This window comes from Anaerobacillus alkalilacustris, assembly GCF_001866005.1.
Classification (GTDB): domain Bacteria; phylum Bacillota; class Bacilli; order Bacillales; family Anaerobacillaceae; genus Anaerobacillus; species Anaerobacillus alkalilacustris.
The window spans coordinates 57,672-115,342 of sequence record NZ_MLQR01000036.1 but is presented as its reverse complement, the minus strand read 5'-3'; the positions used below and the strand labels follow the sequence as shown (position 1 = coordinate 115,342).

General features: G+C 37.4%; 54 protein-coding genes (2 of these 54 cut by a window edge). 46 read left to right on the top strand and 8 right to left on the bottom strand.

Annotated features, from left to right (window positions below; genetic code table 11):
* Both BKP37_RS15205 and BKP37_RS15200 read right to left on the bottom strand, forming a co-directional pair.
* Positions 1-1,154 carry the 5' portion of a Ger(x)C family spore germination protein gene (locus BKP37_RS15205; RefSeq protein WP_071310472.1) on the bottom strand. It extends 31 nt beyond the left edge of the window, so the window shows 1,154 of its 1,185 coding nt (coding positions 1-1,154); the start codon lies at positions 1,152-1,154; the stop codon falls past the left edge of the window.
* Positions 1,148-2,731 (bottom strand): spore germination protein, encoded by a 1,584-nt coding sequence (locus BKP37_RS15200; RefSeq protein ID WP_071310471.1) that lies wholly within the window; start codon positions 2,729-2,731, stop codon positions 1,148-1,150. Before BKP37_RS15200 ends, BKP37_RS15205 begins: the two co-directional genes overlap by 7 nt.
* Positions 2,732-2,914: 183 nt before the next feature.
* Between BKP37_RS15200 and BKP37_RS15195 the strand changes: the two genes are divergently transcribed.
* Entirely contained in the window at positions 2,915-4,027 is a 1,113-nt protein-coding gene (locus tag BKP37_RS15195; protein ID WP_071310470.1) for a GerAB/ArcD/ProY family transporter, read from the top strand.
* A gap of 56 nt (positions 4,028-4,083) precedes the next feature.
* Here the strand turns inward: BKP37_RS15195 and lipL are convergent, their stop codons facing one another.
* Positions 4,084-4,914, bottom strand: a complete 831-nt coding sequence (gene lipL, locus BKP37_RS15190) for an octanoyl-[GcvH]:protein N-octanoyltransferase (protein WP_071310469.1) — start codon at positions 4,912-4,914, stop codon at positions 4,084-4,086.
* Between the two features lie 167 nt (positions 4,915-5,081).
* On the opposite strand from lipL, the gene BKP37_RS15185 reads away from it, so the two are divergent.
* The 3 genes from BKP37_RS15185 to BKP37_RS15175 all read left to right on the top strand — a co-directional run bounded on the left by BKP37_RS15185 (position 5,082) and on the right by BKP37_RS15175 (position 7,447).
* Positions 5,082-5,303: a YuzB family protein gene (locus BKP37_RS15185; protein WP_071310468.1), complete on the top strand. Its 222-nt coding sequence runs from the start codon at positions 5,082-5,084 to the stop codon at positions 5,301-5,303.
* A gap of 164 nt (positions 5,304-5,467) precedes the next feature.
* Positions 5,468-6,760, top strand: coding sequence for an HD domain-containing protein (locus BKP37_RS15180; RefSeq protein ID WP_071310467.1), 1,293 nt, complete (start codon positions 5,468-5,470; stop codon positions 6,758-6,760).
* 171 nt (positions 6,761-6,931) lie between these two features.
* Positions 6,932-7,447: a YwgA family protein gene (locus BKP37_RS15175; RefSeq protein ID WP_071310466.1), complete on the top strand. Its 516-nt coding sequence runs from the start codon at positions 6,932-6,934 to the stop codon at positions 7,445-7,447.
* 344 nt (positions 7,448-7,791) lie between these two features.
* On the opposite strand, the gene BKP37_RS15170 is transcribed toward BKP37_RS15175, so the two are convergent.
* Positions 7,792-7,977, bottom strand: a complete 186-nt coding sequence (locus tag BKP37_RS15170; protein ID WP_071310465.1) for a 2-hydroxymuconate tautomerase — start codon at positions 7,975-7,977, stop codon at positions 7,792-7,794.
* 163 nt (positions 7,978-8,140) lie between these two features.
* On the opposite strand from BKP37_RS15170, the gene BKP37_RS15165 reads away from it, so the two are divergent.
* Positions 8,141-8,659 (top strand): YwhD family protein, encoded by a 519-nt coding sequence (locus BKP37_RS15165; RefSeq protein WP_071310464.1) that lies wholly within the window; start codon positions 8,141-8,143, stop codon positions 8,657-8,659.
* Positions 8,660-8,772: 113 nt separating this feature from the next.
* On the opposite strand, the gene BKP37_RS15160 is transcribed toward BKP37_RS15165, so the two are convergent.
* Complete coding sequence (locus BKP37_RS15160; protein WP_071310463.1) at positions 8,773-10,872, bottom strand: transglycosylase domain-containing protein; 2,100 nt, start codon at positions 10,870-10,872, stop codon at positions 8,773-8,775.
* 154 nt (positions 10,873-11,026) lie between these two features.
* Positions 11,027-11,275, bottom strand: coding sequence for a hypothetical protein (locus BKP37_RS15155; protein WP_071310462.1), 249 nt, complete (start codon positions 11,273-11,275; stop codon positions 11,027-11,029).
* Positions 11,276-11,576: 301 nt separating this feature from the next.
* On the opposite strand from BKP37_RS15155, the gene speE reads away from it, so the two are divergent.
* The 12 genes from speE (at position 11,577) to BKP37_RS15095 (ending at position 22,178) form a co-directional block, all read left to right on the top strand.
* Entirely contained in the window at positions 11,577-12,404 is an 828-nt protein-coding gene (gene speE, locus BKP37_RS15150) for a spermidine synthase (protein WP_071310461.1), read from the top strand.
* Positions 12,405-12,440: 36 nt separating this feature from the next.
* On the top strand, positions 12,441-13,313 hold the full coding sequence (speB, locus tag BKP37_RS15145; RefSeq protein ID WP_071310460.1) for an agmatinase: 873 nt from the start codon (positions 12,441-12,443) through the stop codon (positions 13,311-13,313).
* Between the two features lie 173 nt (positions 13,314-13,486).
* The gene (locus BKP37_RS15140; protein WP_071310459.1) at positions 13,487-13,927 is read left to right on the top strand and encodes a YwiB family protein; all 441 of its coding nucleotides are present in this window, start codon (positions 13,487-13,489) and stop codon (positions 13,925-13,927) included.
* Entirely contained in the window at positions 13,924-15,594 is a 1,671-nt protein-coding gene (gene argS / locus BKP37_RS15135; RefSeq protein WP_071310458.1) for an arginine--tRNA ligase, read from the top strand. Before BKP37_RS15140 ends, argS begins: the two co-directional genes overlap by 4 nt.
* A gap of 176 nt (positions 15,595-15,770) precedes the next feature.
* On the top strand, positions 15,771-15,941 hold the full coding sequence (locus BKP37_RS15130; protein WP_071310457.1) for a XapX domain-containing protein: 171 nt from the start codon (positions 15,771-15,773) through the stop codon (positions 15,939-15,941).
* Positions 15,942-16,041: 100 nt separating this feature from the next.
* The gene (locus BKP37_RS15125) at positions 16,042-16,839 is read left to right on the top strand and encodes an alpha/beta fold hydrolase (protein ID WP_071310456.1); all 798 of its coding nucleotides are present in this window, start codon (positions 16,042-16,044) and stop codon (positions 16,837-16,839) included.
* A gap of 289 nt (positions 16,840-17,128) precedes the next feature.
* Positions 17,129-18,070: a DNA-binding transcriptional repressor DeoR gene (locus BKP37_RS15120; protein WP_071310455.1), complete on the top strand. Its 942-nt coding sequence runs from the start codon at positions 17,129-17,131 to the stop codon at positions 18,068-18,070.
* A 219-nt stretch (positions 18,071-18,289) separates the two neighbouring features.
* Entirely contained in the window at positions 18,290-19,504 is a 1,215-nt protein-coding gene (locus tag BKP37_RS15115) for a NupC/NupG family nucleoside CNT transporter (protein WP_071310454.1), read from the top strand.
* Between the two features lie 20 nt (positions 19,505-19,524).
* On the top strand, positions 19,525-20,826 hold the full coding sequence (locus tag BKP37_RS15110) for a pyrimidine-nucleoside phosphorylase (protein ID WP_071310453.1): 1,302 nt from the start codon (positions 19,525-19,527) through the stop codon (positions 20,824-20,826).
* A 13-nt stretch (positions 20,827-20,839) separates the two neighbouring features.
* Positions 20,840-21,511, top strand: a complete 672-nt coding sequence (deoC, locus tag BKP37_RS15105) for a deoxyribose-phosphate aldolase (protein ID WP_071310452.1) — start codon at positions 20,840-20,842, stop codon at positions 21,509-21,511.
* A gap of 20 nt (positions 21,512-21,531) precedes the next feature.
* A complete protein-coding gene (locus BKP37_RS15100; RefSeq protein WP_071310451.1) occupies positions 21,532-21,699 on the top strand; it encodes a XapX domain-containing protein in 168 nt (55 codons plus the stop codon).
* 77 nt (positions 21,700-21,776) lie between these two features.
* The gene (locus tag BKP37_RS15095) at positions 21,777-22,178 is read left to right on the top strand and encodes a cytidine deaminase (RefSeq protein ID WP_071310450.1); all 402 of its coding nucleotides are present in this window, start codon (positions 21,777-21,779) and stop codon (positions 22,176-22,178) included.
* A gap of 620 nt (positions 22,179-22,798) precedes the next feature.
* On the opposite strand, the gene BKP37_RS15090 is transcribed toward BKP37_RS15095, so the two are convergent.
* Both BKP37_RS15090 and cls read right to left on the bottom strand, forming a co-directional pair.
* Complete coding sequence (locus BKP37_RS15090; RefSeq protein WP_084034752.1) at positions 22,799-24,721, bottom strand: heavy metal translocating P-type ATPase; 1,923 nt, start codon at positions 24,719-24,721, stop codon at positions 22,799-22,801.
* Positions 24,722-25,087: 366 nt separating this feature from the next.
* Positions 25,088-26,281 carry a cardiolipin synthase gene (gene cls / locus BKP37_RS15085; RefSeq protein ID WP_245712537.1) on the bottom strand — a complete coding sequence of 398 codons (1,194 nt, stop codon included), beginning with the start codon at positions 26,279-26,281 and terminating at the stop codon, positions 25,088-25,090.
* A gap of 174 nt (positions 26,282-26,455) precedes the next feature.
* Here cls and BKP37_RS15080 point away from each other — a divergent pair, with 174 nt between their 5' ends.
* From BKP37_RS15080 to BKP37_RS14935, 29 genes are all read left to right on the top strand, one after another.
* Positions 26,456-27,634 (top strand): acetyl-CoA C-acetyltransferase, encoded by a 1,179-nt coding sequence (locus BKP37_RS15080; RefSeq protein WP_071310449.1) that lies wholly within the window; start codon positions 26,456-26,458, stop codon positions 27,632-27,634.
* Between the two features lie 1,276 nt (positions 27,635-28,910).
* Positions 28,911-29,447, top strand: a complete 537-nt coding sequence (gene rpoE, locus BKP37_RS15075) for a DNA-directed RNA polymerase subunit delta (protein WP_084034750.1) — start codon at positions 28,911-28,913, stop codon at positions 29,445-29,447.
* Between the two features lie 459 nt (positions 29,448-29,906).
* On the top strand, positions 29,907-31,505 hold the full coding sequence (locus tag BKP37_RS15070; protein WP_071310448.1) for a CTP synthase: 1,599 nt from the start codon (positions 29,907-29,909) through the stop codon (positions 31,503-31,505).
* A 288-nt stretch (positions 31,506-31,793) separates the two neighbouring features.
* Entirely contained in the window at positions 31,794-32,156 is a 363-nt protein-coding gene (locus tag BKP37_RS15065; protein ID WP_071310447.1) for a response regulator, read from the top strand.
* A gap of 293 nt (positions 32,157-32,449) precedes the next feature.
* The gene (locus BKP37_RS15060) at positions 32,450-33,307 is read left to right on the top strand and encodes a class II fructose-bisphosphate aldolase (protein WP_071310446.1); all 858 of its coding nucleotides are present in this window, start codon (positions 32,450-32,452) and stop codon (positions 33,305-33,307) included.
* Between the two features lie 607 nt (positions 33,308-33,914).
* Positions 33,915-35,204, top strand: a complete 1,290-nt coding sequence (locus tag BKP37_RS15055; protein ID WP_071310525.1) for a UDP-N-acetylglucosamine 1-carboxyvinyltransferase — start codon at positions 33,915-33,917, stop codon at positions 35,202-35,204.
* A 107-nt stretch (positions 35,205-35,311) separates the two neighbouring features.
* Positions 35,312-36,277, top strand: coding sequence for a class II fructose-bisphosphatase (gene glpX / locus BKP37_RS15050; RefSeq protein WP_071310445.1), 966 nt, complete (start codon positions 35,312-35,314; stop codon positions 36,275-36,277).
* Positions 36,278-37,037: 760 nt separating this feature from the next.
* Positions 37,038-38,309 (top strand): transcription termination factor Rho, encoded by a 1,272-nt coding sequence (gene rho, locus BKP37_RS15045; RefSeq protein ID WP_071310444.1) that lies wholly within the window; start codon positions 37,038-37,040, stop codon positions 38,307-38,309.
* A 409-nt stretch (positions 38,310-38,718) separates the two neighbouring features.
* A complete protein-coding gene (locus BKP37_RS15040; protein WP_071310443.1) occupies positions 38,719-38,964 on the top strand; it encodes a type B 50S ribosomal protein L31 in 246 nt (81 codons plus the stop codon).
* A 348-nt stretch (positions 38,965-39,312) separates the two neighbouring features.
* Positions 39,313-39,930, top strand: a complete 618-nt coding sequence (locus tag BKP37_RS15035) for a thymidine kinase (RefSeq protein ID WP_071310442.1) — start codon at positions 39,313-39,315, stop codon at positions 39,928-39,930.
* A gap of 515 nt (positions 39,931-40,445) precedes the next feature.
* On the top strand, positions 40,446-41,516 hold the full coding sequence (prfA, locus tag BKP37_RS15025) for a peptide chain release factor 1 (protein WP_071310440.1): 1,071 nt from the start codon (positions 40,446-40,448) through the stop codon (positions 41,514-41,516).
* 8 nt (positions 41,517-41,524) lie between these two features.
* Positions 41,525-42,382 carry a peptide chain release factor N(5)-glutamine methyltransferase gene (gene prmC, locus BKP37_RS15020; protein WP_071310524.1) on the top strand — a complete coding sequence of 286 codons (858 nt, stop codon included), beginning with the start codon at positions 41,525-41,527 and terminating at the stop codon, positions 42,380-42,382.
* A gap of 435 nt (positions 42,383-42,817) precedes the next feature.
* Positions 42,818-43,426 carry a stage II sporulation protein R gene (gene spoIIR, locus BKP37_RS15015; protein ID WP_071310439.1) on the top strand — a complete coding sequence of 203 codons (609 nt, stop codon included), beginning with the start codon at positions 42,818-42,820 and terminating at the stop codon, positions 43,424-43,426.
* Positions 43,427-43,675: 249 nt separating this feature from the next.
* Positions 43,676-44,122: a GNAT family N-acetyltransferase gene (locus BKP37_RS15010; protein ID WP_071310438.1), complete on the top strand. Its 447-nt coding sequence runs from the start codon at positions 43,676-43,678 to the stop codon at positions 44,120-44,122.
* 178 nt (positions 44,123-44,300) lie between these two features.
* Complete coding sequence (locus BKP37_RS15005; RefSeq protein WP_071310437.1) at positions 44,301-45,353, top strand: L-threonylcarbamoyladenylate synthase; 1,053 nt, start codon at positions 44,301-44,303, stop codon at positions 45,351-45,353.
* Positions 45,354-45,490: 137 nt separating this feature from the next.
* Positions 45,491-46,012 carry a manganese efflux pump MntP gene (locus BKP37_RS15000; protein ID WP_084034763.1) on the top strand — a complete coding sequence of 174 codons (522 nt, stop codon included), beginning with the start codon at positions 45,491-45,493 and terminating at the stop codon, positions 46,010-46,012.
* A gap of 152 nt (positions 46,013-46,164) precedes the next feature.
* Positions 46,165-46,809 (top strand): low molecular weight protein arginine phosphatase, encoded by a 645-nt coding sequence (locus BKP37_RS14995; protein ID WP_071310435.1) that lies wholly within the window; start codon positions 46,165-46,167, stop codon positions 46,807-46,809.
* A gap of 41 nt (positions 46,810-46,850) precedes the next feature.
* Positions 46,851-48,146, top strand: coding sequence for a methyl-accepting chemotaxis protein (locus BKP37_RS14990; protein WP_071310434.1), 1,296 nt, complete (start codon positions 46,851-46,853; stop codon positions 48,144-48,146).
* 30 nt (positions 48,147-48,176) lie between these two features.
* Positions 48,177-48,614 (top strand): ribose 5-phosphate isomerase B, encoded by a 438-nt coding sequence (gene rpiB / locus BKP37_RS14985; protein WP_071310433.1) that lies wholly within the window; start codon positions 48,177-48,179, stop codon positions 48,612-48,614.
* 95 nt (positions 48,615-48,709) lie between these two features.
* Positions 48,710-49,291, top strand: coding sequence for a TIGR01440 family protein (locus tag BKP37_RS14980; protein WP_425424996.1), 582 nt, complete (start codon positions 48,710-48,712; stop codon positions 49,289-49,291).
* A gap of 327 nt (positions 49,292-49,618) precedes the next feature.
* Entirely contained in the window at positions 49,619-50,860 is a 1,242-nt protein-coding gene (gene glyA, locus BKP37_RS14975) for a serine hydroxymethyltransferase (protein WP_139193151.1), read from the top strand.
* Between the two features lie 1,077 nt (positions 50,861-51,937).
* On the top strand, positions 51,938-52,567 hold the full coding sequence (gene upp / locus BKP37_RS14970; protein WP_071310431.1) for a uracil phosphoribosyltransferase: 630 nt from the start codon (positions 51,938-51,940) through the stop codon (positions 52,565-52,567).
* A 107-nt stretch (positions 52,568-52,674) separates the two neighbouring features.
* A complete protein-coding gene (locus tag BKP37_RS14965) occupies positions 52,675-54,930 on the top strand; it encodes a S8 family serine peptidase (RefSeq protein ID WP_071310430.1) in 2,256 nt (751 codons plus the stop codon).
* 353 nt (positions 54,931-55,283) lie between these two features.
* Positions 55,284-55,514 (top strand): AtpZ/AtpI family protein, encoded by a 231-nt coding sequence (locus BKP37_RS14960; RefSeq protein WP_071310429.1) that lies wholly within the window; start codon positions 55,284-55,286, stop codon positions 55,512-55,514.
* The gene (locus BKP37_RS14955; RefSeq protein WP_071310428.1) at positions 55,514-55,882 is read left to right on the top strand and encodes an ATP synthase subunit I; all 369 of its coding nucleotides are present in this window, start codon (positions 55,514-55,516) and stop codon (positions 55,880-55,882) included. Before BKP37_RS14960 ends, BKP37_RS14955 begins: the two co-directional genes overlap by 1 nt.
* A 23-nt stretch (positions 55,883-55,905) precedes the next feature.
* On the top strand, positions 55,906-56,634 hold the full coding sequence (atpB, locus tag BKP37_RS14950) for a F0F1 ATP synthase subunit A (protein WP_071310427.1): 729 nt from the start codon (positions 55,906-55,908) through the stop codon (positions 56,632-56,634).
* A gap of 93 nt (positions 56,635-56,727) precedes the next feature.
* Positions 56,728-56,943, top strand: a complete 216-nt coding sequence (gene atpE, locus BKP37_RS14945) for a F0F1 ATP synthase subunit C (protein WP_071310426.1) — start codon at positions 56,728-56,730, stop codon at positions 56,941-56,943.
* Positions 56,944-57,076: 133 nt separating this feature from the next.
* Positions 57,077-57,568, top strand: a complete 492-nt coding sequence (gene atpF / locus BKP37_RS14940) for a F0F1 ATP synthase subunit B (RefSeq protein ID WP_071310425.1) — start codon at positions 57,077-57,079, stop codon at positions 57,566-57,568.
* Positions 57,565-57,671: the 5' end (the start) of a F0F1 ATP synthase subunit delta gene (locus BKP37_RS14935; protein WP_071310424.1), read on the top strand. Its footprint extends 448 nt past the window's final position; 107 of the gene's 555 nt are visible here — the first part of the coding sequence; it begins with the start codon at positions 57,565-57,567; its stop codon lies beyond the right edge, outside the window. Before atpF ends, BKP37_RS14935 begins: the two co-directional genes overlap by 4 nt.

Below are 57,671 nucleotides of genomic sequence, written 5' to 3'. Positions count from 1 at the left end.
AATGGTGGACCATACATTCCAGTATTGGTAACAGTTACGTTACTATTTACTTGGATCTCAATATTAGGGAATATATCATTCCAGTTATCCTTAATTTTCTGCCAATACTTCGGATGGTTTCGGTGAATTTCTCGGCCAATTCCAAATATGTCAGACCTTAATTGATTTTGAGCCGTATCAATTACTATACGCAGTCTTTGTTCCAGTATTTCATTAAGTGCCTCTTCAGCTTTGTTCACGTTTTTCGGGTTACCTAAATCTAAATTGGTATTGTTTTCATAAATGGGACCGCTTGCTTTTGCTGTGATGTTTATTTTTATCTGATTATCTTTCAATACTGTTTCTAAACTCGAATCAGCTTTAATAATCTCCATACTAACCTCACCGGCACCGGGAACATGTCCTGTCATATACCCACCTTCAATCTCGTTTCTGACCCATAATAAGTTTCTGGTATTTGGTTTGTCTAAATAGTCGATTAATTTATAATCTTTAAGTACAGCTGCTCCAGCAAATTGAAACGTCATCATATCTAAACCGCCACTACCAGTTTTAAAACTAGGTACAAGTTCGATCGCTCCCACAACCGAGTCAATTCCTTCATCAGCCAATTCATTAATTAAGTCCTGCAGAGTAGTGGAAATACTTAAATCTGTGTGGATCAGGTTTCTGAGAGCTTGTCCAGGATTTGTTTCAAAAGGGACTGATGTATTTAATAGGTCTTGAGCTTTACTATTTTTAGCAATCAAAATATATGTTTGCATTCTACTAGAAGGGTTACGGGTAAAATGATCGAAAACATCCTCCAACCCACGTTTTGCTAACTCTTCTCCTATCAACAGCACTCTTCGGTGGTCGTAAAACAAGGTTCGAGACATTTTTTGTTGCATGAATTGCATTGCAACATTGATGTTTTTTCCTTCTTCAGAATATACAATGAAACCATCCGTTGAATCTCCTTGTGTACTTTGAATACCTGACAAAGCTTGGGGGATAGCAACTTGAGAAGTGATCTTAATATGGCCGTTTTCTTCAGCATCTAGCCCTGTTAACAAGACTATAGCAAGATCATCAATTTCATGATAATCCAAGCAACCAGTTAACAGAAAAGACAAGGTGAGCAAGACAGTCGATAATGTAACAGCTCTCACCATTCGTCTGATCCTCCTTTGTCGGTTACAGAACCAGGCATTTTTCCTAGTGGGATACGAGTGCTATTTTCACTTTTGCTTTGTGGACGACTATGCATACTCCACCAAGGTGCCCGAAATAATACATCCTTTAAACTAGAAAACCCTACTGGCGAAACCGGTGAAAAATAAGGAATACCAAATGACCGTAATGAACATAGATGGAGAAGAATAAAGAGGAAACCAATCGTCACTCCGTAAAGTCCCAGTGCCCCCGCCAAAAAGATTAAGGGAAACCGTAAAATTCGTAGCGCAATTCCAATGCTGTAACGTGGAATGGCAAACGAACAAATCCCTGTAAATGCCACTATGATAATCATGGGTGCAGATACAAAGCCAGCTTCCACGGCAGATTGGCCGATAACAAGTGCCCCAACAATACTAACTGCTTGTCCAATTTGCTTAGGTAATCGAAGGCCAGCTTCCCTTAGCACTTCAAAGGTAAATTCCATTGCTAGTACTTCTACTAGAGCAGGAAACGGTATATCTTCCCGAGATGCAGCAATAGCAAGCATTAAGGAAGTCGGAATCATTTCTTGATGGAATGTTATAACGCTTAGATAAAATGAGGGAAGAGCTAAGGTAATGAAAATAGCGAAATAGCGAACCCAGCGAATTAGTGAACCAATCCAAAACCGTTCATAATAATCCTCATTAGCTTGGATCGCTCCCCAAAAAGTAATGGGAACAATGAGGGAAAAAGGCGTATTATCAACTAATATAGCTACTCTCCCCTCTAAAAGGTTAGCTATGACTATATCAGGTCTCTCAGTATGTAAGACCGTAGGGAAAGGCGAAAAAGGCGCATCTTCAATCAACTCCTCAATATAACCTGATTCTAGAACACCATCAATTGATATTTGGCTAAGTCTATTCCTTACTTCTTGAACGATCGACCTGTCGACGATATCTTCAACATAGGTAATGATTATTTCTGTTTTCGATAGTTTACCAATTTGGAGCGATTCCATTTTAAGCTTTGGTGAACGTAGCCGTCTTCGTAGCAAGGATGTACCAACAGTAATACTTTCGTTAAATCCTTCTCTTGGTCCACGGATCACCGATTCGGAATTTGGTTCCTCGATACTCCGCATTTCCCAACCATTCACATTAAAAATTAATGCGTTTTTTTGGCCTTCTAAAAAAACAGCAGCTGAACCATTTAAAATACTTTCTGTGACTGTATAGAAATCACTAGCCCGTTTTGTTTCCCCTACGAAAGAAATCTCTTTTATCCAATTATGGATAACGGTATCAATGTCCTCATTTTTGACGTGTTCCTGATACACTAGTGTCTTTAAGATCATTTGATCGATAAGTTGTGTATCGACCATTCCGTTGAAATATACAAGGAATCCCGTATGGTTACCAAATACCCGTAGAGGTTGATAGACGATATCTGAACACTGAGTGAAAATTTGTTTTAGTTGCTTTTCGTTATCTTCTATATCTGTATATAAATTCATCTTTTGATCGTCTGAAGAACATTTATAATTTATAGGATATTTGCTTTTTTTACTGTTTTTCCACCAAAATACCATTCCGTACCTCCTTGTTAGTAACGTATACATATTTTTCTTATTTTTCCTGTAACAGAAGAAATAATTCACTTTAAAAGTAAGAACTAAATTTGTAGAATAGGAGAAATGTTTGGAGATAAAAGTATTTGTTTAATAAAGTAGGGGAAACTGAAAATAATCTATATTAAATATACGGAGTTAATGATGGAGAAAATTGCAAATTACCAATTGTTTTCCCTTATGTATTTATATCAAGTAGGTACGACAATCATATTTGGTTTTACTGGAGAAGCAGGACGAGATGCATGGATTACTGTCCTTATTTCTATGTCTGTTGGTTTTATCATAGTGTTTGGGAATATGTTATTGATGCGTCTTAATCCTGGTTTAACATTAGTGGAATGGTATCCCAAACAGTTTGGAAAGTGGTTAGGGGTACCAATAGCGTGGTTATATGCTTTACTTTTTATTTATAATTGTGGCCGTATGATTGCCGATCTGAAATTAATGATCCCTCAGACACTTTTGCCTACGACTCATCCCATGATCTTTCTATCACTTTTTACGCTGTTAATTGCTTATGGACTGTATTTAGGGATTGAAGTAGTCGGCCGGTTGGCTGTATTATCGCTACTAATCATTCTAATCTTGTTTATGCTAGAAACAGGTCTCATATTTATTTCGGGTAATTATGATTTTAGGTTTATACTTCCTATTGCAGAAGAGGGTATTGTCGCTCTCTGGAGATATGTTTGGCCGGCAGGGATAACACAATCATTTGGCGAAATTTTTGTGTTCGGTATGGTGTGGCCTCTCGTCAAAGATCAAAAGTCTATAGCGAAAGTAGCTTTTTTATCAACGTTGTTAACGGGTTTGTTACTTTCTTTTGGTAATTTCCTTGCAATAATCAGCTTAGGTCCAATTGTCTTTGAGCGCTCCTTTTTTCCATTATATGTATTATTAAGGCAAATCAACCTAGGCGTTTTTCTTCAAAACCTTGATGTACTTGCTGTCATCTATTTTATGTTCACTATATTTTTTAAGGTGTTTATTACTATGTTTGCGGTAATACGTTCCATTCAAATTCTGACATTTATGAAATCAAGTCGTAAGCTGATTATTCCGATAAGTATTTTGGTCCTGTTTGTCGGGTATACAATGACTGATAATCAAGCTGAGCATATTGCAGGGGTGCATATGACCATTGCTACCCCTTATCTGTGGGTCCCATTTTATCTCATTCTACCCAGTTTACTCTTGATTGTTACAATGATAAGAGCTATGATCACAAAGAGAAAAACTACTTTAAATAGTTAAATTAGTGCTGATTAGATCCAATGAACAAAAAAGTGTCCACGTAACGTGGACACGGATTAGGATCTATTGAATTGATTTCTTTTAAACATTCTTTCTAAATTTGCTTCAAATAACGGCATTTCATTTCCTGTTAGTTGTGAGGGTTCAATAGTTGCTCGAGTTTGTTGCTGTAATACCTTTAATAACCGTACCATGACGTCTTGAACGGTCAGGTCGATTCCTAGTAGCTCGGTTAAAGATGCCATCGTACTTGGAATGATTTCAGGGTACGTAAATTTTGTCTCAGCGCCTTTGATTGCCGTTTGATAAAATTGTTTAATAAACGCTGCGCGGTCACTACCACTGCCATTCACACAAAGATAAATTTGTACGGCGACACCGCCGCGAACACGTCGTTGTGAAATACCGGCAAACTTCTTTCCATCAATGCTTAAATCATAACTTCCTGGGCAATAAGAACCGACAATTTCACGAGCCTCAATCTTTGTTGTTACATCTTTAAACATGGCCATAATTAGCTCATACATGGCATCATAACCACTATTAATCGAGATTTGACGATCTTCTTTTATAATTAAGGAGATATTAAGAATACCCTCATCCAAAACAACGGCTAGCCCACCAGAATTGCGAACAATCGCTTTATATCCGATCGAATTCAGGTAATCAATGCCATCGTTAATAAATGGTAGGCGGCTATCTTGGATTCCTAATACAATCGTTTGGTGGTGGACCCACGTTCTAACGACAGGGAAAGAGTTTCCTTCACCAACTGAAGTACAAAGTGTATCGTCAACCGCAAAGGATTGAAGAGGATTAAATGCTGGGCCTAAGGTTGATTGGTCAATCAAGCGCCAATGATTTATGTCAAAAATACTCAATTTTATATACTCCTTATATGAATTTGCTTCATCTACTAATTTCTTTTCATAATAGCAAATGTTTCATTTGCATAACAAGTAGGAACCAGTGTAAAATACAATTTAGACTTTAACAATAGATGTTTCGACATTTTATAGATTAAATTTAACTTTCTATGAAAGGGTTATGATAAATGGCTAATGAAGTGAAAATATGTGATGTTTGTCAGGCGACAAATATTAAAACGTTAGTACCAAAAATCAAACAGATAGATTCAGAAGTAGAAATTCATATTGGTTGCCAATCATATTGTGGCCCTGGTCGTAAAAAAGCTTTTGCTTTTGTTAACAACCGTCCATTAACAGCCCCAAATGAAGACCAATTGATTGAGAAAATAAAGAAAAAACTTAAGTAAGCAGTCGCTTTCAGCAATCGAAGGCGACTTCTTCTTTGTAAAAGACTCATACAAAACCCACAAATACTCTACAATATTCAATGGCATTGATTTCATTTTATCCTTTATAATAGAACTATAGATAATAGAGTGGGATAAATTGGAACTGAAAAGAGGTACGGGCTATGTCAAATATATTAGGGCAGCTTGAAGAAGAAAAAGTATTTAAAGATCCTGTTCATAGGTACATACATGTGAAGGATCGTTTGATTTGGGAATTAGTTGGGACGAGAGAGTTTCAACGTTTAAGAAGGATTAGACAATTAGGAACGACATATGTTACGTTTCATGGTGCTGAACATACGCGCTTTAATCACTCGCTAGGTGTTTATGAAATTATGCGGAGAATGATAAGTGAATTTAATGGTAGGCCCCATTGGGATGAAAGTGAACGGTTAGTTTGTCTTGTAGCTGCCTTACTCCACGACATTGGTCATGGTCCATTTTCACATTCCTTTGAAAAGGTTTTTCATACAGATCATGAAGAATGGACGCGTAGGATTATTTTAGGAGATACACAAATAAATAAAGTATTAAAAAGAGCTGGAGAAGATTTCCCCAAAAAAGTGACGGATGTTATTGAGAAAACATACTCCAACAAGCTCGTAGTAAGCCTAATTTCTAGCCAAATTGATGCAGATCGTATGGATTATTTACAGCGTGATGCATATTATACAGGAGTTAGCTATGGACATTTTGATATGGAGAGGATTCTTCGTGTGATGCGTCCAACTGAAGATCAAGCGGTATTTAAACAAAGCGGGATGCATGCGGTTGAGGATTACATTATGAGTCGCTATCAAATGTATTGGCAAGTATATTTCCATCCTGTGACAAGAAGTGCTGAGGTTATTCTAAGTAAAATTTTACATAGAGCTAAGCACTTATACCAACAAAATTATCAGTTCAAACAAGAGCCAACACACTTTCATTCATTATTTAATGAAAAACTGAGCTTAGAGGATTATTTGCGGCTTGATGAGGCGATTGTTATGTATTATTTCCAAATTTGGCAAGAAGAAGGAGATCGAATTTTAAGTGATCTATGTGTTAGATTTAATGATAGAAAATTGTTTAAGTATGTCGAGTGTGACCCTAGTAAGCAAATGAGCGATTGGCCTACATTGATTGATTTATTTAAGCAAGCAAATATCGATCCGGACTATTATTTAGTAATTGATTCGTCTTCAGATCTTCCTTACGATTTTTATCGCCCTGGAGAAGAAGGAGAAAAAATTCCGATTTTTCTATTAACGCCAGAAAATGAATTACGTGAATTATCAAGAGAATCTGAGGTTGTAGAGGCAATTTCGGGGAAAAAGAGAACAGATCATAAGCTCTATTTTCCATTAGATGTTCTTAACGATGAAACAGAACATAAAGAAGTAAAGAAAAAGATTAAAGAAATTTTATTTTAGTGTATTTCATAATAAACCATAAGCTACTACTATATCTAGATATGTGCAACCTACATAACTAGATATAGATTGGTGTGGCCAAAATTATGAAAATTTCACGTATTATATTGAATTCCACCATATTTAGATCAATTTAAGTATGATGAAATTCACTAAACAGGGGGAGAAACGGTGTTACATGATCACGCAAAAATAATGGCATTGATCTCGGAAGCAGGAGAAGTCATTGGTCGGAAGAAACTGCAAAAAATCATCTATATTGCCAAAAAAATTAATTTCCCTTTTATGGAACGCTATAATTTTCATTTTTACGGACCGTATTCTGAAGAGCTTACACTTCGTATTGAAGAAATGTGTAACCTTGGCTTTGTTCATGAGACAAAGGAGAAAAAAGGTGGCTATTATCAATATCGTTATATGTTATCTGAACAAGGGAGTAAATTTTTATCGATTTCAGATTTGAACTTACCAAAACTTAAGGAATTTACGGTCGATGTGAATGAAAAAAGTTCTCGTTTTTTAGAACTCGTCTCTACTCTTCTCTTTTTTGAAGAACTACCGAAAGAAGAAATTGTTGAGAAAGTTCATACGTTAAAAGCGAAACAAAATTATAGCGAAGATGAAATTTCAGAAGCGTTTGATTATATTGACCAGCTAAAGAGTCTGAAATCGTGTGGGACAAGCTGATAAAAACTACGAGTAAGCCATCATTTTAATAGCATAGTAAAAACAAATAAAAGCAGTCGATTTCATAATTGAAATCGCACTGCTTTTTGCTATTATCGGGTATTATTTAAAATGGTATTTGTAAAAGGCTCTAGAATAATTGTTTGGCTACACTAACAATTATTCCTCATAAAATTAAATCAACCAAAAAGCCCATGAATTAGAACAAAAAACGCCCTTAAAGAATGGAGAAAAAACGATAATTTTTTAGGGCGGCTTTACGAATGGCTTTGCTTTCGGGACGTTTTTAATGAAACAAATAAAAAGGGAGTGCATAGTCGCACTCCGATAAGTCTAAAAGAATATTACTTATCGCTAGCTAGCTTTCCAGCTGCAGCGTAATTTGTTTTTGGCATTTCTTCAATGTAGACAGTTACATTTTCTTTTGGGGCGTTTGCTGTTTCACTAACCGCGTCAGTGACTCTTTGAACTAGTGCTCTCTTCTGTTCCTCTGTTCTTCCCTCGATCATTCTTACAACAACGTGTGGCATGTTTTTACTCGCTCCTTTAACAGTCATTATGATACATACACTAAATAGTATCATTCGACATAACCGATAAAATTCCTTCTCTTAACCAAAAGCTTGCAACGTGCATTATTGAGTTTGGTTGTGATAGACTAAGGAAAAATATGATAAAAAGGTGGGATCTTTAGTGGACCTTTTAAATAATAATAAAAAGAAAAAAGGAAGTGACTTTACGATATTAGGTAAAGAAACTGTACATGGTGGTTACGGTGCAGGTACGTTAAACTTGGACAATATGTCAGCAGTTTTTATCGATATCGAAGCAGGCGAAGCTTTTGTAGATATGGGAGCGATGCATGCAAGAAGTGAAGTCGAAAAAGGAATTAAGTTTTTGCCAAATAAAGAAGAAGTGCCAAATGGAAAACCTTATTGGTTAGTTTGGATTACAGTTGATAATACGGAAGAAGGTCCTTACTATGCTGGAGTTGCAGCGTGTGAATTAACGGTTGATCGTTCAATTAGAAGAGGTTATAAAAGCTTACCAGACCACGTAAATAAGATGGATAAATCGTTAAAAAGAAATATAATTGTTGATCATATGGACGAAAAATCAAAACTCGTATTAAGAAAATTTTTAAGCGAGTTTAATAAAGAGATGTGGGACCTTTCAAATCAAAAATTAAGAGATGACTTGAGTGTATCATAAACAAGAAAAATGCAAGGTGCCTGGAGTTAGACAGCTTCCAAGTACAAAAAATTTATACTTTAACGTGAAATAAAGGGCGAACCTAATTAAGGTTCGCCCTTTAAATACATACACTACTCCACTTCTTCATCTCCACCAAACCATTTTATGAACCGATCAAGAAGCTTTTCTTTTTTGGCTTCTTCAATTTCTCCTATGTCCTCTTTTGCTCTTGAATTCTCCCCTGGATTACCGATGTGTTCTTGACAATATTCAGTTGGTTCAGTTCCGTTGACAAAGTAGGCTGTATGCCCAATAGGACACGATTCTGTTGCAAGCCGCCCGTTGTCTGGATTAATGACTACAGCTGTTACATTTGCTGGTTTTGGAAAAGGTAATTTTAACTTTCCTTCTAGAGCATCCTCAGTAAATTGGGCCCAAATTCGTTTTGCATGTTGCCCTTCACCTCTTTGTAATGTTTGACCTTTGTCGTATCCAACCCAAACGCCTGTCAGTAGCTGGGGTGTATATCCAATCATCCAGCTATCAGTTGTGGTTGTGCCGCTCTTCCCTGCAACAGGTCGATCGATTAAGTGAAGAACACTTCTCCCTGTAACTTCACTGTGACTGCCACTTAAATTTAAATCAAACATACCTTTCATTAAATCAGTCATAATATAAGCTAATTCTGGTTGTATCACTTGCTCTAATTGAGGCTCTTCTTCAATTAAGATGTGACCATCCTTATCTACAACTTTTGTAATAAAGCGTGGTTTCACATTTTTACCTCCATTAGCAAAAGCACTGTAGCTGTTAGTGATTTCCAGTACTCCAACAGGCTTTGTTCCAAGTGCTAAAGAAGGATACTCACCAAGTGTACTTGTAATTCCTAATCTTCTAGCAGTTTCGATTAATTGATCAAACCCTAAGAAAAAGTGAGTTTTCATCGCATAGATGTTATCGGATAACGCGATTGCTTTAGCTAAAGTAATAAAATCATTAGCGTATTTATCACCGAAATTACTTGGTGAATACGTTTCTCTACCATCGTCATAAACAAAGGTTGTTTCTTCGCTTGTTAACGGTGTCGCTTGTGTGAATCCATTTTCAAGTGCTGCATAATATAAAAATGGTTTAAACGTAGATCCAGGTGGTCTTCGTGCTTGAGTAGCTCGATTAAACGGGCTTTCTTGATAATTTTTTCCGCCGACCATTGCTTTCACATTACCGTTTCGTGGATCAATGGCGACAAGAGCTGTTTGTAACTCACTATCTTTTAATTCATCTGCTACCCACTTTTCTGCTTTTTTCTGCATGTCAGGGTCAAGAGTTGTGTAAACTTGTAACCCACCCGCTTCAATAATTTGTGGATCTAAACCATAATCTTCGGTTAAAACATGGTAGACAACATCTTGGAAGTAAGGACCAACCGACATCGAATGGAATGGCGTCTCGTGCTCGAGGTCTAGTGGTGTATTGTAATAGTCCCTCGCTTCATTTGTTGTGATATGCCCTTCACTTGCCATTGCATTTAGGACTTGCTGTTGTCTTGATTTCGCTCGGTCATAATTATTAATTGGTGAATAGTAAAGCGGTCCTTTTGGAACCCCTACGAGCATTGAAATTTCTGCTGTATTTAGTTCTGAGGCGCTTTTTTGAAAATAGTGATTTGCGGCGGCTTCAATTCCATAAGCGCCATGTCCATAATAAATCGTATTTAAATACCCTTCTATAATTTCATCTTTTGTATAGTTCATTTCAAGTCTAAGTGCATAAATTGCTTCATTCCATTTCCTTTGCCACGTTTTATCATGGCTTAAAAATAGATTTCTAGCATATTGCTGAGTAATCGTACTAGCACCTTGAGCTTTTGTACCTTGTTGAATATTTCTTATGATTGCTGATCCTATTCGTAAAAAATCAAAACCATAATGAGAATAAAATTTACGGTCTTCTATGGCTAATGTTGCTTCGATAATGGTCGGGTTCATCTCATCGATAGAAAGCCAATGACGGTTCTGACCGACGTGCCTTTGACCAATAACGGAATCATCATTACCATAAAACACTGTCGTTTCTTGTACTTGCAAAGGCGGTGGGCCTTGCATTTTTGCGTATGTTAGTAAGCCAACTGCGCCCCCCATTAGTACTATTGCAGCTACTAATGTTAGCCGTAATAGCTTTCGAAATAGACCGATTCTTCTATGGTATTGTTTTCTAGTGAGGACTTCCATCGTATCCACCCTTTACTGAATGTAATACACTAACATTCATAAATTTACTCTTATCCATTGTTGGATTTATTTCCCTTTTTTATACTAGCTAAATTGATGGAATTCATTCTTCTTGCTACTAAGATGTTGGGCAGCTCATAAGTTTATGCACGCCTCAGCTCTGGTTCTGCACGGTAATAAAAATTTGTGCGCGATTCCGTTTGATTTGTGCGCGATTTAAACTCATTTCTGCACGAAAAGCAAATTCTGCGCGCTTTAGCCCCGTATCTGCGCGATTCCGGGTGATTTGTGCGCGATTTAAACTCATTTCTGCACGAAAAGCAAATTCTGCGCGCTTTAGCCCCGTACCTGCGCGATTCCGGGTGATTTGTGCACGATTTAAACTCATTTCTGCACGAAACACAAATTCTCCGCTTCCCTGCTTTGAATGTTTTTTAAAATGGTATATTCCCTGTCCATTAATGCGTATTTCTATCTACAATATGGGGGGAATTAGCTTTTTTACTGTTAGCCACCATAAAAGTATAATGATAATATTTTTTCCTTGATTTTTATAAAAAGTCATATATACTTTTTTGTACAATCTATGGTAATTTAGTGACTCGGATATACTTAGCCGAGTTTTTATTATGGAGAAAAAAGATTTTATTGTTCTTTGTTTAGGGAATGATAAGGGAAGAATATATATTGTAGAGGTGAATAAAATGTCAATTTGGTTTACAGAAAAACAAACAAAGCATTTTGGTATTACAGCGGAAATTAAGCAAACGTTACATACAGAACAAACAGATTTCCAAAAGTTAGACATGGTAGAAACAGCGGAGTTTGGAAATATGTTAATTTTAGATGGAATGGTAATGACAACTCAAAAGGATGAGTTTGTTTATCATGAAATGGTTGCCCATGTTCCATTATTTACACACCCAAACCCGAAAAACGTTTTAGTCGTTGGCGGTGGTGATGGTGGAGTTATTCGCGAAGTATTAAAGCACCCATCAGTTGAAAAAGCGACATTAGTAGAAATTGACGGGAAGGTTATCGAGTATTCGAAAAAATACTTACCTGAAATCGCTGGAAAATTAGAGGACCCACGTGTTGATGTACAAGTTGATGATGGCTTTATGCATATTGCAAAAAGTGAAGCCGTGTATGATGTTATCATGGTGGATTCTACTGAACCAGTTGGACCTGCTGTTAACTTATTTACAAAAGGTTTCTATGAAGGAATTGCAAAAGCATTAAAAGAAGACGGGGTATTTGTCGCTCAAACGGACAACCCATGGTTCCATAGTCACTTAATTACAAACGTATTTAAAGATGTAAAAGAAGTATTTCCAATTACAAGATTATATACAGCGAATATACCAACATACCCAAGTGGTCTTTGGACATTTACAATTGGATCGAAGCAGTATGACCCACTAGAAGTTGAAGAAGATCGTTTCCATGAAATCGACACAAAGTATTACACAAAAGAGCTTCATAAAGCAGCATTTGTTTTACCAAAATTCGTATCCGACTTAATTAAGTAATGAGTATGATGAAATTCATGAAATAGGAGGATCTACATGAGATTTGACGAAGCGTATTCAGGGAATGTTTTTATCGGAACAAATAGCACCTATGAACAATCAACTGCAGTGATTTATGGAATGCCGATGGATTTTACTGTAAGCTTTCGTCCGGGCTCTCGTTTTGGACCAGCAAGAATACGTGAAGTATCACTAGGATTAGAGGAATACAGTCCTTATTTAGATCGTCATTTAGAAGAAGTAAAGTATTTTGATGCTGGTGATATTCCGCTTCCATTTGGAAATGCTCAGCGAAGTATTGATATGATAGAAGAGTTTATCGATAAACTGTTAGCAGATGGGAAATTTCCTTTAGGCCTTGGTGGAGAACATTTAGTTTCTTGGCCTATTTTTCGGGCGCTGCAAAAAAAATATCAGGATCTCGTTATTATTCATATCGATGCGCACGCAGATTTACGTGAGCATTATGAAGGCGAACCGTTAAGTCATTCAACACCAATTCGAAAAGCGTGTGAACTATTAGGTCCTAATAATGTCTACTCCTTTGGGATTCGTTCAGGGATGCGTGAAGAGTTCCAATATGTAAAAGATTCGGGCATGTACATGGCAAAATTCGATGTCGCCAAGCCGTTGAAGGAAGTGTTACCAAGTCTCACCGGAAAAAACGTCTACGTTACCATTGATATTGATGTTTTGGACCCTTCAGCAGCACCAGGAACTGGAACAGCTGAAGCCGGCGGGATTACCTCAAAAGAACTATTAGAAGCAATCCACCTCATTTCAGATGCGAAATTAAATATCGTTGGTGCAGATATCGTAGAAGTTGCACCCGCTTATGATCCAACCGAACAAACACAAATTGCCGCAAGTAAGTTTGTCCGCGAAATTTTATTGGGATGGGTAAAGTGAAAATGGGGGGTCAGACCCCCACTGCGTTACCGCTTTAAAGCGGCGGGGGTCTGACCCCCCACAAAAAGAGTTTAGAGTTTAAAGCAAATAAACTCTAAACTCTTTTTGTGTTATAATGGTGTCTGATAAATTTCGTGGATGTTAATTAATGAGTTAAAGGATGAAAAGAACTGATGAACCAAGAAGGTAATTCTGTAACAATAGAGATGAAAACCGATATTACAGATGGTGATCAAAAGCATTCGTCAAATTTTCAAGCAGAAGGCAAGCTTTTTCGGAAAAATAATAGTCTATATCTTCAATTTAAAGAGGATAATAAAGAAATCGGCGCAGTGAACCAAGTGGTGAAAATAGACAATCAACAATCGGTCACTGTTCTCCGTCAAGGTGCAGTCTCAATGAAACAGCAATTTCTCATCAGAGAGAAAACAGAGGGTGTTTATCGTAGTCAATTTGGGCCAATGCTGATGGATACTTATACAAAACATATAAAGCTAGAAATTGATGAACAACAAGCGATAGGAACGGTTCAACTTTCTTATCAATTACATATGCAACATGAATTCGCTGGAGATTATGAAGTAACAATTAATTTTAGGAGGAGTAATCGATGAATACTGTTGAACAGGTAAAAGAAAATTTAAAGCAAGAAATCATAGCGTCAATAGAAAAAGCTGGACTTGCAACAAAGGAACAAATTCCTGATATTGTACTAGAAATTCCAAAAGAAAAGGCACATGGAGACTATGCAACAAATGCTGCTATGCAGCTAGCACGTGTGGCCAAAAAAGCACCTCGTCAAATTGCAGAAGAATTAGTAAACAGCTTTGATAAAGGAAAAGCATCGATTTCAAAAATTGAAATTGCTGGACCAGGGTTTATTAATTTTTACATGGATAATAGTTATTTAACAGATTTAATCCCAACGATTCTTGAAGCAAAAGAAGCATATGGTCAAACGAATGTAGGTAACGGACAAAAAATGCAAGTAGAATTTGTCTCTGCGAATCCAACAGGTAGTCTTCACCTTGGACATGCTCGTGGTGCAGCAGTCGGTGACTCGTTATGTAATATTTTAGATAAAGCAGGCTTTGATGTTGCTAGAGAGTATTACATTAATGATGCTGGAAACCAAATTAACAACCTAGCGCTTTCATTAGAAGCGAGATACAAGCAAGCTCTAGGTCTAGATGCCGAAATGCCAGAGGATGGCTATTACGGTGAAGATATTATCGGTTTTGGTAAAGAATTAGCAAGTGAGTTTGGTGATCGTTTTATTGATGATAAAGAAGAAGGTCGCCTAGACTTTTTCCGTGAATACGGTTTGAAAAAAGAACTTGAAAAGCTTCGCAACGACTTAAAAGAGTTCCGTGTAGAATTCGATCATTGGTATTCAGAAACGTCCCTTTACACAAATGGGAAAGTTGAAGATACGCTGAAACTATTAAAAGATAAAGGCGAAACATATGAAAAAGATGGAGCGACTTGGTTCCAATCGAGTGTGTATGGTGATGATAAAGACCGTGTATTAATTAAAAATGACGGCTCTTATACGTACTTAACGCCAGATATCGCGTATCACCGTGACAAGTTTGAACGTGGCTTTGAAAAGCTAATTAACATTTGGGGTGCTGATCATCACGGCTATATTCCGAGAATGAAAGCTGCGATCCAAGCGCTAGGCTATGAGAAAGATCAATTAGATGTAGAAATCATTCAAATGGTTTCTCTCTACCAAAACGGCGAGAAAGTAAAGATGAGTAAGCGTACAGGTAATGCTGTTACCTTAAGAGAGTTAATGGAAGAAGTAGGAATTGATGCGACACGTTACTTCTTTGCAATGCGCAGCGCGGATACACAACTCGATTTTGATATGGATTTAGCCGTTTCTAAATCAAATGAAAACCCAGTTTTCTACGTTCAGTATGCTCATGCACGTGTATGTAGCATTTTAAGACAAGGTGAAGAACTAGGGATGAGCATTCGTCACGATGCCGACTTCTCATTAATTCAATCAGAAAAAGAGTTTGACTTATTGAAAAAGTTAGGGGAATTCCCTGAAGCAGTATCAGAAGCTGCACAAAAATTAACACCACACCGTATTTCAAACTATGTATACGAATTAGCGGCAGCACTGCACAGCTTTTATAATGCTGAGAAGGTGCTAGATGCAGAAGATAAAGAAAAGAGCGCTGCTCGTCTTGCATTAATGAAGGCCGTACAGCAAACAATTAAAAATGCTTTAACATTAATCGGTGTTTCTGCTCCGGAAAAAATGTAAATTAGTATAGGTCAAGCTGTAGAACTCAGCTTGACCGTTGTTTAGTCAAAGTAGTAAGTACTTTGACTAAACACTTATTTAGGTTGTCGGACATCAGACCTATAAATATAGTATGAGTAGAAATAGAAACAACTGTGAAAAATAAAAAAGAATAAAATAAAAAGGGGAGTGCTTTCATGCAAGAAATATTCATGGCGCTACTTGCTGGCTTAATCGTTGGTTTTATTTTCGCTTTCCTCAAATTACCTATACCAGCCCCACCCGTTCTCTCAGGGATCATGGGGATTATCGGCATATTTTTAGGGTATAAAGCGTTTCAGGTGCTAGTTCCCTTAATTCTTAAATAAAAGTTTATATAGGAGTTTCCCTATCCTTCAAGAATAGAATAAAAAATCCCATGAAAGTAAATCATACCACTATAAAAAACTCTTTTGGTGGTGTAAAGACATGCCCTATGCAGCACATCCAGACTCTAGCTCAATTTACTATGAAACGTACGGTGAAGGAACGCCAATCCTGTTTATCCATCCCCCGGCAATGGGCCACGTCACGTTTAAAAGGCAGCGTCCGTTAGCAGAACAATTTCAGATTATTACGCTAGATTTGCGGGGAAATGGTCGAAGTGATAATAAAGCGAGTAAAATAACAATGTCACTTATTGTGGAGGATATAGTAGCGGTTGTTAAAGAAATTGGTGTCGATAAAGTCGTCGTGTGCGGGTATTCTAATGGTGGTTCAATTGCGCAAGAATTCGCCCTATCCTATCCCGACCGAGTTCTAGGTGTGATTCTTTGCGGTGGTTTTTCTGAAGTGAATAGCTTTTTATTAGAAAATGAATTTCGCTTAGGCATTTATGCGGCTCAATTCAAACTAATGAAACTAATGGCGTTTGCGTTATCATCTGCACATTCAAGATCAAAGCTATTTCAATTGGAATTAGACGATTATGTGAAAAAAACAGATCCAGAAGTATTACGGCATATGTACAATGAGGGATTGCATTATAAATCAACGGACAGACTTCACGAATTGACAGTTCCGCTGTTACTTGTTTATGGTGCAAATGATCATTACGTTCACCATTACCAAAATATTTTCCGCAAAAAAGTAAAAACCGATGTCGATATTGTCTACATATCCGGGGCCAAACATCAAATCCCAACGAAATACAGCCTTGAACTCAATAAAATTATTTCTAATTTTATAAAACGGAAGGTTGAAAGTAAGGTGGGCGGGCGAGGGTAATACTAAGTATCGCTTAGTGTTACTTCTGTTTTCATGGCTCGCTTGTAAAGGTGGAATAATGGAACGGACTCATTTTAATAAAACTAACATCCGACAAAGTAAAAATAGAGTAGGAGTATGAATTTATTCGTGTGCCTACTCTATTTTTGGTTTTTAATGGGATACTGTAATTGTATAAAAATCCTATGAAACTACTTGTTTTCATTTGCAAAAGAAAAGTTTTCACCTGTATATTTTATTACATTTGTTTGCTACAATAAGAATTAATTTCAGAATATTAGGTGATAAGATGGAAAATGATAAAATTTTAAAAATCCTCGAGGTAGCTAAGCTTTACTATTTACTTGATTACACTCAGATGGAAATAGCAAAAAAACTTGGTATATCTAGGCCGACTGTATCAAGATTACTTCAACAAGCCAAGGAAGAAGGAATTGTTCAAATAAATATTAATGATCCAACTGAGAATATCGAAAATTTGTCGTTTAAACTTGAACAAAAGTTCAACTTGAAAAAAGTAATTATCACTCCTATTCCTCAATATGAAGATCATGTTATTAAAATGTATATTGGCCAGGCGGCTGCAAACTATCTACATGAGATTATTAAAGATGGTGATATTGTTGGAGTAACGTGGGGAACAACGTTATACCATACGGCAGTGGAGTTAAAACAAAAAGCATTAAAGGATGTAGAGGTTGTTCAGTTAAAAGGAGGAGTGAGTCATTCAGAAAAAAATACTCATATGAACGAAATCCTTTATTTATTTGGCAAGGCCTATAATACCGCGCCGCACCATTTCCCCCTCCCTGCAATCGTTGACCATGTGGTTGTGAAACAAGCAATGGAAGCAGATCGCCATATCAATCGTATCCTTAATCTTGGAAAGCAAAGCAATATTGCAATTTTTACTGTTGGGCCAATAAAATCAGAATCATTACTTTTTCAATTAGGATATTTTACTGAAGAAGAAGTAAAACAGCTTAGTTCAAAAGCGGTAGGGGACATTTGTTCACGCTTTTTTGATAAAGAAGGTCATATTTGCAATGAGCAACTAAACTCGAGGACACTTGGAATTGAACTAAAGCAATTACAAAATAAAGAGTATTCAATCTTAGTGGCTGGAGGATCTCATAAAATTAATGGTATTTACGGAGCGTTAAAGGGAAAATATGCGAATGTGTTAATTACTGACCAGCTAACTGCAAAATCTATATTAGATAAAGAATAAAGAGGTGTACTCATGGGAGGTCACCTCTTTTTCTTTTGTGTAAATAGAGTAAATAAGTTTTACAATTGTTCATTTTGTTATTTACATTTGTTCAGAATATCTGTTATAGTAAAAGAGTAATAATCATGTTTCAAAAACTTGCAGATTGATGTAAGCGTTATCAAAAGAGTTTTGGTGAGTAGTAAAGTTTTTATAAAAATTCATTAGAGGTGAATAGGGATGAATATTTTATGGGGGATTATTGGTATTGTAACTGTATTTTCAATTGCGTATTTATTTTCTAGTAATCGGAAAGCGATTAAACTAAGAACGATATTAGGTGGTTTAGCTATTCAACTAACATTTGGATTTATCGTTCTTAAGTGGGAGTTTGGAAAAGAAAAGTTAGCTCAACTTGCTTTAGGAGTAAATGAAATTGTGAATTACGCAAATGAGGGGATAGGGTTCTTATTTGGTGGTATATTTGTTGCTGATAACATAGGATTTATATTTGCGTTTCAAGTATTACCAGTCGTTATTTTCTTTTCGGCATTAATATCAGTACTCTATTATATTGGAGTCATGCAAATTGTTATAAAGTTCTTAGGTGGAGCACTTTCAAAATTATTAGGAACAAGTAAAGCTGAGTCACTATCAGCGGCAGCTAATATTTTTGTTGGACAAACTGAGGCACCTCTAGTTGTAAGACCATACTTGGCGAAAATGACGAAATCTGAACTTTTTGCTGTTATGACTGGTGGATTAGCTTCCGTTGCCGGGTCCGTATTAATTGGTTATTCATTATTAGGAGTTCCGTTAGAGTATTTACTTGCAGCGAGTTTCATGGCAGCGCCAGCTGGACTAATTATCGCAAAGATCATGGTACCGGAAACTGAACGTTCTGAGACATCAGACGACTTACAACTTGAAAGAGATACTGAATCAGTAAATATCATTGATGCAGCTGCTAGAGGAGCAAGCACAGGTTTACAGTTAGCCTTAAATATTGGAGCGATGTTACTTGCCTTTATTGCATTAATCGCTTTAGTCAACGGTTTATTAGGTGTTGTCGGTGGTTGGTTTAACTTTGAAGGGTTAACGCTTCAAATGATCTTAGGAGTTTTATTTGCCCCAATTGCCTTTGCAATCGGGGTGCCATGGGCAGAAGCAATTCAAGCAGGTGGCTTTATTGGTCAAAAATTAATTTTAAACGAATTTGTTGCTTATTCTTCGTTTGCACCACAAATTGAGCAACTTTCGCCAAAAACAGTAGCAGTCATAAGCTTTGCTCTTTGTGGATTTGCTAACGTATCTTCAATGGGAATTCTACTTGGTGGTCTAGGAAACTTAGCGCCAAAACGTCGCCCCGATATTGCAAAACTTGGTGTTAAAGCTGTAATGGCTGGTATGTTAGCATCATTGTTAAGTGCGGCAATTGCAGGAATGTTATTTTAATCATTTGGAGGATGATGTTGATGAGAATGGTAGATATGATCGAAAAGAAAAGAGACGGTAACGAATTAAGTAAAGAAGAAATTGACTTTCTTATTAATGGCTATACTAGTGGCGAAATTCCAGATTATCAAATGGCTGCGATGTCAATGGCGATTTATTATCAAGGGATGACCCAGCAAGAACGAGTATATTTAACAGAAGCAATGGTCAAGTCAGGTGAACAAATCGATCTGTCAGCGATTTCTGGTATAAAAGTTGATAAACATAGTACGGGTGGAGTTGGCGACACAACGACACTTGTACTTGCTCCACTGGTAGCGGCAGTAGGTGTACCTGTTGCTAAAATGTCAGGACGAGGACTCGGTCATACAGGTGGAACGATTGACAAACTTGAAGCAGTTCCTGGCTTTCATGTTGAAATTAGTAATGAGGAGTTTATTAAATTAGTAAATAAAAATAACGTTGCAGTTATTGGACAAACGGCAAATTTAACTCCAGCAGATAAAAAACTTTACGGTTTAAGAGATGTAACAGCAACCGTCAATTCAATTCCACTCATTGCGAGCTCTATTATGAGTAAAAAAATTGCGTCCGGTGCGGATGCTATCGTTTTAGATGTAAAAACTGGAAACGGTGCATTCATGAAAGAAATTGATGATGCTATTGAGCTTGCAAAAGCAATGGTCGAGATTGGTAATGGTGTTGGTCGTCATACGATGGCTATTATTTCAGATATGAGCCAACCCCTTGGATATGCTATCGGTAATGCGTTAGAAGTTAAAGAAGCTATAGATACATTACAAGGTAAAGGACCTCAAGACTTACAAGATCTATGCTTAACACTCGGTTCTCACATGGTAGTCCTAGCGAAAAAAGCAGAAACTCCACAAGAAGCTCGTCGAATGCTACTAGAAGTGATGGAAAATGGAAAGGCTCTTGAAACGTTTAAATTATTTTTAGCTTCGCAAGGTGGAGATGTATCAGTCATTGATGATCCTACTAAGCTTCCAACTGCAAAGTATACTTTTGAGGTAAAAGCACGTGAAACTGGCTATGTTTCTGAAATAGTTGCCGATCAAATTGGAACGGCAGCGATGGTTTTAGGTGCAGGACGAGTGACCAAAGATTCTACCATTGATTTAGCGGTAGGATTAGTGTTAAACAAGAAGGTCGGTGATTTCGTAAATGTCGGTGATCCGATAGTGACGATTCATAGTAATAACGAAAATGTTGAGGATGTAACGAAGCGAATTTATGAAGCGTATACGCTCGTAAATGAACCAGCCAAAATCCCACCATTGGTTTATAAAGAAATAATGTAGAAAGGATGAATGGATTTTGAATACTTTAGCAAAAATGATTGACCATACTGCTTTGAAAGCAGACACTACTAAGGATCAGATTGAAACACTTTGTAAGGAGGCAAGAGAGTATCAGTTTGCTTCTGTATGTGTAAACCCGACATGGGTTGAATTGGCTGCCAACTTATTAAACAATTCAGGAGTGGATGTTTGTACAGTCATAGGTTTTCCACTTGGATCTACGCTTCCTGAAACGAAAGCATTTGAAACAAAAAATGTAATTGAAAAAGGTGCGACAGAAGTAGATATGGTGATCAATGTTGCCGCCTTAAAAGAAAAAAATGATGAGCTAGTTGAACGTGATATTCGTGCTGTCGTAGATGTGGCTAAAGGGAAAGCTTTAACAAAAGTCATTATTGAAACGTGTCTTTTAACAGAAGAAGAAAAAGAAAGAGCTTGCCGAATTGCGGTATTAGCAGGTGCTGACTTTGTTAAAACATCTACAGGCTTTTCACATGGTGGAGCAACGGTAGAAGACATTTCTTTAATGAGAAAAGTTGTAGGTCCAACGATCGGAGTAAAAGCATCTGGTGGAATTAGAAGCTTAACTGATGCTCAAGCGATGATTAGTGCTGGTGCCACTCGTATTGGTGCAAGTTCAGGTGTTTCCATTGTAAAGGGGAAGATCTCAACATCTGATTATTAAAAAACAAGCGAGGTAAAGTTATGAAGGAAATTTTATTAAGTTTACTGGCTGGGATTATTATTGGAATCGTTTTTAAAAGTTTAAGGTTACCCCTTCCAGCTCCACCTGTTCTAGCTGGGATTATGGGTATTATCGGAATATTTCTCGGTGGTTTAATTTTTACTCAAGCATTAAAGCTATTTTCATAGGAATTTATTTTAGGCTGGCTCGTTTACGTGTCAGCCTACTTCATAAACTAGGCGATTATTAATTGGGGGTTGTATAGATGAAAAAGGAAGCGTTGATGAAAGAAGCGATAGAAGCAAGACAAATGGCCTATGCCCCTTATTCAAAGTTTAAAGTAGGTGCTGCCCTTTTATCAAAAAATGGGGAAGTCTACCGAGGGTGTAATATTGAAAATGCGGCCTACGGCATGTGTAATTGTGCAGAGCGTACAGCTTTATTTAAAGCATATTCAGAAGGTGTAACAGAATTTGCCGCTTTAAGTGTAGTTGCAGAAACGAATCGACCAGTTCCGCCTTGTGGTGCTTGTCGTCAAGTGATTGCGGAACTTTGCGAACCAAACATGAAGATTTATTTAGGTAACCTTAAAGGTGAAATAAATGAGTTTACTGTTAAAGAATTATTACCAGGTGCATTTATGCCTGAAGATCTAAACAAATCTTAACAATTCACGCACGAATTCATCATTGACGGTAACAAAAACGACCGATGTGGCAACGACGCTATTGGTGGTTTTTTATTGTAGGCGTTAACGCTCTCATCTTTGGATATAAAAGGAAACGATTGCGATTTTACAGATGTTTTAGTGAGACCTTTAGAAATAATTCTACCTTTAACAATCTTCAGGAAGAAGTCTCCCACTTTCAGTTTCCGTAGAAAGAGAACTCGTTCTAACTACACTAGAACTTCCATTCAGATGGAGTCTCAACTCCACCTGAATGGAAGTTCCCACCTACGTTACGCTTAGAGGTGGGGGCCTATGCCCCTTTAAGTACAAATCAGTTTGATTAAGTGGTGAGTAGTTCGCAAAGTCTGTAATAACAAAAACCCTAGTCAATAGACTAGAGCTAGTTATGGTCTCAGAAATGAAATTTCCGAACTATTTTATAGTATTGAAAAGAGTGTAGATTGAGTATTGCTTTATTAAACGCTTTTGGAAGAAACTTTACTGAAGTGAATGTTCCTTAATGACAATATCTAGTTATATTGTACGTATACTACATTTTTTGAGTAGAAACTGTATCGAGTACAGAGTTTCAAAACGAGCTGTTTTATTGGGAGTTGTTACCCTCTCAACAACCTTAACCCATTCAAAATAACCAAAATTGTGCTACCTTCGTGCCCAATAACTCCTAGTGGTAAGGACACTTGTTGAAGAAAGTTTCCGATAATCAAAAGCGCAATGACTGTGATCGAAAAAATCATATTTTGCTTAATAATACGGTTCATGCGTTTTGATAGTTCAATAGCTTTGGCAATTTTTGATAAATCATTTTTTACAAGAACGACATCGGCGGTTTCGATAGCAACATCTGTACCTGTTCCCATCGCAATCCCAACATTAGACGTGGCTAATGCAGGAGCGTCATTAATGCCATCGCCGACCATCGCTACTGACCCGTATTTCGTTTTTAACCCTTTTACCTCTTCAACTTTCTTTTCAGGTAAACAATTGGCGATATATTCATCAATGTTTGTTTCATCGGCAATCGCTGCCGCAGTTTGAGCGTGGTCTCCTGTAATCATGATCGAGTAAACCCCGGCTTCACGAAAACGACGGATTGCTTCTATTGCAACATCACGAACAGTATCCTTTAAAGCAATCACACCGTAAATTCCTTCTCCATCTGCTACGTATACGAGAGTTTTACCGGATTCTGAAAGTTTCGCAGTTTCATTTGGGTAAAAATGGTCAGCTTCCTCATCGCCAATGAAGCTTCGTTTCCCAATTTTGTACTCTTTTCCTTCGAGTGTTGCAGTAATTCCCCAGCCAGTTACATCTTCAACATTTTCTGGAGATAGAAAGGTAGTGTCATCTTGATTCTTTACATAATTGACGATCGATTCTGCCAACGGATGTGTTGAATGGTTTTCAATTGACGCTACTTTATAAAGGAAATCATCCTCTTGGGCCCCATCTCTCACTAGTATATCCGTAACCTCAGGCTTCCCTTTTGTTAATGTACCAGTTTTGTCTAAAGCGATGGCTTTAACTGAGCTTAACGCCTCTAAATGTACACTGCCTTTAAATAAAATTCCATTTCGTGCTCCGTTAGAGATGGCTGATAAACTTGCTGGCATAATTGAAGCTACGAGAGCACAAGGTGAAGCAACTACAAGTAATACCATGGCTCTGTAAAAAGTTTCTGTCCAGCTCCAACCTAGTAAATAGTGAGGCAAGAACATCATGAAGGCTACGACGATTAAAACACCTTTTACATAAGCACTTTCAAATTTTTCAATAAACAGCTGTGACGGTGATTTTTCTTCTTTGGCTGATTGAACAAGTTCAATGATTTTATGGAACAAAGTCTCATCGTTTGTTTTCGTCACTATTACTGTAATTGCACCATTTCTGTTCACAGTACCTGAAAAAACGTTGTCACCTATTCTTTTTACAATCGGCATTGATTCCCCGGTTATCGCAGCTTCATCAATTGTTGTTTGCCCTTTGATAATTACGCCGTCAGTTGGGATACGCTCTCCAGGTTTGATTAACACATTGTCATCAATTTGTAGAGCAGTAACAGCAACAATCTTCTCTACCCCATTCACAAGAACGGTCGCTTCCTCAGGCTGAAGTTCCATTAAAGCAGAAATTTCCCGATGACTTTTATTTAATGTATACGTTTCTAGTGCCCCGCTTAATGAAAAGATGAAAATGAGAATGGCTCCTTCTATCCAATAGCCGATAATCGCGGCTCCAATCGCAGCTAAAATCATAAGCAGCTCTACATTTAAAGATTTATCTTCAATTAACTCAGTGATTCCTTCTTTCGTTTTGAAAAATCCACCAACTAAGTATGAAGCTAAAAACGCTCCAACTGCCATAGCTTGTAAATCTGCTTTTTGCAAAATGATCGCTACCACTAAAAACAAACCACCGACTAATGAAAAAACTAACTCTTGATGCTCTCGAAAGATTGACTTTTTCTTATCTATTGTTTGATCAACTTTTACGCAACAGTTTACATCCACGTTTATCATCCCCTAACTTTTTTCTATGCTAATTGATAAAAAAAATCAAAGTCATTATCCCTAAAAACGACGAAATGCTGCCATCCCTTGCAGGACAACAGCAAAACACTTGTTTCTTTCTAGTTACTACCATTTTATCATAAAACGAAATATTTGGGTATTGAGAAGATTAATTTGGGCTTGTATATGGTGAAAATGGGCAGGAAATAAAAGAAAAGGAGGCGTTCAAATTACGTCTCCTGCTGCGCGGTTACCATTAGAGGCTGCAGTGTGATTTCTTTCTGCGTAAAAACTAGTAAGGTATGTACGAATGAAAGAAAATATGCGCGATCCTTAAATCTCTGTGCCCTCGAGCGGATCTTGATCAACACTACTTTAGAGAAGTGGACCTAGCGCTGTAGCCAACTTCTCTTTGCTCTTGTGGAAAAAAGAGCGATTTTGGAGTTGTTCGATTGTTAGCCGTTCAGATATAGAAATATCATGCTCCATGGTTGCTATGACATTTTCATTGAATTTTTGATTGAATACTAAGCAATTAACTTCATGATTTATATGAAAGCTTCGTCGATCAATATTAGCTGTTCCGATATCGCAAACTTTTTTATCGATGATAATTGTTTTTGCGTGGTAAAAGCCGTGGTAATATTGATAAACCTCACAGCCAGCTTCAATAAGTGGTTTGAAGTAAGGAAATGCAGCTTCCTTCACCAATGGATGATCGCTCTGCTTTGGGACAATCAACTTTACATTAACTCCTCGTTTGGCAGCTTCAATTAGAGCCATTTTTATATCTTTTCCTGGAATAAAGTAAGGAGTTCCAATATAAATGGAGTCATTAGCTTCATTGATAAAATTGATAAAGGCTTCTTCTAAAAAAGCTCCGTCGGAAGGGACGATCTTCAATGGATGAAATCCTTTTACCAAAGGTGGGTAATATTTTTCTTTTTTCACTTTTTCTTTCGTAGCGACAAACCAATCTTGTAGAAATTGACCTTGTAAATCTTGAACCCCGTCCCCTTGTAAACGTAGGTGAATATCTCGCCATTCTCCGAATTTTGGATCTCTTCCTAAGTATTCATCGCCGACATTGTAACCGCCAATATAGCCGATATGTCCATCAATGACAGTGATTTTACGATGGTTCCTACGATTTAACGTGAAAAAGATATAAGGAAATTTTGGTGGGTGTGAATGAGCAAACCCAATCCCGGCTTTACGTAACTCTTTTTTTGTTTTTCTAGAAATATGACAGCCAACGCGATCAACTAAAAGCCTTACAGTAATCCCTTCGTTTGCTTTCTCTTTCAATGCTTTTATGACTTGAGTCCCGATATGGTCATCACGAAAAATATAAAAAAGGATATGGATATGGTGCTGTGCATTATGAATATCATCAATTAACTTTTTGAATAATTCGTGTCCGGTAATTAGTACTTCACATTGACCGTTTCTAATTTTTTGCACGTGGCGTTTCGCTTCTTCTCGTTGCTTTTTAATCCCTAACTTAAAGTCGATGGTCATCCAAATGATTAAAAGTAATATTAATGTAAAGCTTGAAATAAGTAACAATGTAAGCCCTCCTTTGAAAAGAAGTTTCAGTCTAAGGTTAGTCTAACCAAATGGAAAAATTATAATAAAAAAAGAGGGAAAGTTGAGAAAAGTCACCTTAAATCGATGCGCGCTCACACTATAAGTCTTAAAGAATTTGACGAAATATTCATTCGGGAAGAAAGGGGAAATATGATGGGGAGAACTGTAATTGTCAGTGGGGTTAGAACGCCTTTTGGAAAATTCGGTGGTGAATTGAGTCATTTAAAAGCAGTAGAACTAGGTGGGCTAGTCATAAAGGAAGCGTTATTTCGGGCGAAGTTAAGCCCAAGAGAGATAGATGAGTGTATTGTCGGAATGGTTTTACAAGGTGGGCAAGGGCAAATGCCGTCACGACAAGCTGCCGATCTCGCCAGATTACCATGGAGTGTCCGAACTGAAACATTGAACAAAGGTTGTGCCTCTGGGATGAGGAGCATTACATTAGGGGATCAGGTAATCCGCGCTAACGATGCAGAGGTAATTGTAGCAGCGGGAATGGAATCGATGAGTCAGGCTCCATATTTTATGTCAAAAGCGCGTTTTGGTTTTGGGGTTGGGAACGGTAAAGTTCATGATTTAATGGTTCACGATGGTCTTACTTGTCCCTTCAGTGGCATTCATATTGCCTCTTACGGAAACCATGCGGCCAATAAGTTAAACATCTCAAGAGAAGAGCAAGACCAATGGGCTGTTTGTAGTCACCAAAAGGCAATACAGGCAATCAGAAAAGACCGACTTACTGACGAAATCACTCCAGTTGAAGTCGTTGACCAAAAAGGTAATTCTAAAATAATATTTAATGACGAGTTACCAAGAGCAGATGTATCGGTAGGACAGCTAGCAAAACTTTCGCCAGTTTATGATCGAATGGGCACGATCACGAAAGGAAATATCCCTGAAGTTAGTGATGGTGCTTGTGCGGTTGTCCTTATGTCCGAAGCTCGAGCAATAGCAGAAGGAACAGATATCCTTGGGACGATTGTAGGTCATACAGCGCTGTCGTTTGAACCAAAACAATCCGCTATGGTAGCAGGACATGTGATAGACGAACTTTTGCAAAAAACAGGAAAAATAGTTAGTGAGGTTGATTTATTTGAAATAAATGAAATGGTTGCAGTAGAACCTCTAGCTACCCAAAAAATGACCGGGATTGACCCTCAAAAAATAAATGTAAACGGCGGTACAGTTGCTTTCGGTCATCCATTAGCTGCAAGTGGAGCAAGGTTGATTTTAACATTAGCTTATGAACTGAAGCGTCGCGGTGGCCGAATAGGTGTTGCAGCGATCTCAAGTGGTAGCGGTCAAGCTGAAGCGGTGATGATAGAAGTGTAAAAAAGTACATGTATTTTTAACGGTAATATTTACTGCTTTTGAAAAATGATAATAAATACAAGTTTCACAATAAGCTAAATCTAGTTGAATGGGTATGTTTTCAATTAGATTTAGTTTGCTTTTGCTTGAGCGACGGCATTAGTTCATAAAGTAGTGTCGCAATAGATATTTTTTGTAAGTTAAAAGTATAAAATTTCTAACTTAGAAACTGTCTAGCGCAAGCAGCCTACGAGCTCGGTCACTTCAGACAAAATTACTGCTTGAAAATCCTTCTTTGAGTGCTTTAGGGTACGCGAAAAGAGCGTATTCAAGTATGCAAAAGGGGAAATNNCGCTTTAGGGTACGCGAAAAGAGCNTATTCAAGTATGCAAAAGAGGAAATAGCGCTTTAGGGTACGCGAAAAGAGCGTATTCAAGTATGCAAAAGAGGAAATGGCGCTTTAGGGTACGCAAATAGAGCCTATTCAAGTATGCAAAAGGGGAAATGGTGCTTTAGGTACACGAAAAGAGCCTATTCAAGTATGCAAAAGAGGAAATAGTGCTTTAGGGTACGCGAAAAGAGCTTATTCAAGTATGCAAAAGGGGAAATAGGCGCTTTAGGGTACGCGAATAGAGCCTATTCAAGTATGCAAAAGAGGAAATGGTGCTTTAGGGTACGCGAAAAGAGCATGACTATGCATCAATATGAAAAACTAACCTAAATACTACAAGAGAAAAACAATTATGCTTGGCGAATCCTACTACAAAGCAATAGTAGAAGACCTATAAGCACATAAAAAGTCAAAAAACCGAACGCTACGAGTAAATCTTACGGTGTTTGTCGCCGATAGACGGGCGCCTTGAGCTTGTTTTAAATTTTGAAGTTAGAAAGCTGTCTGGCGCCAGTGCCTTTCGCTCGTGACCAAGTCGCTTGCGCTTTCTCTGAAAGTAAAATACTTTCATGCTGGTTTGTGTGTTGTAAAACACATGTATGTTTTCATAGTAGCTCATATTAAAATTTACACTAGACTAGCATAATGTTTTCATTTATGTTTATAATGAAAGGTATGATTTTCCTAAAAGATTTGACTTTGTCCTTGGATTAATGTATAAGAAAAAATTAAGGCTACTTTTTCGGACTAGCCATTTTTTCTAATTGAAAAATTTAGTAATAAGATATTTTACATATTTTGTTTCAAAGTAAGAAAGCATTAAATTTTTGAACGTAGAAAGCTGTCTAGGTTCAGCGTCTACGCTTTTCTTATGATGAAAATATTAATTGAAAGGTTGTGCAAACTTTGACATTAGATAACTATAAACCTGAAGAAATTAAAGAAATGTCGATGATTGAAATCACTTATGAACTAATGAAAGCGCAAAAACAACCGTTTGAATTTAGTGAGTTAGTAAAGAAAGTCGGAGAAATAAGAGAGATGTCTGAGGAAGAAGTAATGGAACGTGTTTCTTACCTTTATACAGACCTGAATATTGATGGCCGCTTTATTTCACTAGGCGACAATCGTTGGGGATTAAGAACGTGGTATCCATATGAACAAGCCGATGAAGAAGTGACACAAACAGTTCGTCGTAAAAAAGCGAAAAAGGTTGATGAGGATGACCTTGACGTAGAATTAGATGAAGATTTTGATGATTTCGAAGAAGAAGTAGATGACGAGTTCGAAGATTTAGAAGATGAATTAGATGAGCTTGTTAGCGATGAAGACGAATCTGATGAAGATTTTGATTTGGATCTTGATGAAGATTCAGATGAAGACGAAGAAGACGCGGAACTTGAAGAGGAAGAGTTTGAAGAAGATGAGGATGGTATCCTTTAGCTGCATGGTTGAGAAGCTCAAAAAACCTTCTTGACATTTATCGTCGGACTACGATAAAATACTTTTTGGGCTTTTCAAATAGTTTAACTATGCTAAAGAAATAGCGTGCAAGAAAATAAAGGCTTTCATTGAAAAGTCAATTTTTTCTAGCGGAAATGAATAGAACTTTACGTTAGTGAATTTCATTACTACTAAGGATTTCGTCACGGTTATGTGACATAAATACTGTTTTAGGAAATTCATTAGAAATAAAAACAAAAGTTCGCCCCCGAAAAATTGGGGCAGTGGCTTTTGTTTTTTTGTTTTTATTTGGGAAAATATAAAAGTAGAACGATTTTTGCGAGGTAGAATTTAAGGAAGCTTCAGAGCACTAATTATCTTCATATTTTGATATTTGTGAAACGCTTAACCCAATTTTAAACTCTACACTCTAAACTATAACAAAAGAGAGGTAATATCATGACGAAGTATATTTTTGTAACTGGTGGGGTTGTATCATCACTAGGAAAAGGAATTACAGCTGCTTCTTTAGGGCGTTTATTAAAAAATCGAGGTCTAAAAGTTTTCATCCAAAAATTCGACCCATATATTAACGTTGACCCTGGTACAATGAGCCCATATCAGCATGGAGAAGTTTTCGTAACTGATGATGGAGCTGAGACAGACCTTGACCTAGGACATTATGAGCGCTTTATTGATATTAACTTAAGCAAAAATAGTAATGTGACTACAGGAAAAATCTATTCAACAGTTCTTAGAAAAGAGCGTAGAGGAGATTATTTAGGTGGAACGGTTCAAGTAATACCTCATATTACAAATGAAATTAAAGAGCGTGTATTCCGTGCGGGAAAAGAAACAAATGCAGATGTTGTTATTACTGAGATTGGTGGTACAGTAGGTGACATTGAGTCATTACCGTTTTTAGAAGCTATTCGTCAAATTAAAAGTGATGTAGGCGTACGCAATGTTATGTATATTCACTGTACATTAATTCCTTACTTAGCAGCAGCCGGAGAAATGAAATCAAAACCAACACAACATAGTGTAAAAGAATTACGTAGTTTAGGTATTCAACCAAATGTTATTGTTGTCCGTACTGAACGTCCAGTTCCAGACGATATGAAAGATAAAATTGCGTTATTCTGTGATATTGACAAAAATGCGGTGATTGAAGCTAGAGATGCTGAAACATTGTATGAAGTACCACTTGATTTACAAAGACAAAAGCTTGATCAATACGTTTGTGAATTTTTAAAATTAGAGTGTAATGAAGCGGATATGACAGAATGGAATGAGCTTGTAAACCGAGTGAAAAACCTTTCTGAAAAAACAACAATTGCGTTAGTAGGAAAATATGTCGCTCTACAAGATGCGTACCTTTCTGTAGCGGAATCGTTAAGACATGCAGGGTATGCATTTGATGCGGACGTTAATATTAAATGGATCAATTCAGAAGAAGTAACAGCACAAAACGTAGGGGAACTATTGCAAGATGTTGATGGTGTATTAGTACCTGGTGGTTTTGGTGATCGTGGAATTGAAGGGAAAATTGAAGCGATTAAATTTGCAAGAGAGAATAACGTACCTTTCTTAGGTATTTGTTTAGGCATGCAACTAGCTTCTGTTGAATTCGCGCGAAATGTTTTAGGCTTAGAGGGGGCAAACTCTGCAGAGCTTAACCCAGAAACAAAATATCCAGTCATTGACCTTTTACCTGAACAAAAAGATGTAGAAGATTTAGGGGGGACACTTCGTCTTGGTTTATATCCTTGTAAGTTAAAAGAAGGATCAAAAGCTTATGAAGCATATGAAGATCAAGTCGTTTACGAACGTCACCGTCATCGTTATGAGTTTAATAATGAATACCGTGAACAAATGGAGAAAGCTGGCTTCAAATTCTCTGGTACAAGCCCAGACGGAAGACTTGTGGAAATTGTTGAGTTAGAAGACCACCCGTACTTCTTAGCATCGCAGTTCCATCCAGAATTTGTTTCACGTCCAACTAGACCACAACCTTTATTTAGAGAGTTTATTAGAGCGTCCTTAAATAAAGCATAGCCCAACGGCTATGCTTTTTTCCTTCTCGTATCAGAATTTCATAATTCATTATTTTCGCCACTAAGATACTATATATAGTTGCGTTGAATTGTTTGTAACAAGATATAGGTTTGTGTGACTCGTTTTTGGTAATTATGAAATTCACTCAGGTAAAACAAATTTTTTCATGAAATAGTTGTTTTTGTAAAAAAAATAAAACATTTTTTGACAAGTAGAAGGAAAATCTATATCTATTAAAGAATTTAGTAATGTTAGATGTCGGAAAAACAATGATGGTGGTGAAGAAAGATGAAAAAGAAAATATTAATTGTTGATGATCAGTATGGAATTCGTGTTTTGCTAAATGAGATTTTTCAAAAAGATGGTTATGATACATATCAAGCTGCTAGCGGTGTCCAAGCGTTAAGCATCGTAGAAGAAAACCTTCCAGATCTAGTCATATTAGACATGAAAATTCCAGGGATGGATGGTTTAGAAATTTTAAAAAGGTTAAAAGAATACAATTCAAGTATAGAAGTGATCATGATGACAGCATATGGTGAGTTAGATATGATTAATGAAGCAATGAAATTAGGTGCTATCACTCATTTTGCTAAACCTTTTGATATCGATGAAGTAAGAGAGGTAATAAAAAAACAGCTAAATGTTTAAGGGAAAGAAACAGGAAGCGCTTACACCTGAAAAATATAATTTGTCAAGAAGTTTCTTTAAAATTTTCCGTGATTTTTTCTGTAACTATGCTATAATATGTCTGTAAAACTTGAATAAGTATTAACTTAGTTAAGAGGTAGCGATTGCTCATCCTTTCACATAGTAAATTTGCATACATATTTTCTATGTACATCTGGTTAAAATTTAAGTGAGAGTTATTTTTAGCATTAATTTGATCTTATTCAGGGAAAGTTACAAACATAGCGTTTTTAAATTAAAAGGAGGACTATTCAATGCCTTTAGTTTCAATGAAAGAGATGTTAGAAAAAGCAAAAAGCGAAGGATATGCTGTAGGACAGTTTAACCTTAACAATCTTGAATTCACTCAAGCAATTTTACAAGCAGCGCAAGAAGAAAATTCACCTGTAATCCTTGGAGTTTCCGAAGGAGCAGCACGTTACATGGGTGGTTTTAAATTAATCGTAAAAATGGTTGAGGCTCTTATGGAAGAGTATAAAGTTACAGTACCTGTAGCAATTCACTTAGACCATGGTTCAAGCTTCCAAAAATGTGCAGAAGCAATTCATGCTGGATTCACTTCAGTTATGATCGATGCATCTCACCATTCATTTGAAGAAAATATCGAAATCACTTCAAAAGTGGTTGAGTTAGCTCATATCCACGGAGTATCTGTAGAAGCAGAATTAGGAACTGTTGGTGGACAAGAAGACGATGTTATTGCTGATGGCGTTATTTATGCTGATCCAAAAGAGTGTGAAGAATTAGTGAAACGTACTGGCATTGACTGTCTAGCACCTGCTCTAGGTTCTGTACATGGCCCTTATAGCGGTGAGCCTAACTTAGGATTTAAAGAAATGGAAGAAATCCTTAACATCACTGGTGTTCCACTTGTATTACACGGTGGTACAGGAATTCCAACTGCTGATATCAAAAAAGCTATCACTTATGGTACAGCAAAAATCAATGTGAACACTGAAAACCAAATCGCATCTGCAAAAACAGTTCGTGAAGTACTTGCTGCAGACGACAACGTTTACGATCCACGTAAATATTTAGGGCCTGCTCGCGAAGTGATTAAAACAACAGTTATCGGAAAAATCCGTGAGTTCGGTTCATCAAATAAAGCTTAATAAAAAATATATGGAGACAGTTTTCTTTTCAAAACTGCCTCATATATACAAAAAGCGGCCAGTTATTGGTCGCTTTTTGTTATGGAAAAAACGCCAAAAATCGTAAACTTGTTGAATGATTTTAAATGGAATATAGGATTTCTGATCATGAATTAGGTTGGTCTAAATTGGAAATGTGAATTTTTGTGTTAATAAAGAGGAATTATTAATTCACTCATCGAATATAGTAGCAAGGCTGTAAAAAATCAAAAAAAGAAATAGCCAACTATCCTTCTTAATGGTTATCACTAAAAAAAACTGAAGTGTACTGAATTTACGATATAATAAATGATGATATAGTTTGAATGAACTTAAAATACCAACTTAACTACGTCAAGCTATAATTAGTTGGAAGAGGTTTATTCAACTAATTATAGTATCTTGGTGCGTAAAATTTGTATTTGTCATTCATTAATTTTTATGATGAAAATTATATGACGTAAGTCAAAATATAAACAATTTTGTAATAAACAAATTATTTTGAGACTTATTTCATTCAAGATGGTTATAATGGTAAAAACAACAAGGTATGACAAAAGGTAATCATGAAAAAAGAAGGGAAGCTGTTATGGAAAAGTTATTAATTGAGGGCGGTTATCCTCTTGAGGGTAAAGTAAACATAAGTGGAGCAAAAAACAGCGCGGTTGCACTCATTCCAGCTACAATCTTAGCTGATTCTGAGGTGACGATAGACAATTTGCCTAAAATCTCTGACGTACAGTTACTTAGTGAACTTCTTGAAGAAATTGGTGGGAAAACAGATTTAAATGGAGAGACCCTAACTGTTTACCCGGAAAATATGTTTGCTATGCCATTGCCAAATGGTCGTGTAAAAAAACTACGTGCATCTTATTATTTAATGGGTGCAATGCTAGGGAAATTTAAGAAAGCAGTCATCGGATTACCTGGTGGTTGTAATCTTGGACCAAGACCGATTGACCAACATATAAAAGGTTTTGAAGCTCTAGGTGCAAGAGTTACAAATGAACAAGGTGCCATCTATTTACGTGCAGATGAGCTTCGGGGAGCGAAGATTTACTTAGATGTTGTTAGTGTTGGAGCAACCATAAATATTATGCTAGCTGCTGTAAAAGCTAAGGGACGAACGATTATTGAAAATGCTGCAAAAGAACCAGAAATTATCGACGTAGCGACGTTATTGACAAGTATGGGGGCTCAAATTAAAGGAGCCGGTACTAATGAAATTCGTATAGATGGTGTTGAACATTTACATGGCTGTCGTCACTCAATCATTCCAGATCGTATTGAAGCCGGAACATATATGATCTTAGCTGCTGCGATGGGGAAGCAAGTGTTGGTTGATAATGTTATCCCTGCTCATTTAGAATCACTAACGGCAAAACTTCGAGAAATGGGAGTTCATATAGAAGCAAACGATGAACAAATCTATATTTATAACACTAGTAATTTAACTAGTGTTGATATTAAAACGTTAGTATATCCTGGTTTTCCAACGGATCTGCAACAGCCTTTTACTGCGTTGCTTACAAAAGCTAGTGGTACAAGTCTTGTGACAGATACGATTTATAGTGCAAGATTTAAACATATAGATGAATTAAGGCGCATGGGTGCAAATGTGAAGGTCGAAGGTAGTTCTGCCATTATTAATGGTGGTGGAAATCGACTTCAAGGTTCTAAGGTTCGGGCTAGTGACCTTAGAGCAGGAGCTTCCTTAGTTGTAGCTGGACTTATGGCTGATGGAATTACTGAAATTTCTGGTCTGGAACATATTGACCGCGGATATGAGCTACTAGAACAAAAGCTATTAGGACTAGGAGCAAAAGTATGGCGAGAAAAAATGACTAGTGACGAGGTTGAAGAGGTAGAAAACGCATAAGTGAATCTAGAATGTAGGGTGTAACATAGGCTTTGAAGCTCATTTGTCAATCATTCTACATTCTTCATTTTAAATTTTACATTATAACAGTTGGGGGAGAGGAAGAAATGGAAAGAAGTTTATCAATGGAATTAGTTCGCGTTACAGAAGCTGCGGCTTTAGCAAGTGCTCGTTGGATGGGTAGAGGCAATAAAGAATCTGCGGATGATGCTGCCACACAAGCGATGAGAGATGTTTTTGATACCATCCCGATGAAAGGGACTGTTGTCATTGGTGAAGGCGAAATGGATGAAGCCCCAATGTTATACATAGGTGAAAAATTAGGAAATGGTTATGGACCGCGTTTAGATGTTGCTGTTGACCCACTAGAAGGTACAAATATTGTTGCTGGCGGAGAGTGGAATGCACTCGCAGTGCTTGCGGTAGCTGATAATGGTAATTTACTCCATGCGCCAGATATGTACATGGATAAAATTGCCGTAGGACCAGAATCCGTAGGGAAAATAAGTCTTGATGCTACCGTTTTAGAAAATCTTCAAGCGGTTGCTAAAGCGAAAAGAAAAAATGTCGAGGACTTAGTTGTTGCAATTTTAAATCGTGAGCGCCACCAGCAGTTAATTGAGGAAATTCGCGATGCTGGAGCGAGAATTAAGTTAATGCAAGATGGTGATGTAGCAGCGGCAATTAACACGGCTTTTGATGATACAGGTGTTGATATCTTAATGGGTTCTGGTGGAGCGCCTGAGGGTGTTTTAGCTGCTGTAGCTCTAAAGTGTATCGGTGGTGAACTTCAAGGACGCCTATTACCACAAAGTGAAGAAGAGATAGAACGTTGCCAAAAGATGGGGATTGGTGATATCAACCGAGTGCTATTAATGGATGACCTAGTAAGTGGAGATGATTGTATCTTTGCAGCAACTGGTGTAACGGATGGAGAGTTGTTAAAAGGTGTTCGTTATCAAGGTGATGTAGGTTTCACTCAATCAGTAGTAATGCGTGCAAAATCAGGTACTGTTCGCTTTGTTGATGGAAAACATAGTTTAATCAAGAAACCAGCTCTAGTAATGAAATAAGTTTGAAGCTCTGATCTTAATAGAAGTAGTAGAGTGTGGCGTATAAATCGCTGCACTCTACCTAATCAATAAGAGTTAATGAAACTGATTTGTACTTAAGTGTCATAGACCGCCACCTTTAAGCGTAGCATAGGTGGGAACTTTCATTCAGGGGAGTTGAGATTCCATCTGAATTTCCGATGTTCTAGCGAAGCTATAGCGAGTTCTCTTGAACTTTATGCAGAACACTTGTTCTTTACAAAGATGAGGATTAGTGGTAAAATATAAAAGAAAATTCTGCTAGTAGAAACATAAGGTTCTTCTTGAATACAAATAGTATTTATGGTTAAAATAAACATTGTTAGTTAGTAGTTTAAAATGTTTTAGAAGACTTCGAAAATTTTTAATCATTCTTAAATGTGAGAGCCTGATATGTCTATTTCTAGTGGGAATAATAAGTATATAATTTCTACTTTTTTAACTATTTGAATCTTCTAAAGTAAATCTAACCTCTATTTTCGCTTCAATAGCATTTATCCTTCGTAGAAACGATATATAGTCCTAGATAATTATTTTTTACAATTCTCTTTTGTCTCTCTATTTTAGAGTATCTTATAAAATAGTTTGTTTTTTTGTGACTTTTAAAAATAAGTGAAACGAAGGCTTCTGCCGTTTATGTCTACTAATAATTTACTTAGCGCGTTTTTTGCTTTCAAGAATATGCGGTCGAGCATGATCGAAAAACAAATTTCTTAAAAATCTATTAAAAAGTGGTGTTGATATGGGAATGAACTTAGCTGATTTAGAAAATATGAAGCTACGCGAATTATATGAATTAGCCAAGCAATACAAAGTGTCATATTACAGTAAATTGAACAAAAAAGAATTAATTTTTGCAATTTTAAAGGGTAGAGCTGAAATAGATGGACTAATGTTTATGGAAGGAACATTAGATATTGTTTCATCAGAAGGGTTTGGTTTTTTACGACCGATCAATTATTTACCTAGTTCTGAAGATATCTATATTTCAGCTTCGCAAATTAGGAAGTTTGAACTAAGAAACGGTGACAAGGTTTCGGGTAAAGTTAGAAAACCAAAGGAAAATGAGCGTTTTTATGGACTGCTCCATGTCGAGGCTGTAAACGGAGATGATCCAGAAACAGCAAAAAATCGTCCGCACTTTCCAGCACTAACTCCTTTATATCCTGAACAGCGCATTCAATTAGAGGCCGCTCCAAATAAAATTTCTTCTAGAATTATAGATCTCATATCTCCTGTAGGATTTGGTCAACGTGGTCTGATCGTTGCCCCACCAAAAGCAGGGAAGACTCTGTTGTTAAAAGAAATAGCTAATAGCATTACAGTAAACCATCCTGAATCTGAACTAATTGTTCTTCTTATCGATGAACGTCCAGAGGAAGTTACTGATATTGAGCGTTCGGTTGATGCGGAAGTTGTAAGCTCAACGTTTGATGAAGTTCCAGAAAATCATATTAAAGTAGCGGAATTGGTTCTTGAAAGGGCGATGCGCCTTGTTGAGAGTAAGAAAGATGTTATTATTCTTATGGACAGTATTACTCGTCTGGCGCGTGCTTATAATCTAGTTGTACCGCCAAGTGGACGTACGTTGTCTGGAGGAATAGACCCGGCAGCATTCCATCGTCCAAAACGTTTCTTTGGGGCTGCGAGAAATATTGAAGAAGGTGGTAGTTTAACGATTTTGGCTACTGCATTAGTGGACACAGGGTCACGTATGGATGAAGTCATTTATGAAGAATTTAAAGGTACAGGAAATATGGAACTTCACCTTGATCGCAAACTTGCTGAAAGACGTATTTTCCCTGCGATTGACATTTTACGTTCAGGTACAAGAAGAGAAGAATTGCTGCTACCTAAAGATCGGCTTGAAAACCTATGGGCGATCCGTAAAACAATGAAGGATTCATCTGAATTTGTTGATCATTTTATTCGTAAAATAAAATTGACAAAGTCTAATGAGGAATTCTTTGCTTCGCTTGAAAAAGATAAAGCTGGGAAAAAAATTCGGTCATAGTTGAAAAACGTAAAGATCTTGGATAGCCTTGCTTCTGGTTTTATACAATAGCTTCGAAGCATTGTTTCGTGCGAGGAGTAACCGCAGGAGAAAAGCAGCATGAAGCGATTAGTAAGAAATAATTCAAGAAGTGATTGAAGTTAGTAGCTTTCCTAATAATTACAGTTGCAAAATCACTTTCAAGTTGATATAATTTCGTCATGTGTGAAAAAGATGTTACCGATAAGATAACATCTGAGTGTGTTCGAAAAAAGGAAAACAAGGGCCAAGAAGATTGAAGAAGCGAAGCTACGAGTAACCCAGTAGCGAGCTGACGAAGCTTCCCAGTCAATTGTTACCACAATTTTTTGACATCCTCTCAACTATATTCTGTTTCGAAGAGATTCAGGGCAAAAAGGAGATGAAAAGTATGAAACCAGATATCCATCCTAAATATCAAAAAGTTGTATTTAAGGATACAAGTACAGGTTTTATGTTCTTAAGTGGCTCAACTAAGTACTCTAATGAGACTGTTGAGTGGGAAGATGGCAAAACTTATCCACTAATCAACGTGGAGATCAGTTCTGACTCTCACCCATTCTACACTGGTCGTCAGAAGTTTGCTGACGCTGGTGGTCGTGTTGATCGCTTTAAGAAGAAATATAACCTTAAGTAATAACTTAATTAGGGAAACAGGTAAGGTACTTTGCACTTGCCTGTTTTTTTCTTCTTTAAGACAATTTTCCTTTAATACGTACAGAAAGTAAGAAGAGTGTTTTCGGGATAAAATAAAGACACCTTAATTAATAAATGAACGGTACGTCTCCGAGGAAATAGTAGGAAGAGCTAAGGGGTTGCTTTGCGGCGAAACTAACTTCTTTCTAACGAACATATATAATTTTATTATTCCTCTAATTCAACAACAGTTCGATATAGCGCATGTTGTTGAATATAGTAGTGTTTCAAAGTGAATTTTTATACGAAGTGAAACGCTTGAGCATCATTAGATGGGAGAGACAGATAAATGCACTTAACAAGAAAAGAAGGTTGGCTAGAAGTTGTTTGTGGAAGTATGTTTTCGGGTAAATCCGAAGAACTCATTCGCCGTGTAAGACGTGCTAGTTACGGTAAGCTGAAAGTACAAGTTTTTAAGCCTGCTCTTGATAATCGCTACAGTAATGAAGAGGTTGTTTCTCATAATGGTACAAAAGTAGTAGCGAAACCTTTACAACAATCTTTAGAAATTTTACAACATGTTGAGTCTGATACTCAGGTTGTAGCAATCGATGAAGTACAATTTTTTGACGAAGAAATAATAACAGTTGTGCAAAAACTAGCTGATCAAGGCGTTCGTGTTATTGTCGCAGGTCTAGATCAAGATTTCCGTGGCGAACCGTTTGGACCAGTACCTACCCTAATGGCGTTAGCAGAATCAGTAACAAAGCTACAAGCCATATGTTTATCGTGTGGATCGCCAGCAAGTCGGACGCAACGTCTAATTAATGGATATCCAGCTAACTATAACGATCCAATCATATTAGTTGGTGCATCAGAGTCGTACGAACCAAGGTGTAGACATTGTCATGAAGTGCCAGGAAAGCCAGGGGCTCTGAAGACTGAAGAGCAAAAACAAACTGTATAATTAGATAGATTGAAGCCTACTTCAGCGTTTTGAAGATAGGCTTATTTTATTATTTACACAACATAAGAATGAGATTTATACGCGAGTGGAAAAATATAAATGGAATTTGGAATTCGTGCGATTGTTGAGAGGTGGTTGTATAAATAATGGAGTACTTATCACCTGGGATGTGTATGGTAAAGTTGGGCTAAAAAGAAAGATGTGAATAAAGTCGAAACTAAAGTGGCGAGGCGAAACGTTCACGCGAGTGTTTATGCTCAAAGCGGAGTGGGAGAGGTAACCCAGTCACCAAAGCGAATGAATGGAGTCCGAAAGAGTGAAAAGAAGTTGGACCGTTCACCAATTGAGGCACCTAATACTTTTTCTAGAGGCTTTCATGATTTTTCTTTCCAAAATAAAAATTTAGTAATACTGAAATGATCTTGCTTATCCCCTCGAATATAGAAAACACTTTGACTATCGAACGGACGTATACTATAATTATAATGTTATGCCATAAAAAGAGGTGAAAGAACGTGTTTGATCGATTACAGTCATTAGAAGATCGCTATGAAAGATTAAATGAGTTACTTAGTGATCCAGACGTTATTAATGATTCAAAAAAGCTTCGTGAATTCTCAAAAGAGCAATCAGATTTAACAGATACAGTTCAGGCTTACAAAGAATATAAAGATGTTGTTACTCAATATAAAGATGCAAAGTCTATGCTTGAAGAAAAGCTAGATGATGAAATGTACGAAATGGTGAAAATGGAAATTAGTGAGCTTGAGGAACAAAAAGAAGAGCTCGAAAACAGATTGAAAATCTTGTTACTTCCAAAAGATCCAAACGATGATAAAAACGTTATCATGGAAATCCGTGGAGCGGCGGGTGGAGACGAAGCTGCTTTATTTGCTGGAGACCTTTATAAAATGTATTCTCGTTTTGCTGAAGCGCAAGGCTGGAAAACTGATGTTATTGAGGCGAGTCCTACAGAAATTGGTGGTTATAAAGAAATTATCTTTACCATCAACGGTACAGGTGCATATTCAAAGCTGAAGTATGAAAATGGAGCTCACCGTGTTCAACGTGTTCCGACAACAGAATCTGGTGGTCGAATTCATACATCAACAGCGACGGTTGCGGTTTTACCCGAAGCTGAAGAAGTTGAATTAGAGCTTCATGAAAAAGATATCCGTGTGGATACGTTCTGTTCAAGTGGAGCTGGTGGACAAAGTGTAAATACAACAGCATCAGCAGTCCGTGTCGTTCATATTCCAACCAATACGGTTGTAACGTGTCAGGATGAAAAGTCCCAACACAAAAATAAAGACAAAGCGATGAAGGTTTTAAGAGCTCGTATTTATGATAAAATGCAACAAGAGCAACAAGCGGAGTATGCTGAAAACAGAAAGTCAGCGGTTGGTACAGGGGATCGATCGGAACGTATTCGTACGTACAACTTCCCACAAAGTCGAGTGACTGACCATCGTATTGGTCTAACAATTCAAAAGCTTGACCAAGTGCTACAAGGAAAAATCGATGAAATTATTGATGCTTTGATTGTAGAAGAACAAGCAAGCTTAATGCAGCAGGCGGAACAGTAATGCAACGAATGAAAATTTATGAAGCCCTCCGCTGGGCTTCTTCTTTTTTAACAGAATACGGGTTCCAACACCAACCAATCGCTGAAATTTTATTAAAACACTACTTAAAAATTGATCGCTCAAAGCTTTTTCAAATGATGCAAGATGAGCTTGGGGAAGATGTTGAACAGACCTTTAAGGAAGCGATAAAACAAGTTTCTGAAGGTGTACCAGTTCAACATATTACAGGCTTCGAGGATTTTTATGGACGTAAATTTACCGTCAATGAACATGTGTTAATCCCAAGGCCGGAAACGGAAGAGTTAGTCCTTGGACTTTTACAAAGAATTGACAAACATTTCGCTGACCAAAAACGCGTTTCAGTTGTTGATGTAGGAACTGGTAGTGGCGCGATCGCAATTACCCTAGCTTTAGAAAATCGTAAGTTAGACGTAACAACAGTTGATATTTCTTTAGCTGCTATTAATGTAGCGAAACAAAATGCCGAAAAGTTGAGTGCTCCGGTTCGCTTCTGTGAAGGGGATTTGCTTAGTCCGGTTATCGATGAAAAGAAAACGGTAGACGTTGTCGTTTCTAATCCACCCTACATCTCAGAGGCTGATTTTGAGCGATTAGACGCTAACGTAAGGGTCCACGAACCGACGTTAGCGTTAGTTGGTGGCATATCAGGGTATGAGCTATATGAGAGGTTAGTTGCACAAATTCCGAATGTGCTGAAGAAAAAGGGGATTATTGCTTTTGAAGTAGGAGTTGGACAAAGCGAGCGAGTAGAAGCGCTTATCAAAGGGGAATTTCCTCATGCTAACACTGAGATTGTCTACGATATTAATGGGAAAGATCGAATGGTGTTTGCTTCTATGATATAGAATTATTCATTTGGATAAAACTGAACAAAAACAAACAATGGGGATTAACGCTTTATCCACATTGTTTGTTTGTACATATAAGATTTTAGGTAACTCCTCGTTGTTCGAGGTATATTGCGATTAAGGTGAGGTCTTTCTGTAAATCAATATTTATTAATCTAAATTTTTTTTAGGGTGAATGACCCCCACCTCTAAGCATAGTGTAGGAGGGATTTTCCAATCAGGTGGAGTAGACTCTCCACCTGATTTTCCGATGTTTCAATAAGATGAAACGAGTTCACTAAAAGTTTACAAGATTCATATTTTAATACGCGACAATTGAATAGTTGTTTCGTTCACTTTCTCGATTATGTCTTTTAATATATTTTTTAAAAAGTACGTTTAAGTTTTCGTCATCCTGTCCACACTGTGACTATCGAAGGGATGGTGGCGGAAATGAACCAAAAAGCACTTATATATATATTTACTAGTTTATTAGTTTTAATGATGAGTTGGGAAGCTCAAAGGAGTATGTCGGTTGCAGCCGCAAATTTAGTTGCAATTCCTGATGAAGCTATTCGCCTAAGAATATTAGCAAACAGTGATTCTCCGAAGGATCAGTGGCTAAAAAGAGAAATTCGAGATCAAGTAAACATGGAGATAACGGAGTGGGTAACGGAGTTAGAGTCAATTGATAATGCCAGAGATGTTATCCGTACTCAATTAGATAGAATAGAAGAAATTGTACAAGTAGAGCTTACTAGAATTGGTATTACGGATAGTTTTACAGTCGAGTTTGATGAAGTTCAATTTCCAACAAAATTGTATGGTAATACGTTATATCCTGCTGGACTATATGAAGCGATTTTAATTACGATTGGTGAAGGTAAAGGTGAAAATTGGTGGTGTGTTTTATTTCCGCCACTATGCTTTATTGACTTTGCTAATGGCGATGCAGTAGAGGGTGACAGCGCCAAAGAACAATCAAGTGAAAATGAAGAAGAAGTAGAAGTTCGCTTTTTCGTCCTCGACCTATTCACAAAAGTAAAAAACATATTTGTATAAAGAAAAGCGCAAGGCGCCCGCCTATCGGCGCCAAACACTGGAAGGTCGACAAGTAGCGGTCTGCTCTTTGACCGCAATTGACGAACTGAAGTGTTCGAGCCGATGGCGCCTGTAGCTAGCCAAAGAAAAGCGAAACGCCCTCGAACATCGACGAAGTAGTTAAATGTTAAAATGAAAAAAATAGTGATATCCCCTTCTTCTTATACATAGGATGATAGTACAAGCTCAAAAGTTGTAGGAGGAGAAAAAATGGGGATAGTTATAAGAATTGCTACTGAAAAAGATTTATTACCGATCCAACACTTATTAGCGAAGGCTAGTTTGTCGAAGCGAGGAATTGAGCAAAATATTGATAACTTTCTTGTAGTCGAAGACCCGAACAAAAAAATTATTGGAACCGTAGGAATTGAGCCGATTGGGAAAGATGGGCTGTTACGTTCGCTCGTACTCACGTCAGAGAATTGGAATGCAAAAATAGGATTAAATTTTATTGAGCTTGCTGTTTCGTATGGAAAACAAAAAGGGTATGAAAACTTGTACTTACTCACAAATTCGTCTTTACCGTTCTTTGAGTATATCGGATTTGAAATTCTTGATGAGGATAAAATCCCTGTTCACTTAAAACAATCGGAACATTTTGCACAATATGTTGAAGGAGTTACGAAAGTGATGTCAATATCCACAGAGAAGTTATAGCCTTTGAAAAAAATCTTCAAATTGTGGACAAACTAGTATATGATACAGGAAGGTAATTGTTAGAACTTTTAAAATTATCAACAGGTTATCCACAATCCGTGGATAACTATTTTTGTTTTTTTAACTTTTTTTAACTATAATTGTAAGAGAAGCCTAAAATAAAGGGGGAAAAATGTAAATGGATGTCGTAAAGACGAAGTTGTGGGTTGTGGATGAAAAAATGGATATCCACAACACTTGTCCACAGATAAAAGAGGCGGCGATGTGGATAACTGATAATGAAGTGGTTGCATTTCCAACAGAAACAGTTTATGGTTTAGGCGCTAATGCCTATTCTGACGCGGCTGTAGAGAAGATTTTTAAAGCAAAAGGAAGGCCGAGTGACAACCCATTAATTATCCACATATCAAATAAAGGACAGCTTCAAAAGTTAGTAAAAAGAGTTCCTTCAATAGCAGAGAAATTAATGGAAGTATTTTGGCCAGGGCCTTTAACACTTGTTTTAGAAAAAGGAGAGGGGATTGCCGAACGTGTAACGGCAGGCTTATCCACAGTTGCTGTTCGAATGCCAGATCATCCAGTTGCCCTTTCGTTAATAACGGAAGCAAATACACCTGTAGCAGCGCCCAGTGCAAACGTTTCTGGTAAACCTAGTCCGACAACGGCTGCCCATGTGTATGAAGATCTTGCTGGTAAGATTGCTGGGATCGTTGATGGTGGTGCAACAGGGGTAGGAGTCGAATCGACAGTTTTAGATATGACGACAGACATTCCGATGATATTGCGACCTGGTGGGGTAACACGCGAGCAATTAGAAGAAGTTATTGGTTCGGTCGCTGTTGACCCTGCTTTAGAAGAAAATGGACAAGCACCTAAATCCCCTGGGTTAAAATATAAGCATTACGCTCCTCAGGCTAAGTTGGTTTTAGTAGACGGGAATGATGAGTTTATTCAAACTTTAGTCACGAAAGCGAAACAAGAGCAAAAAAAGGTTGGTGTACTTACTACTAATGAGAACGTCGAAAAATTTCATGCTGACGTTGTTTTGCCATGTGGCACAAAAGACGATCTCCATACAGTAGCGCAGCACCTTTATGATGTGCTAAGGAAATTTGATCAATATGATCTTGATATTATATACAGTGAAATTTTCCATGAGAAAGGCGTTGGAAAAGCAATTATGAATCGACTGACAAAAGCGGCGGGTGGAGATATTTTAAAGAGTAATTAGTATCTTTCTGTTATATATCACTATGTAAGAATTTCATATGCGTAAAATTACATAAATCCCCTTGGACGTGCATAGTTTAGAGTAGCATGTACAAGGAGGAGATCCTTTTGATTGGTGAAATGGTTACGATAACGATTATGGCCTTTGCATTAGGAATGGACGCCTTTTCGTTAGCTATTGGAATGGGAATGGTCGGCCTAAGGTATAGGCATATTTTTAATATTGGCGTTACAGTTGGTGCATTTCACATTGTAATGCCGTTTATTGGACTAATTGTCGGGAAATTTTTGACTCAATATTTTGGAATACTAGCAATCATGGTCGGTGGTGGTTTATTGCTATTTCTAGGCTGCCAAATGATTTACTCTGCACTTTTTTCTAAAGATAGAGAAAGTAGTGTTATTAAACCTGTGGGTTTCGGTTTACTGTTATTTGCGGTAAGTGTAAGTATTGATAGCTTTTCAGCTGGATTAAGTTTAGGAATGATTGGAGCAAAAACGATTATAACGCTAGCTTGCTTTGGAATGGTAAGTATGATTTTATCGTGGTTAGGCTTAATAATTGGGAAAAAAGTAGAAGGGTACATAGGGGTCTACGGAGAATTATTAGGAGGAAGTATATTACTGGCGTTTGGGTTAAAACTGATATTCCCAATATAGCTATATAGTATATATTTTATCTTTAAAAAGATAAAAATTATGTTAAACTTAAGAAAGTGTTTTCAGAGTGAAAACGGTATATTTTTTATGAAAAAACAAGGTTTGATAGATTTTCATTTATATTTCTTAGTTAATCGAAGGGATGTGGTAAAATGGAACGATTCCTCTTTGTATGTACAGGAAATACTTGCAGAAGTCCTCTAGCAGAAGCTCTTTTAAAACATAAACGCCCAGATTTACAAGTGAAGTCCGCAGGTGTAAGTGCTCTCCCTGGAATGAGTGTTTCTGAAGGGTCACTTAATGTATTAGGTGAAAAAGGTATTCCTTTTGAGCATGTTTCTAATCAAGTAAATGAACAATTAATGAAATGGGCAGATATTGTTCTAACTCTAACTGTAAGTCACAAACGTTTATTAGTAAAACAATTTCCTTTTTTTGTGGACAAGATTTTTACACTAAAAGAATATGCGTTTAAAGAAGATGTTGATAAAATTCAATCGTTACTTCAACAACATTACGCGGAGCTAGAAATAAAGCAAGCTAAATTTTTAGGGGAAAACAAAGAAAAAATTGAGGAATTAAATAAGGCTAACGACGATGAGTCGAAAAGCCAATTAGATGCGCTTACTCAAAATCTTCAGCAATTGCTAAAGGAAGATCGAAAAGCGATTGAAGAAGCAGAAAAACAAATACTCAACCTCGATATTTCTGACCCGTTCGGTGGTTCGCTTGAAATCTATCGAAATACGGCAAAGGAAATAGAGGAAGCAATTGATCATATGTTAAAAAAAATATAGATGTTTTATGAAGTAAATAGACCGGGGGGAGGGGTATAATAGTGAGTAAAATCAAAAAATATAAATTTAGTTTGAGAAAAAAGATGGTAGTAGGGATCTCGACTGTTGCGGCAGTTACATATGCCACAAGTGCATTCTTTCTTTTTTACTTAAGTGAAGTTTTAGGGTCAAAGTTCGGTGTTAATGAAAGTATTTTTACAGCGATTACCCTAGTATTAGGAGTCGTTTGGTGTGCCATCCTTGGTTTTGTAGTAGCAGGATTTATTACAAAGCCGCTAAGGAAATTGGAAGAAGCTTCAAGAAAAGTTGCAGATGGTGATATTCGGATTGATGTAGAGGTAACCAAATCTGACGATGAAATTCGTGCGTTAGGTCTTGCTTATCAAGGTATGATCCAAAATTTACGGAAGATGGTCACGGAAATTGGTGAGAATTTCGAGCTAACGAATGAAAAAGTTAATGAAATTCAAGAAGCCTCTACATCCGCTGCTAGACAATCCGAAAATATCGGTCGCACTGTTGAAGAAATTTCAGTAGGAGCAGAGGATTCTGCTGATGCGATTCAAAAAACAGCTGCTTCTATGGAGGAGGTTTCTTGCTTGGCTGATCAAGTTCAAGACCGAGCAATTGCTTCAAAACAATTGTCAAATGAAATGGTGAATACGTTAAATGAAAGTAAACAAATTATACAATCGCTCGTGTCTGGAATAAGTCAGCTAGCTAATGATAATCAAAGCTCATTATCCGCTGTTCATCGATTAGAAGCTCACGCTAAAAAAGTGGGAGAAATCATCTCATTAGTAGGGGATATTGCTAACCAAACGAATTTGCTCGCCCTAAATGCGTCGATTGAAGCTGCACGGGCTGGAGAGCAAGGAAAAGGTTTTGCAGTCGTGGCTGATGAAGTTCGGAAACTAGCTGATGAAAGCTCTAATGCGGTTCAAGGTATTTCTCATTTGATTAACAATATCCAAGTAGAAGTTGCTAATGTTGTTAATCAAATATCTAAGCAAGTGGAAGCTGCAAACGAAGAAGCGATTAAAGGTACAAGTACAAATGAAGCAATTGCAGATATGGCAAAGTCAGTGAATGATGTAGTAACTGCGGTTCAAGATATATCACAGTTGATTGATCGACAGCTCGATGCGATTAAACTAACGACAAAAGAATCACAAGAAGTAGCGGCTATTGCTGAAGAAACATCAGCCGGTACAGTTGAAGTTTCTTCAGCTGCACAACAACAAACGGCGGTTATGCAAGAGATTGCAGCATCGGCACAAGTTTTAGCTAACCAAGCGATAGAATTAAAGCGAACAATTCGTAAATTCGCATTATAAAATTTTCAAGGAATTTGGAGGCTTTTTATTATGAAAGTAGCAATTGGATCAGATCATGGTGGAATGAATATTAAAGAAGAGTTAAAAGCATTAATGGATGAAATGAACATTCAATATGAAGATGTTGGCTGCACGTGCAGCGAGTCGGTTGACTATCCAGATTACGCACTACCAGTAGCGCAAAAAGTTGCGAACAATGAAGTCGATCGTGGAATTTTAGTTTGTGGTACAGGTATTGGAATGAGTATTGCAGCAAACAAAGTAAAAGGAATTCGTTGCGCGCTTGCTCACGATACATTTAGTGCAAAAGCAACTAGAGAACATAACGATAGCAATATCCTTGCTATGGGAGAAAGAGTAGTTGGACCAGGCCTTGCTAGAGAAATAGCGAAAATTTGGTTAGAAACAGAATTCGAAGGTGGTAGACATGCCATCCGTGTTGATAAAATTACAAAATTAGAAAATTAACATTAACATCCATCAGGTAGGGGAATACTCCACTTGGTGGATATTTTATCATGTGAGGCTTAAAAAAATTTACTTTATAAAAAGTGGTGGTTATCATGGTTGAAAATTCAATTACAGAAGAAATATATGAACAATTATTACAAGCATTAACAGACCTAGATGCTCAATCAACTTTACGTAAAGGTGATATACTTGTAGTTGGAACAAGCACGAGTGAAGTGATTGGTAAGCATATAGGCACATCTGGAACAAAAGAAGTTGCCGGGGAAATTTTTCGTGCGCTTCGTTCTTTTCAAGAAAAAACAGGGGTACAACTTGCTTTTCAATGCTGTGAACATTTAAACCGAGCCTTAGTTGTTGAAGAAAAAACGCAAAGCGACTATAATTTAGAACAAGTATCGGTAATCCCTGTTCCGAAGGCTGGTGGCTCTATGGCTTCCTATGCGTATCAACACTTCGAAAATCCGGTAGTGGTTGAATTTATAAAAGCAGATGCTGGTGTCGATATTGGTGATACATTGATTGGTATGCATTTAAAGCATGTAGCAGTTCCTGTCAGAAGTAAGATTAAAATGATTGGACAAGCCCACCTAACCTTAGCAAAAACGCGCCACAAACTTATTGGTGGTGATAGGGCCGTTTATGAAATTCAAGATGATGCTGGTAAATGTGACTAGTGTCGTTCTCTGTTGTATGACAGATTCTTATTTGAATTTTTTTGTTTCACGAGTAAATCAAGTATTGAAGGAAAATATAGATAAAGTAGATAATTAACGAAGCTTGCATCTGCCCACTTAATTTTGGAAAAAATCAAAGTTTAGTGGCTCCTAAGGTTCGGATAATACCACCCTTTTAAAATTAATAGGTGGTATAAGCTGCTGCGAATTCGAAAAAATTTTTTATCTGAAATTTTCCTAAAAAACAGTCAATTCAAAATTTTTTTGTGTTACAATACTAAAATGAATATCACTTTAATGGTTTAGTGTATCGAAGGGAGTTTGAAAATGGAAAATCTTAAGCAACAAGATCCAAAACTTTATGAAGCAATGCAAGACGAATTAGCAAGACAAAGGGATAAAATTGAATTGATTGCTTCTGAAAACTTTGTAAGTCAAGCTGTAATGGAAGCACAAGGATCAGTACTAACTAATAAATATGCAGAAGGATACCCTGGCAAACGCTACTATGGGGGTTGTGAGCACGTTGATGTAGCAGAAGATATTGCTAGAGACCGTGCAAAACAAATTTTTGGAGCAGAGCACGTTAATGTGCAACCACACTCAGGTGCACAAGCAAACATGGCAGTTTACTTCACGATTTTAGAACACGGCGACACAGTATTAGGGATGAACTTATCACATGGTGGTCACTTAACACACGGAAGCCCTGTAAACTTTAGTGGAGTTCAGTATAACTTTGTTGAGTACGGTGTTGATGAAGTAAATCACCGTATTGATTATGATGATGTTTTAGAAAAAGCAAGAGTACATAAGCCAAAGTTAATCGTAGCTGGTGCTAGTGCTTATCCAAGAGCAATTGATTTCCAAAAGTTCCGTGATATTGCAGATGAAGTTGGCGCATATTTCATGGTAGATATGGCTCACATTGCAGGACTTGTAGCGGCTGGTTTCCATGACAACCCAGTCCCTTACTGTGACTTTGTAACGACAACAACTCACAAAACACTTCGTGGACCTCGTGGTGGGATGATTCTATGTAAAGAAGAATGGGCAAAGAAAATTGATAAAGCAATTTTCCCTGGTATTCAAGGTGGCCCATTAATGCATGTTATCGCTGCTAAGGCAGTAGCATTTGGTGAAGTTCTTCAAGATGATTTTAAAGATTATGGTAAGCGCATAGTTGAAAATGCTGATCGCTTAGCAAACAAGTTAATATCAGAGGGCATCAACTTAATCTCTGGTGGTACGGATAATCACCTTGTTTTACTTGACCTACGTAGCCTTGACTTAACAGGAAAAGTAGCAGAACATGCTTTAGATGAAATTGGTATTACAACAAACAAAAATACAATTCCTTTTGACCCACAAAGCCCATTTGTAACAAGTGGTATTCGTATCGGGACTGCAGCAGTTACATCTCGTGGTCTAGGTCTAGAAGATATGGATGAAATCGGAGAAATCATTGCTCTAACATTAAAAAATGTAGACAATGAAGAGAAGCTTGCAGAAGCAAGAGAGCGCGTTTCAACTCTAATGAAAAAGCACCCACTTTATCCAAACTTATAAAAGTAGATCAAAGCACAAAGAATGTTCACTCGAACTTTCTTTGTGCTTTTTTATTTGAAAAAAGGGAGGGGGGGCAGCGAAGTTTGTGCGCGAAACCGGTGAATTTCTGCGCGAAGCCGGAAAACTGCGCATAACCCCACGCCCGCGCATAAATCTGAGAAACCGCGCACAATCGACAGCGAATCGCGCAGAAAGTAGAGTGAATCGTGCATAAAATCCGGGTGATCGCACACAATCCCACGCCCGCGCATAAATCTGGGAAACCGCGCACAATCGACAGCGAATCGCGCAGAAAGTAGAGTGAATCGCGCATAAAATCCGGGGAAACGCACACAATCCCACGCCCGCGCATAAATCCGGGAAACCGCGCACAATCGACAGCGAATCGCGCAGAAAGTAGAGTGAATCGCGCATAAAATCCGGGGAAACGCACACAATCCCACGCCCGCGCATAAATCCGGGAAACCGCGCACAATCGACAGCGAATCGCGCAGAAAGTAGAGTGAANNNNGAAACCGCGCACAATCGACAGCGAATCGCGCAGAAAGTAGAGTAAATCGCGCATAAAATCCGGGGAAGCACACAATCCCACGCCCGCGCATAAATCCGGGAAACCGCGCACAATCGACAGCGAATCGCGCAGAAAGTAGAGTGAATCGCGCATAAAATCCGGGGAAACGCACACAATCCCACGCCCGCGCATAAATCTGGAAAACCGCGCACAATCGACAGCAAAGCGCGCAGAAAGTAGAGTGAATCGCGCATAAAATCCGGGGAAACGCACACAATCCCACGCCCGCGCATAAATCTGGGAAACCGCGCACGCCCCACTTGAGTTTGTGCGCAAATCCGGAAAAATGTGATCGCTCCTTTAATTGTGCTCCGCCCCTATCCATTAATTTCTAATATTATGGCAAAATACTCAAAAAAGTCGGCAAGATTCGACCTATACAAACAATATTTATAAATTTACCTTGAAGTAAATCGACTTTTTATGTAAAATCTTCAAGGAGCAAAAAAGAGTTTACGTGGCATATTAATTGATAGTACAACTCAAAAGAATAGGAGCGTTTAAACATGAGTAAAGTATTTGTTTTTGATCACCCATTAATTCAACATAAGTTAACGTACATAAGAGATAAAAGTACAGGGACAAAGGAATTCCGTGAACTAGTAGATGAGGTTGCTGCACTTATGGCCTTTGAAATTACTCGCGATTTACCGCTTCAAGAAGTAACGATTGAAACACCTGTAGGTCCAGCTAAATCAAAAACAATTGCTGGTAAAAAATTAGGTTTAGTTCCTATTTTACGAGCTGGATTAGGAATGGTTGATGGGATCTTAAAACTAATCCCAGCAGCAAAAGTTGGTCACGTTGGTTTGTATCGTGATCCTGAAACATTACAGCCAGTAGAATACTACGTAAAGCTTCCTACTGATGTAGAAGAGCGTGAATTTATTGTTATCGATCCAATGCTAGCGACAGGTGGTTCAGCGGTAGAAGCCATCAATAGTTTGAAAAAACGTGGTGCAAAAAATATGAAACTTATGTGTTTAATTGCTGCCCCAGAAGGTGTAGAAATCGTTCAAGAAGCACATCCGGACGTAGACATTTATTTAGCCGCATTAGATGAAAAATTAAATGAAAAAGGATATATCGTTCCAGGACTAGGTGATGCAGGAGATCGTCTATTTGGAACGAAATAAATTCGAGTAATAAATGCGGACGATATTCGTTCGCATTTTTTTGTTTTATTGTGGAAAGCTAAAAAATGCTAAATACACTTAATGTTAGGAGGGTATTTTCAATCAGAATGAAAAAAGTTAGTATCTTAACATTTCTGTTTTATATCAGTTTTTATACGATAAGTGTGGCTGCAACATTCCCTGAGCGCCCTCCAATAGAGAAAGAAAATACAGAGGAGGATACAGTGGTGCTAGTCGAGGTGGAGGGAAATTCACAAGAAGTGCTCTCCCAAATTAAAGCGCAGCTACCAAAAGGCCAGGTTAGGAAAATGTTTAATACGTTGTTTACTGGCTTTTCCATGCAGATAGAGAAAAAAGATATTGCCCTTATTGAAAAGTTAGATGGAGTAAAGCGAGTGGATCCACTTCGCACTTATGAGGTCACAGTAGATGAGAGTGTTCCATTTATTGGTGGTGGAAATGTAAGAGGGAGACTCGATGAAAAAGGTGAACGATTAACAGGTAAAGGGATAAAAATTGCTGTTATAGATACAGGGATCGATTACGAGCACCCTGATTTAAAGAAAAATTTTAAAGGTGGCTACGATGTCGTAGATCAAGATAATGATCCAATGGAGACAACAAGAGAACAAGGTCTTAGTACCATTCATGGAACACACGTCGCCGGAATTATAGCTGCCAACGGTAAAATAAAAGGTGTAGCCCCTGATGCGGAAATATATGCATACAGAGCGCTAGGTCCTGGTGGGAAAGGGACGACAGAGCAAGTCATTGAAGCAATAGAAAAAGCCGTTGAAGATGGCGTAGATATTATTAATCTTTCCCTAGGAAATACTGTTAATGGACCAGATTGGCCAACGAGTATTGCATTAGATAAAGCAGTGGAAAAAGGAGTCATTGCTGTAACATCAAATGGGAATAGTGGACCTAATATGTGGACGGTTGGCTCACCAGGAACATCGGAGAACGCCATCTCGGTTGGTGCATCAACTCCCCCGTTAAATGTTCCGTACTTAACGGTCGGAAGCAAAAAAAGAGAAATCCCTCTAAATATCATGGTAGGTTCAAAACCATGGACATTTAAACGAGATTACCAAATCGTTGAAGCGGGACTCGGTCGAGAGGAAGATTTGACAAACATAAAAAATAAAATTGTCTTAATAAAAAGAGGTGTTATTCCTTTTGGCGAAAAAGCCCAAAAAGCGATGCTCGCAGGTGCAAAAGCCGTGATTATCTACAACAACACACCAGGTAGTTTTATGGGGGGATTAGACCAACAAATAGAAATACCTGTTGTTTCTATTTCGAAAGAGGATGGCGAGTGGCTTCTTGAGCAAATAGCAAAAAAAGAGAAAAATTTCTTGCGCACGATTTATCGAAAAGAAGAAGATCAAATAGCCTCGTTCAGTTCTCGAGGTCCAGTGACTCATACTTGGGGAGTAAAACCAGATGTTGTCGCTCCTGGAGTTGCGATCGATAGTACGATACCAAAGGGGTATTTAGGATTAAATGGAACGAGCATGTCAGCGCCTCATGTGGCGGGGACCGCTGCATTAGTAAAGCAAGCGAACCCAGAGTGGACGGTAGAAGAGGTAAAAGCTGCAATTATGAACACTACTAAAGTGCTTCAAGATATGGAAGGGACACCGTATTCACCGCATGAACAAGGGACAGGAAGAATTCAAATTGAGAAAGCTATTTATGCAGAAACGCTCGTATATCCTGCAAGTATCGGATTTGGAACGTGGACAAGAGAAGAAGCGCGACAAACGAGAGAAGTAGAATTGACGATAAAGAACACGTCAAATATAACAAGAACCTACCATGTGAAACCACCGTTCATTGTTCCGGATGGTGTTCAATGGAAAGTGCCATTTTCAGTAACAATAAAACCTAATGAATCAAAGAAAGTTCCGGTTACAATTGATATACTCCCTGGAGTTTTTCAATCAGGGATTCATTACGGAGAGTTGATCGTTGAAGGTGGGAAAGATCCTGTACGAGTGCCATATATGTTTTTTATAGAAGAACCAAACTACCCAAGGTTGATGGCATTCTCATTTGAATTTGGAGATGAACAAGGAAAATATCGCTATGAATTATACTTACCAGGTGGAGCAGAAGAAGTAGGAATCGTTCTCTATGATCCTGATACGTTTCAATTTATAGATTATTTAGATGTAAAAGAGAATGTCGATAGAGGGATGTTAGAAGTAGAGATAGAAAATATAGAGTTAGAAGAAGGGATCTATAAAACGCTCGTCTATGCTCAAAAAGAAGGGAGAGAAGACCTTATTGAAACGATGATTTATATCGGAGAGAACATTCCATTAAAGGAGGGAGAAGAAATCTTTACAAGGTGAACGGATAATTGTGTGGGTAAAATATAGGTTTTCACTCACACAATTAACCTTGAAATCAATTGTTTAGATTACCTTTCATAAATAGTGAACTTTTTGTGACTTTTTTGAGGTGAGTACAAGATTAAATAATCTGAATTTAATAGGAAGAAACTGAAAAAAAAATACTAGTAAACACTACTTATGTGTTGTAAAATAAGCTTTAGTGCATCCGGTTATGCATTGACAGACTAAAGTGGCCTATTGTACGATTACATAGGAATGCTAAATGGGAAGGTTTTCAAAAACGTATTATTTACGAGATTTTTACATAATTACTTCATGAAAATTTAACTAAATATTTTTCCGAGGTGTTTATGCAAAACCCTGAACGTTTCAGACAAACGATGAGAGCTTTGGCCTTAATGTCTACAATCAGTTCGTACTTAGTTGGTTCTACTTTATTAGGGATCTTTGGTGGGAGATGGTTAGATGGTTATTTTGGAACCCAATCAACATTTCTCATTATTGGGTTATTAGTAGGGATTGGAACTGGTACATATGGAGTTTTTCAAGTCGTACGGCACTTCTTAGGAGATAATCAATAATGGAAGACTATATCGCTTTAACAAAACGTTATACCATTTATATAACTATAATTGTTGCAATATTTCTTATTTTAGCTTTTATAACTCCTTATAGATCGATTTTTTTAGGGTTATTTTTAGGGTCAGTTATGAGTCTTGGCAAGCTATGGAGTACATATTTTCAAGTTAAGAGGATTGGGGAATCGTTAGATAAAGGACGAGCTAAGTGGTCGTTAGGGACAATGTTTCGAATGTTGCTTGTTTTAGCAACGGTTTATTTTGCGTCACAATACCCTGATCAATTTCATTTTATCAGTGTGATCATAGGTTTAATGCTAACCTATATTATCATAATAGTTCATTCTTTATTTCAATTAAAATATCTATAAGTTTAGAAAAGAGGTGAAATGAAATGGAAACAATTGCTCCCATAAGAGAAATTTATCCTGGTGTTTTTGTGAACTTGTCAAGTATTTTAATGACGACGGTGACAGCTATCATTGTTTTCCTTGTCTGTTTTTTTATGTCACGAAGAATTCAAATGAAACCGACAGGAGCACAAAATGCATTAGAATGGCTAGTTGATTTTGTTAAGAACATTATTAATAATAATATGGATTGGAAAGTTGGTAAGAACTTCGTCATTTTAGGCTTGACCGTCTTATTATACGTATTTGTTGCCAATATGCTGGGAGTTCCATTTGAAATCAAATCAAAAATTGCTGATGGCGTTTATGAGGTTTGGTGGAAATCGCCTACAGCTGATCCAGTTTTAACACTCTCCCTTGCAGCAATGGTGATTGTTTTAACCCACTATTATGGAATTAAGCTTAAAGGAGTTAAAGAGTACGGAAAAGATTATTTCCGTCCAGTGTTTTTCTTATTCCCGTTTAAAGTGGTTGAGGATTTTTCTAATACTTTAACACTTGGAATGCGTCTTTTTGGTAACATCTATGCCAAAGAGGTGTTAATGGTCATGCTTGTTAGTTTGGGGACGAGTGGCCTTCTTGTTGCGTTTGGTACAGTCTTACCGCTCATGGTCTGGCAAGCCTTTAGTATCTTTATCGGTTCTATCCAAGCGTTTATCTTCTGTATGTTAACAATGGTTTATATGTCTCACAAAGTTAGTGAAGATCATTAAAAACGAATTCGTTTATCAATTTGCTCTTAACTTTTAGGGCGTAATTATAAAAAAAAAAACATAGTTTTTATATTCTAAAGGAGGATTTTTATTATGGTATTCTTATCAGCAGCAATCGTAGCAAGTTTGGCAGCAATCGCAGGAGCATTCGCAGTAGCGATAATCGTACGTGCAACATTAGAAGGTGCAACTCGTCAACCTGAAATCAAAGGTTCTTTACAAACAATCATGTTCATTGGGGTACCACTTGCTGAAGCCCTTCCAATCCTTGCAATCGTTATTTCGTTCTTAATTTTAGGTAACGCATAATTTTGTTGGGAAATTAACGAAAGAGGTTGTTTAATTAGACCTTATTTTTTAAACTTCCTTTAAATAATGGCGGAGAACGTATATACACAATCTTCGCCATTCCTTATTAATTCTCGAAAAGGAGGAGAATGTTTTGTTTGAAAATATACCTTGGATTAATGCGTTTTATCAACTAATAGTATTCTTTATTCTCCTTATGTTACTTAAAAAATACGCTTTTGGCCCAGTTATTGCTATGATGCAAAAGCGTGAGGAGCATATTGCAAATCAAATTAGTTCTGCCGAAAAAAATCGCGAACAAGCGGAAACGTACTTAGCTGAACAACGCGAAGAAATAAAGAGAGCTCGTGAAGAAGCTCAAAATATTATTGCTAATGCAAAGAAAATTTCTGAGCAACAAACACAAGAAATGATTCAAGCGGCAAAAGAAGAATCAGATCGTATGAAAGAAATTGCTTTAGCAGAAATCAAAAGAGAGAAAGAGCAAGCTGTGTCTACATTACGTGAGCAAGTGGCGTCTCTTTCAGTATTAGTAGCAACTAAGGTTATTGAGCGTGAGCTTGATGAGAAATCACAAGAAAAGCTGATTGCCGATTACCTTAAAGAAGTAGGCGAAGAGCTATGAAACAAGATCACGTTGCAAAGCGTTACGCCACAGCTGTATTTGAACTTGCAAAAGAACAAAATGCAGTAGAGCAAATGAAAGAAGAGCTACAGGTGGTAGTAGA

Coding starts and splice junctions, on each gene's coding strand:
- BKP37_RS14955 (WP_071310428.1), top strand. CDS start 55,514: ATGGAAGACTATATCGCTTTAACAAAACGTTATACCATTTATATAACT.
- atpB (WP_071310427.1), top strand. CDS start 55,906: ATGGAAACAATTGCTCCCATAAGAGAAATTTATCCTGGTGTTTTTGTG.
- BKP37_RS15035 (WP_071310442.1), top strand. CDS start 39,313: ATGCACTTAACAAGAAAAGAAGGTTGGCTAGAAGTTGTTTGTGGAAGT.
- BKP37_RS15000 (WP_084034763.1), top strand. CDS start 45,491: ATGGCCTTTGCATTAGGAATGGACGCCTTTTCGTTAGCTATTGGAATG.
- BKP37_RS15060 (WP_071310446.1), top strand. CDS start 32,450: ATGCCTTTAGTTTCAATGAAAGAGATGTTAGAAAAAGCAAAAAGCGAA.
- BKP37_RS15100 (WP_071310451.1), top strand. CDS start 21,532: ATGAAGGAAATTTTATTAAGTTTACTGGCTGGGATTATTATTGGAATC.
- BKP37_RS15180 (WP_071310467.1), top strand. CDS start 5,468: ATGTCAAATATATTAGGGCAGCTTGAAGAAGAAAAAGTATTTAAAGAT.
- BKP37_RS15160 (WP_071310463.1), bottom strand. CDS start 10,872: ATGGAAGTCCTCACTAGAAAACAATACCATAGAAGAATCGGTCTATTT.
- BKP37_RS15010 (WP_071310438.1), top strand. CDS start 43,676: ATGGGGATAGTTATAAGAATTGCTACTGAAAAAGATTTATTACCGATC.
- rpiB (WP_071310433.1), top strand. CDS start 48,177: ATGAAAGTAGCAATTGGATCAGATCATGGTGGAATGAATATTAAAGAA.
- BKP37_RS15065 (WP_071310447.1), top strand. CDS start 31,794: ATGAAAAAGAAAATATTAATTGTTGATGATCAGTATGGAATTCGTGTT.
- speE (WP_071310461.1), top strand. CDS start 11,577: ATGTCAATTTGGTTTACAGAAAAACAAACAAAGCATTTTGGTATTACA.
- spoIIR (WP_071310439.1), top strand. CDS start 42,818: ATGAACCAAAAAGCACTTATATATATATTTACTAGTTTATTAGTTTTA.
- upp (WP_071310431.1), top strand. CDS start 51,938: ATGAGTAAAGTATTTGTTTTTGATCACCCATTAATTCAACATAAGTTA.
- BKP37_RS15125 (WP_071310456.1), top strand. CDS start 16,042: ATGCCCTATGCAGCACATCCAGACTCTAGCTCAATTTACTATGAAACG.
- BKP37_RS15095 (WP_071310450.1), top strand. CDS start 21,777: ATGAAAAAGGAAGCGTTGATGAAAGAAGCGATAGAAGCAAGACAAATG.
- BKP37_RS15200 (WP_071310471.1), bottom strand. CDS start 2,731: ATGGTATTTTGGTGGAAAAACAGTAAAAAAAGCAAATATCCTATAAAT.
- BKP37_RS14995 (WP_071310435.1), top strand. CDS start 46,165: ATGGAACGATTCCTCTTTGTATGTACAGGAAATACTTGCAGAAGTCCT.
- BKP37_RS15080 (WP_071310449.1), top strand. CDS start 26,456: ATGGGGAGAACTGTAATTGTCAGTGGGGTTAGAACGCCTTTTGGAAAA.
- BKP37_RS15195 (WP_071310470.1), top strand. CDS start 2,915: ATGGAGAAAATTGCAAATTACCAATTGTTTTCCCTTATGTATTTATAT.
- glpX (WP_071310445.1), top strand. CDS start 35,312: ATGGAAAGAAGTTTATCAATGGAATTAGTTCGCGTTACAGAAGCTGCG.
- BKP37_RS15090 (WP_084034752.1), bottom strand. CDS start 24,721: ATGATAAACGTGGATGTAAACTGTTGCGTAAAAGTTGATCAAACAATA.
- BKP37_RS15055 (WP_071310525.1), top strand. CDS start 33,915: ATGGAAAAGTTATTAATTGAGGGCGGTTATCCTCTTGAGGGTAAAGTA.
- BKP37_RS14965 (WP_071310430.1), top strand. CDS start 52,675: ATGAAAAAAGTTAGTATCTTAACATTTCTGTTTTATATCAGTTTTTAT.
- speB (WP_071310460.1), top strand. CDS start 12,441: ATGAGATTTGACGAAGCGTATTCAGGGAATGTTTTTATCGGAACAAAT.
- BKP37_RS15185 (WP_071310468.1), top strand. CDS start 5,082: ATGGCTAATGAAGTGAAAATATGTGATGTTTGTCAGGCGACAAATATT.
- BKP37_RS15115 (WP_071310454.1), top strand. CDS start 18,290: ATGAATATTTTATGGGGGATTATTGGTATTGTAACTGTATTTTCAATT.
- prmC (WP_071310524.1), top strand. CDS start 41,525: ATGAAAATTTATGAAGCCCTCCGCTGGGCTTCTTCTTTTTTAACAGAA.
- BKP37_RS15005 (WP_071310437.1), top strand. CDS start 44,301: ATGGATGTCGTAAAGACGAAGTTGTGGGTTGTGGATGAAAAAATGGAT.
- BKP37_RS15120 (WP_071310455.1), top strand. CDS start 17,129: ATGGAAAATGATAAAATTTTAAAAATCCTCGAGGTAGCTAAGCTTTAC.
- BKP37_RS15170 (WP_071310465.1), bottom strand. CDS start 7,977: ATGCCACACGTTGTTGTAAGAATGATCGAGGGAAGAACAGAGGAACAG.
- BKP37_RS15130 (WP_071310457.1), top strand. CDS start 15,771: ATGCAAGAAATATTCATGGCGCTACTTGCTGGCTTAATCGTTGGTTTT.
- BKP37_RS15110 (WP_071310453.1), top strand. CDS start 19,525: ATGAGAATGGTAGATATGATCGAAAAGAAAAGAGACGGTAACGAATTA.
- argS (WP_071310458.1), top strand. CDS start 13,924: ATGAATACTGTTGAACAGGTAAAAGAAAATTTAAAGCAAGAAATCATA.
- BKP37_RS15140 (WP_071310459.1), top strand. CDS start 13,487: ATGAACCAAGAAGGTAATTCTGTAACAATAGAGATGAAAACCGATATT.
- rho (WP_071310444.1), top strand. CDS start 37,038: ATGGGAATGAACTTAGCTGATTTAGAAAATATGAAGCTACGCGAATTA.
- glyA (WP_139193151.1), top strand. CDS start 49,619: ATGGAAAATCTTAAGCAACAAGATCCAAAACTTTATGAAGCAATGCAA.
- atpE (WP_071310426.1), top strand. CDS start 56,728: ATGGTATTCTTATCAGCAGCAATCGTAGCAAGTTTGGCAGCAATCGCA.
- BKP37_RS15040 (WP_071310443.1), top strand. CDS start 38,719: ATGAAACCAGATATCCATCCTAAATATCAAAAAGTTGTATTTAAGGAT.
- BKP37_RS14960 (WP_071310429.1), top strand. CDS start 55,284: ATGCAAAACCCTGAACGTTTCAGACAAACGATGAGAGCTTTGGCCTTA.
- BKP37_RS14980 (WP_425424996.1), top strand. CDS start 48,710: ATGGTTGAAAATTCAATTACAGAAGAAATATATGAACAATTATTACAA.
- BKP37_RS15070 (WP_071310448.1), top strand. CDS start 29,907: ATGACGAAGTATATTTTTGTAACTGGTGGGGTTGTATCATCACTAGGA.